53 protein-coding genes and 1 riboswitch (2 of these 54 running past the window's edge) are annotated in these 55,897 nt (G+C 67.2%); of the genes, 25 read left to right on the forward strand and 28 right to left on the reverse strand.

Annotated features, from left to right (window positions below; translation table 11 throughout):
- The 4 genes from AC5RWT_RS07430 to AC5RWT_RS07445 all read left to right on the forward strand — a co-directional run.
- Positions 1-673, forward strand: the 3' portion of a protein-coding gene (locus AC5RWT_RS07430; protein WP_494079738.1) for a class I SAM-dependent methyltransferase. It extends 53 nt beyond the left edge of the window; the window shows 673 of its 726 coding nt (coding positions 54-726); its start codon lies off the left edge, out of view; it ends in the stop codon at positions 671-673.
- Positions 666-1,952, forward strand: coding sequence for an FAD-dependent oxidoreductase (locus AC5RWT_RS07435; protein WP_494079739.1), 1,287 nt, complete (start codon positions 666-668; stop codon positions 1,950-1,952). Before AC5RWT_RS07430 ends, AC5RWT_RS07435 begins: the two co-directional genes overlap by 8 nt.
- 122 nt (positions 1,953-2,074) lie before the next feature.
- Complete coding sequence (gene mshA, locus AC5RWT_RS07440) at positions 2,075-3,307, forward strand: D-inositol-3-phosphate glycosyltransferase (RefSeq protein ID WP_494043807.1); 1,233 nt, start codon at positions 2,075-2,077, stop codon at positions 3,305-3,307.
- 29 nt (positions 3,308-3,336) lie between these two features.
- Complete coding sequence (locus tag AC5RWT_RS07445; RefSeq protein WP_494079740.1) at positions 3,337-3,888, forward strand: GNAT family N-acetyltransferase; 552 nt, start codon at positions 3,337-3,339, stop codon at positions 3,886-3,888.
- On the opposite strand, the gene kynU is transcribed toward AC5RWT_RS07445, so the two are convergent.
- A complete protein-coding gene (gene kynU / locus AC5RWT_RS07450) occupies positions 3,860-5,089 on the reverse strand; it encodes a kynureninase (protein ID WP_494079741.1) in 1,230 nt (409 codons plus the stop codon). The two genes, AC5RWT_RS07445 and kynU, sit on opposite strands and share 29 nt — an antisense overlap.
- A 150-nt stretch (positions 5,090-5,239) precedes the next feature.
- Here kynU and AC5RWT_RS07455 point away from each other — a divergent pair, with 150 nt between their 5' ends.
- Together AC5RWT_RS07455 and AC5RWT_RS07460 are read left to right on the forward strand one after the other, a co-directional pair.
- Positions 5,240-5,683 (forward strand): YciI family protein, encoded by a 444-nt coding sequence (locus AC5RWT_RS07455; protein ID WP_494043810.1) that lies wholly within the window; start codon positions 5,240-5,242, stop codon positions 5,681-5,683.
- Between the two features lie 101 nt (positions 5,684-5,784).
- On the forward strand, positions 5,785-6,990 hold the full coding sequence (locus AC5RWT_RS07460) for an RNA polymerase sigma factor (RefSeq protein ID WP_494079778.1): 1,206 nt from the start codon (positions 5,785-5,787) through the stop codon (positions 6,988-6,990).
- 23 nt (positions 6,991-7,013) lie between these two features.
- On the opposite strand, the gene AC5RWT_RS07465 is transcribed toward AC5RWT_RS07460, so the two are convergent.
- Genes AC5RWT_RS07465 through AC5RWT_RS07475 form a run of 3 tightly spaced genes read right to left on the reverse strand, consistent with a single transcriptional unit; the run spans position 7,014 to position 10,584 of the window.
- Entirely contained in the window at positions 7,014-7,910 is an 897-nt protein-coding gene (locus tag AC5RWT_RS07465; RefSeq protein ID WP_494043811.1) for a MaoC family dehydratase, read from the reverse strand.
- The gene (locus AC5RWT_RS07470; RefSeq protein WP_494079742.1) at positions 7,907-9,247 is read right to left on the reverse strand and encodes a 3-oxoacyl-ACP reductase; all 1,341 of its coding nucleotides are present in this window, start codon (positions 9,245-9,247) and stop codon (positions 7,907-7,909) included. The genes AC5RWT_RS07465 and AC5RWT_RS07470 overlap by 4 nt, the downstream gene beginning before the upstream one ends.
- The gene (locus tag AC5RWT_RS07475) at positions 9,247-10,584 is read right to left on the reverse strand and encodes an acetyl-CoA C-acetyltransferase (RefSeq protein WP_494079743.1); all 1,338 of its coding nucleotides are present in this window, start codon (positions 10,582-10,584) and stop codon (positions 9,247-9,249) included. The genes AC5RWT_RS07470 and AC5RWT_RS07475 overlap by 1 nt, the downstream gene beginning before the upstream one ends.
- Before the next feature lie 79 nt (positions 10,585-10,663).
- Here AC5RWT_RS07475 and AC5RWT_RS07480 point away from each other — a divergent pair, with 79 nt between their 5' ends.
- The 6 genes from AC5RWT_RS07480 to AC5RWT_RS07505 all read left to right on the forward strand — a co-directional run bounded on the left by AC5RWT_RS07480 (position 10,664) and on the right by AC5RWT_RS07505 (position 19,967).
- Entirely contained in the window at positions 10,664-11,431 is a 768-nt protein-coding gene (locus AC5RWT_RS07480; protein ID WP_494079744.1) for a TetR/AcrR family transcriptional regulator, read from the forward strand.
- Between the two features lie 81 nt (positions 11,432-11,512).
- A complete protein-coding gene (locus tag AC5RWT_RS07485; protein ID WP_494079745.1) occupies positions 11,513-13,621 on the forward strand; it encodes an acyl-CoA dehydrogenase family protein in 2,109 nt (702 codons plus the stop codon).
- A 128-nt stretch (positions 13,622-13,749) separates the two neighbouring features.
- Positions 13,750-15,213, forward strand: coding sequence for a DUF3375 domain-containing protein (locus tag AC5RWT_RS07490; protein WP_494079746.1), 1,464 nt, complete (start codon positions 13,750-13,752; stop codon positions 15,211-15,213).
- A complete protein-coding gene (locus AC5RWT_RS07495; protein WP_494043817.1) occupies positions 15,210-16,055 on the forward strand; it encodes a DUF4194 domain-containing protein in 846 nt (281 codons plus the stop codon). The genes AC5RWT_RS07490 and AC5RWT_RS07495 overlap by 4 nt, the downstream gene beginning before the upstream one ends.
- A 2-nt stretch (positions 16,056-16,057) precedes the next feature.
- A complete protein-coding gene (locus AC5RWT_RS07500) occupies positions 16,058-19,384 on the forward strand; it encodes an ATP-binding protein (protein ID WP_494079747.1) in 3,327 nt (1,108 codons plus the stop codon).
- Positions 19,385-19,520: 136 nt separating this feature from the next.
- Positions 19,521-19,967 (forward strand): protein-tyrosine phosphatase family protein, encoded by a 447-nt coding sequence (locus AC5RWT_RS07505; RefSeq protein WP_494043819.1) that lies wholly within the window; start codon positions 19,521-19,523, stop codon positions 19,965-19,967.
- Here AC5RWT_RS07505 and glgA read toward each other — a convergent pair.
- Positions 19,946-21,142 (reverse strand): glycogen synthase, encoded by a 1,197-nt coding sequence (gene glgA, locus AC5RWT_RS07510; RefSeq protein ID WP_494079748.1) that lies wholly within the window; start codon positions 21,140-21,142, stop codon positions 19,946-19,948. The two genes, AC5RWT_RS07505 and glgA, sit on opposite strands and share 22 nt — an antisense overlap.
- 105 nt (positions 21,143-21,247) lie before the next feature.
- Between glgA and glgC the strand changes: the two genes are divergently transcribed.
- The 4 genes from glgC (at position 21,248) to AC5RWT_RS07530 (ending at position 27,095) form a co-directional block, all read left to right on the forward strand.
- The gene (gene glgC, locus AC5RWT_RS07515; protein ID WP_494043821.1) at positions 21,248-22,534 is read left to right on the forward strand and encodes a glucose-1-phosphate adenylyltransferase; all 1,287 of its coding nucleotides are present in this window, start codon (positions 21,248-21,250) and stop codon (positions 22,532-22,534) included.
- 114 nt (positions 22,535-22,648) lie between these two features.
- A complete protein-coding gene (locus AC5RWT_RS07520) occupies positions 22,649-23,662 on the forward strand; it encodes a YeiH family protein (protein WP_494079779.1) in 1,014 nt (337 codons plus the stop codon).
- A 43-nt stretch (positions 23,663-23,705) separates the two neighbouring features.
- Positions 23,706-26,333: an aminopeptidase N gene (gene pepN, locus AC5RWT_RS07525; RefSeq protein WP_494079749.1), complete on the forward strand. Its 2,628-nt coding sequence runs from the start codon at positions 23,706-23,708 to the stop codon at positions 26,331-26,333.
- A gap of 111 nt (positions 26,334-26,444) precedes the next feature.
- Complete coding sequence (locus AC5RWT_RS07530; RefSeq protein WP_494079750.1) at positions 26,445-27,095, forward strand: dihydrofolate reductase family protein; 651 nt, start codon at positions 26,445-26,447, stop codon at positions 27,093-27,095.
- A gap of 37 nt (positions 27,096-27,132) precedes the next feature.
- Here the strand turns inward: AC5RWT_RS07530 and lplAB are convergent, their stop codons facing one another.
- The 8 genes from lplAB to AC5RWT_RS07570 all read right to left on the reverse strand — a co-directional run bounded on the left by lplAB (position 27,133) and on the right by AC5RWT_RS07570 (position 34,220).
- Positions 27,133-28,194, reverse strand: a complete 1,062-nt coding sequence (gene lplAB / locus AC5RWT_RS07535; protein WP_494079751.1) for a lipoate-protein ligase LplAB — start codon at positions 28,192-28,194, stop codon at positions 27,133-27,135.
- 343 nt (positions 28,195-28,537) lie between these two features.
- The gene (locus tag AC5RWT_RS07540) at positions 28,538-28,873 is read right to left on the reverse strand and encodes a DMT family transporter (protein ID WP_494079752.1); all 336 of its coding nucleotides are present in this window, start codon (positions 28,871-28,873) and stop codon (positions 28,538-28,540) included.
- A gap of 12 nt (positions 28,874-28,885) precedes the next feature.
- Positions 28,886-29,200, reverse strand: a complete 315-nt coding sequence (locus AC5RWT_RS07545; RefSeq protein ID WP_494079753.1) for a DMT family transporter — start codon at positions 29,198-29,200, stop codon at positions 28,886-28,888.
- A gap of 10 nt (positions 29,201-29,210) precedes the next feature.
- Positions 29,211-29,276, reverse strand: a riboswitch (guanidine-III (ykkC-III) riboswitch).
- A gap of 87 nt (positions 29,277-29,363) precedes the next feature.
- The gene (gene arr / locus AC5RWT_RS07550) at positions 29,364-29,792 is read right to left on the reverse strand and encodes an NAD(+)--rifampin ADP-ribosyltransferase (RefSeq protein WP_494079754.1); all 429 of its coding nucleotides are present in this window, start codon (positions 29,790-29,792) and stop codon (positions 29,364-29,366) included.
- A gap of 32 nt (positions 29,793-29,824) precedes the next feature.
- On the reverse strand, positions 29,825-30,406 hold the full coding sequence (locus tag AC5RWT_RS07555) for a TetR/AcrR family transcriptional regulator (protein WP_494079755.1): 582 nt from the start codon (positions 30,404-30,406) through the stop codon (positions 29,825-29,827).
- Positions 30,393-31,574: an ABC transporter ATP-binding protein gene (locus AC5RWT_RS07560; protein WP_494079756.1), complete on the reverse strand. Its 1,182-nt coding sequence runs from the start codon at positions 31,572-31,574 to the stop codon at positions 30,393-30,395. Before AC5RWT_RS07560 ends, AC5RWT_RS07555 begins: the two co-directional genes overlap by 14 nt.
- Positions 31,571-33,166 carry an ABC transporter permease gene (locus AC5RWT_RS07565; protein ID WP_494079757.1) on the reverse strand — a complete coding sequence of 532 codons (1,596 nt, stop codon included), beginning with the start codon at positions 33,164-33,166 and terminating at the stop codon, positions 31,571-31,573. Before AC5RWT_RS07565 ends, AC5RWT_RS07560 begins: the two co-directional genes overlap by 4 nt.
- 4 nt (positions 33,167-33,170) lie before the next feature.
- Complete coding sequence (locus AC5RWT_RS07570; protein WP_494079758.1) at positions 33,171-34,220, reverse strand: iron ABC transporter substrate-binding protein; 1,050 nt, start codon at positions 34,218-34,220, stop codon at positions 33,171-33,173.
- Between the two features lie 374 nt (positions 34,221-34,594).
- On the opposite strand from AC5RWT_RS07570, the gene AC5RWT_RS07575 reads away from it, so the two are divergent.
- The 3 genes from AC5RWT_RS07575 (at position 34,595) to AC5RWT_RS07585 (ending at position 37,721) form a co-directional block, all read left to right on the forward strand.
- Entirely contained in the window at positions 34,595-35,026 is a 432-nt protein-coding gene (locus AC5RWT_RS07575) for a universal stress protein (protein ID WP_494043833.1), read from the forward strand.
- A 627-nt stretch (positions 35,027-35,653) separates the two neighbouring features.
- Positions 35,654-36,997, forward strand: coding sequence for a GntP family permease (locus AC5RWT_RS07580; protein ID WP_494043834.1), 1,344 nt, complete (start codon positions 35,654-35,656; stop codon positions 36,995-36,997).
- 397 nt (positions 36,998-37,394) lie between these two features.
- Positions 37,395-37,721 (forward strand): hypothetical protein, encoded by a 327-nt coding sequence (locus AC5RWT_RS07585; RefSeq protein WP_494043835.1) that lies wholly within the window; start codon positions 37,395-37,397, stop codon positions 37,719-37,721.
- 3 nt (positions 37,722-37,724) lie between these two features.
- Here AC5RWT_RS07585 and AC5RWT_RS07590 read toward each other — a convergent pair whose 3' ends face one another.
- The 5 genes from AC5RWT_RS07590 to AC5RWT_RS07610 all read right to left on the reverse strand — a co-directional run bounded on the left by AC5RWT_RS07590 (position 37,725) and on the right by AC5RWT_RS07610 (position 41,154).
- Positions 37,725-38,228, reverse strand: coding sequence for a hypothetical protein (locus AC5RWT_RS07590; RefSeq protein WP_494079759.1), 504 nt, complete (start codon positions 38,226-38,228; stop codon positions 37,725-37,727).
- A gap of 135 nt (positions 38,229-38,363) precedes the next feature.
- Positions 38,364-38,621, reverse strand: coding sequence for a type B 50S ribosomal protein L31 (locus AC5RWT_RS07595; protein WP_127512525.1), 258 nt, complete (start codon positions 38,619-38,621; stop codon positions 38,364-38,366).
- A gap of 149 nt (positions 38,622-38,770) precedes the next feature.
- Entirely contained in the window at positions 38,771-39,577 is an 807-nt protein-coding gene (locus AC5RWT_RS07600; RefSeq protein WP_494079760.1) for a TrmH family RNA methyltransferase, read from the reverse strand.
- Positions 39,574-40,350, reverse strand: coding sequence for a sulfite exporter TauE/SafE family protein (locus tag AC5RWT_RS07605; protein ID WP_494043838.1), 777 nt, complete (start codon positions 40,348-40,350; stop codon positions 39,574-39,576). Before AC5RWT_RS07605 ends, AC5RWT_RS07600 begins: the two co-directional genes overlap by 4 nt.
- Positions 40,351-40,365: 15 nt before the next feature.
- Complete coding sequence (locus AC5RWT_RS07610) at positions 40,366-41,154, reverse strand: ABC transporter ATP-binding protein (RefSeq protein ID WP_494043839.1); 789 nt, start codon at positions 41,152-41,154, stop codon at positions 40,366-40,368.
- A 107-nt stretch (positions 41,155-41,261) separates the two neighbouring features.
- Between AC5RWT_RS07610 and serB the strand changes: the two genes are divergently transcribed.
- Together serB and AC5RWT_RS07620 are read left to right on the forward strand one after the other, a co-directional pair.
- On the forward strand, positions 41,262-42,155 hold the full coding sequence (serB, locus tag AC5RWT_RS07615; protein WP_494079780.1) for a phosphoserine phosphatase SerB: 894 nt from the start codon (positions 41,262-41,264) through the stop codon (positions 42,153-42,155).
- Between the two features lie 168 nt (positions 42,156-42,323).
- A complete protein-coding gene (locus tag AC5RWT_RS07620) occupies positions 42,324-44,213 on the forward strand; it encodes a transketolase (RefSeq protein ID WP_494079761.1) in 1,890 nt (629 codons plus the stop codon).
- Positions 44,214-44,297: 84 nt separating this feature from the next.
- On the opposite strand, the gene AC5RWT_RS07625 is transcribed toward AC5RWT_RS07620, so the two are convergent.
- The 3 genes from AC5RWT_RS07625 to AC5RWT_RS07635 form a co-directional block, all read right to left on the reverse strand.
- Positions 44,298-44,486 carry a hypothetical protein gene (locus AC5RWT_RS07625; RefSeq protein ID WP_494079762.1) on the reverse strand — a complete coding sequence of 63 codons (189 nt, stop codon included), beginning with the start codon at positions 44,484-44,486 and terminating at the stop codon, positions 44,298-44,300.
- Between the two features lie 181 nt (positions 44,487-44,667).
- Entirely contained in the window at positions 44,668-45,420 is a 753-nt protein-coding gene (locus AC5RWT_RS07630) for an SDR family oxidoreductase (RefSeq protein ID WP_494079763.1), read from the reverse strand.
- A 162-nt stretch (positions 45,421-45,582) separates the two neighbouring features.
- Entirely contained in the window at positions 45,583-46,317 is a 735-nt protein-coding gene (locus AC5RWT_RS07635; protein WP_494043842.1) for a beta-ketoacyl-ACP reductase, read from the reverse strand.
- A 118-nt stretch (positions 46,318-46,435) separates the two neighbouring features.
- Between AC5RWT_RS07635 and AC5RWT_RS07640 the strand changes: the two genes are divergently transcribed.
- Genes AC5RWT_RS07640 through AC5RWT_RS07650 form a run of 3 tightly spaced genes read left to right on the forward strand, consistent with a single transcriptional unit; the run spans position 46,436 to position 48,180 of the window.
- Positions 46,436-47,029, forward strand: coding sequence for a DUF3099 domain-containing protein (locus AC5RWT_RS07640; protein WP_494079764.1), 594 nt, complete (start codon positions 46,436-46,438; stop codon positions 47,027-47,029).
- A complete protein-coding gene (locus AC5RWT_RS07645) occupies positions 47,026-47,277 on the forward strand; it encodes an acetone carboxylase (RefSeq protein ID WP_494043844.1) in 252 nt (83 codons plus the stop codon). Before AC5RWT_RS07640 ends, AC5RWT_RS07645 begins: the two co-directional genes overlap by 4 nt.
- A complete protein-coding gene (locus AC5RWT_RS07650) occupies positions 47,278-48,180 on the forward strand; it encodes an SURF1 family cytochrome oxidase biogenesis protein (RefSeq protein WP_494043845.1) in 903 nt (300 codons plus the stop codon).
- 161 nt (positions 48,181-48,341) lie between these two features.
- Here the strand turns inward: AC5RWT_RS07650 and abc-f are convergent, their stop codons facing one another.
- Positions 48,342-49,940 carry a ribosomal protection-like ABC-F family protein gene (gene abc-f, locus AC5RWT_RS07655; protein ID WP_494079765.1) on the reverse strand — a complete coding sequence of 533 codons (1,599 nt, stop codon included), beginning with the start codon at positions 49,938-49,940 and terminating at the stop codon, positions 48,342-48,344.
- A 153-nt stretch (positions 49,941-50,093) separates the two neighbouring features.
- Here abc-f and ypfJ point away from each other — a divergent pair, with 153 nt between their 5' ends.
- Positions 50,094-50,996, forward strand: a complete 903-nt coding sequence (gene ypfJ / locus AC5RWT_RS07660; RefSeq protein ID WP_494079766.1) for a KPN_02809 family neutral zinc metallopeptidase — start codon at positions 50,094-50,096, stop codon at positions 50,994-50,996.
- A gap of 32 nt (positions 50,997-51,028) precedes the next feature.
- On the opposite strand, the gene AC5RWT_RS07665 is transcribed toward ypfJ, so the two are convergent.
- The 6 genes from AC5RWT_RS07665 to sufB all read right to left on the reverse strand — a co-directional run.
- On the reverse strand, positions 51,029-51,820 hold the full coding sequence (locus tag AC5RWT_RS07665; protein WP_494079767.1) for a Pr6Pr family membrane protein: 792 nt from the start codon (positions 51,818-51,820) through the stop codon (positions 51,029-51,031).
- 121 nt (positions 51,821-51,941) lie between these two features.
- On the reverse strand, positions 51,942-52,271 hold the full coding sequence (locus tag AC5RWT_RS07670; protein ID WP_127512512.1) for a metal-sulfur cluster assembly factor: 330 nt from the start codon (positions 52,269-52,271) through the stop codon (positions 51,942-51,944).
- A 2-nt stretch (positions 52,272-52,273) separates the two neighbouring features.
- Complete coding sequence (gene sufC, locus AC5RWT_RS07675; RefSeq protein ID WP_494079768.1) at positions 52,274-53,035, reverse strand: Fe-S cluster assembly ATPase SufC; 762 nt, start codon at positions 53,033-53,035, stop codon at positions 52,274-52,276.
- A gap of 59 nt (positions 53,036-53,094) precedes the next feature.
- A complete protein-coding gene (locus AC5RWT_RS07680) occupies positions 53,095-53,454 on the reverse strand; it encodes a non-heme iron oxygenase ferredoxin subunit (RefSeq protein WP_494079769.1) in 360 nt (119 codons plus the stop codon).
- Positions 53,454-54,737, reverse strand: coding sequence for a Fe-S cluster assembly protein SufD (gene sufD / locus AC5RWT_RS07685; protein WP_494079770.1), 1,284 nt, complete (start codon positions 54,735-54,737; stop codon positions 53,454-53,456). Before sufD ends, AC5RWT_RS07680 begins: the two co-directional genes overlap by 1 nt.
- On the reverse strand, positions 54,737-55,897 hold the 3' portion of the coding sequence (gene sufB / locus AC5RWT_RS07690) for a Fe-S cluster assembly protein SufB (RefSeq protein WP_494043852.1). The gene runs 300 nt beyond the window's last position; only the last 1,161 of its 1,461 coding nucleotides appear in the window; the start codon falls outside the window, past its right edge; its stop codon occupies positions 54,737-54,739. Before sufB ends, sufD begins: the two co-directional genes overlap by 1 nt.

A 55,897-nucleotide genomic window follows, 5' to 3' on the forward strand; every position in this document is an offset into this window, starting at 1 on the left:
CACCGACGCGGTGGAGGAAATGGACAAACCTGACTGTGATCCCGCCATGCTCCGGCGTACCTATGCCCAGTTTCCGCTGATCAACCGGGCGGTTTCGGGTTGGCACGGCATCTACAGGCGGCTGCTCCGGCCGCGCCTGGCCGCCATCGAGCATCCCACCTTGCTGGATATTGGCTCCGGCGGCGGCGACGTGCCGCGGATGCTCGCGCGTTGGGCGGCCCGCGACGGCCTGGGGTTGCGGATCACTGCCATCGATCCCGACCCCCGCGCGCACGAGTTCGCCATCTCGCGGCCGCTGCTGCCGGGACTGGAGTTCCGGCAGGCCTTCAGCGCGGAGCTGGTCGCCGAAGGGCGTCGTTTCGACGCGGTGGTGTCCAACCACCTGCTGCACCACCTGACCGCCGCGGAGCTGACGGGCCTGTTGGAGGACTCGCGGCAGTTGACGCGTTCGCTCGCGGTGCACAGCGACATCATCCGCAGCCGCCCGGCGTATGTACTGTTCGCCGCCGGGACGCTGCCGTTCTTCCACCGTTCTTTGATCCGCCGCGACGGCCTGACCTCCATCCGCCGCAGCTACACGCCGGCGGAGCTTCGCGCCGCGGTGCCGGCGGATTGGCAGGTGGTACGGGACTCCCGATTCCGCCAGCTGCTGGTCCGTGGGACCGATGGCTGAGCTGCTCTCCCCGAGGCGCCGGACCAGCACCCCTCGGGCCTCGGAGAAGCTGCACGATGTCGCCGTCGTGGGCGGCGGCCCGGTGGGGCTGTTCATGGCCCTCCTCCTGGCCCGGCGCGGACTGGACGTGGCGGTGCTGGAGCGGCGGACGGCGCGCAGCACACATTCCCGCGCGATCGGGATCCATCCGCCGGCCTTGGCCGTGCTCGACGACGCGGGCGTGGGCCCCGCGCTGCTGGCGGCAGGAGTCCGCATCCGTCGGGGCACGGCCCGCAGCCGCGGCCGCGAGGTCGCATCGCTGTCCTTCGACGCGGTCCCGGGCCGGCATCCCTACGTGCTGGCCGTGCCGCAGGTAGTCACCGAACAACTGCTGGAGGAACAGCTGGAAGCGCTGCGTCCGGGTGCCCTGCAGCGCGGCGTGCAGGTGCACCGCGCGGACGACGACGGGGCGACCGTCACGCTGTCCTGCCGCGTGGGCGCGGGGCCGGGATCCGGAACGTACGCGGGCGCAGGGCCGCGCCGGGCGGAGGATCCTGATCCTGCAGCGGACCTGGACAGGGAACCTTCAGCGGGCCCTGATATGTCCACGGTCCGCGCCCGGCTGGTCGTCGCTGCCGACGGCGCGTATTCGGCCCTGCGCCGGCAATGCGGCGTCGCGGTGCGTACGCGGACCTATCCGGATGCCTACCTGATGGGGGATTTCGCCGACACCACCTCGGACGGCAGCACCGCCGTGCTCTATTTGGAGGCCGGCGGAATCGTCGAATCCTTTCCGCTGCCCGGCGGCACCCGTCGCTGGGTGGCCCGGATGCCGGGCGTGGTCAGCCATCCCACGGCCGCCGGCCTGGCTTCCCTGATCGCCCGGCGCACCGGCGTCCGGCCGGAACCGGACAGTTGCTCCATGCTCAGCGCCTTCTCGGTCAGTTCCAGGATGCCGCGCCGCTTGGTCGCGGGCCGTCTTGCGCTGATCGGTGATGCGGCACACCAAATCAGCCCGATCGGCGGGCAGGGCATGAACCTGGGCTGGCTGGACGCGGCCGCCTTGGCCCCGATCGTGGCCGCGGCGCTGCGGGGCGAGCCGACGGCGGCGGCGCTGCGGCAGTACGAGGCGGACCGGCTGCGGGCTGCAGCCACCGCCACCTGGCAAGCGCATCTGAACATGGCGTTGGGACGGCCGCTGCCAGCGGCAGTGCTCGCCGCCCGCAATCATGTGTTCCGCGCGCTGACCCACATACCCGGGGCCCACGACGCGGTCGCCAACCGCTTCACCATGCACTGACTTGTCATCGAGCGGCTGCCCCGTGTCGGGACGGCTAAAGTTGCTGCTAGACAAAATCGGCAGCAGGTCGGTTATCCACGGCTGGAGACGTACCGGCCGGGCACACGGCACGGAGGTGGAGCATGGTCGGCGCGGACCGCATCGCCGTGCTGTCGTTGCACACCTCGCCGCTGGCCCGGCCCGGCGGAGGCGATGCCGGCGGCATGAACGTTTACGTCCGGGCGCTGGCGAGGGAACAAGCGGCGCTGGGCACCGCCGTCGACGTTTTCACCCGCTCCCAACATGACGGGCAGGAACCGGTGGAGCATCCGCGGGCGGGCGTGCGCGTGATCCATCTGGACGGGGCGCCGGCCGACACCGTGGCGAAGGAAGCGGTGCCGCAGCGGCTGGCCGCGCTGGAGGCCTCGCTGCGCCAGTTCGCCCAGCGCGACGGCGCCAGGTATGACGTGCTGCACTCGCACTATTGGCTCTCGGGTGCGGTGGGACTGCGCCTGCAGCAGGACTGGCAGATTCCGCTGGTGCATTCGATGCACACGATGGGGCTGGTCAAGAATCTGCACCTGCAGCCCGGCGAGGCACCGGAGCCGGAAACCCGGGTCCGCGGCGAACAAGCCATTGCCTCCGGGGCGGGCCGGCTGATCGCCAACACGCTGACGGAGGCGTGCGAGTTGGCCGACCTCTACGGCGCCGACTTGGGGACGGTGGACGTGATCCCGCCCGGCGTGGACCTGCGGACTTTTCGGCCGGAGGGCCGGCAGCAGGACCGGGCGGCAGCCGGACTAGGGCCGGAGACCTTCCACTTGGTCTTCGCCGGCCGGATCCAGGCGCTCAAGGGGCCGCAAGTGCTGCTGGCCGCGGCGGCGGAACTTCGCCGGCAACGGCCGGACATCCGGCTGCAGATATCCATCACCGGCGAGGCCAGCGGGGCCGCCGAGCTGGACCTGCCTGCGCTGGCCACCCAGCTGGGGCTGGACGACATCGTGGCGCTCTCGCCGCCCGTGGAGCCAGCCGAACTGGCGGCCACCTTCCGCAGCGCCGACGTGGTGGCGGTTCCGTCCTTCAGCGAATCGTTCGGGCTTGTGGCGCTGGAGGCGCAGGCATGCGGGACCCCTGTGGTTGCCACCAACGTGGGCGGTCTGCCGGTGGCGGTCAGCCACGGTCTCACCGGCTTGCTGGTGGACGGACACGATCCGGCTCGGTGGGCCGGTGCGCTGCGCGAACTGCACGACTATCCGGAGTTCCGCCGACGGCTGGGCGTCAACGCGGCCGTGCACGCCTCCTCCTTCGGCTGGGAGCAGACCGCTGCGCTGACGGCACACAGCTACCAGCTGGCGGTGGACCACTTCCGCCGGTGACGGCCTGCTGGCACCGCTAAGATTCATGGGTGCCAACTCCCGATTACCGCGTCCGCCGCGCCACCGGCGATGATGTTCCCGCAACCCTGGACATGAAGCTGGCTGCGTGGCGGGAAACCTACGCCGCGCTGCGTCCCGCATCCTTCTTTGCCGCCGAGGCCGCGCGTCGGAAGCAGCAGATCGACTGGTGGGCACGCGGCTTGGCGGCAGGAGCGGAACTGTGGATTGCAGAGGACACTTCCGGCCGGATAGTGGGCTGTGCCGGCGCCGGCCCCGCCCAGGACGACGACGGCGACGTCGGCCTGCCGTACGAACTGCAGATGCTCTACGTGTTGGCGCAGGCCTACGGTACCGGGTTAGGACTGCGGCTGCTGGAGGCTGCCATCGGCAGCGAGCCGGCGCTGCTGTGGGTTCTCGAGGACAATCCCCGCGCCCAAGCGTTCTACCGCAAGCATGGGTTCGCTCCGGACGGCCGCCGTGAACCATTGACCGACCTCTGGGCCGGCCTGCACGAGATCCGTATGGTCCGTAGGGCGAGCCAGCCCGCTCCAGTTAGGCGCGTTCCAGCTCGGCGCGGATAGCCGCGATGCCGCGCCGGACTTCCTCGAAGCTGGTGGACAGCGGCGAGAGTCCCAGCCGGATGCCGTCCGGTTCGCGGAAGTCCGGGATCACGCCCTGTTCCCAGAGCCGGGCCGTCACGTGTTTGAAGGCCGGATGGTCTATGGTGACGTGTCCACCGCGTTCTGCCGGATCCAGCGGCGAAGCGATTGCGACGCCGAAGTTGGCCAACGTCGCCTGCACGGCTTCGATGGCGAATTCGGTCAGGGCGACGGACTTGTCCCGGACGGCGGCCAGGCCGGCCTCGTCGATCAGCGCGATCATGTCCTGAATCGCGGTCATCCCGAGGATCGGTGGGGTCCCGGAGGCGAACCGGCGGATGCCGCCGGCAGGTTGGTAGCCCTGGCCCATCTCGAAGGGTTCCGAACTGCCCAGCCAGCCCTGGATCGGCTGTTGGAAGTGCTGGTGCTCTGTCCTCACGTAGGCCCAGGCGGGCGCGCCCGGGCCGCCGTTCAGGTACTTGTAGCTGCAGCCTGCGGCCAGGTCCACGCCCCACGCATCCAGTTCCACGGGCAGCACCCCGGCGGAATGGCACAGATCCCACAAAACCAGGGCACCGGCGTCGTGCGCCGCGGTGGTGATGGCAGGAATGTCCGCAATGTAGCCGGAGCGGTACGCCACATGGCTGAGCAAGACCAGCGCCGTGTCCGGCCCGACGGCGGCGCGCACGGCTGCCGCCGTGACTCCCCCGCCGTGGGGCGGTTCGAGCCAGTCCAGCTCCAGGCCGCATTCGGCGGCAATGCCCTCCACGATGAAGCGGTCGGACGGAAAATTGTCCCGGTCCACCAGGATGCGCCGCCGGCCGGGGCGTGCCGCGATCGCGGCACGGGCCAACTTGTAGAGCAGCACGGTGGTGGAATCGGCCACCACGCACTGGCCCGGAGCGGCGCCCAGCACCACCCGGCCCAATTCGTCGCCGATCCGCTCGGGCAGCGCCAGCCAGCCCTCGTCCCAGGCCCGGATCAGCCGTCCGCCCCACTGCTGCAGCATCACGTCACGGACCCGGTCCACGCTGGCGGCCAGCGGCCGACCCAGCGAATTGCCGTCCAGGTAGGCGGTGATGGACTCATCGTCGTGGCCCACAAAACGTTTACGGTATTCGGCCAGCGGATCGGCGGCATCGAGCGTCCGGGCGCGGTCGGCAAACTGAGCATCGGTGGTCATAGGGCCAGCATAAGGGCGGCGGTGGCGGCCGGAACGAAAGCCGACACGGTGCCCCGAAAAAGTTTTCCGCCTGTGTCGATATCCATGTTCGCCGTTCGACGGCATAGTGGAAGGCGCACACCGCGCCCTCGGACACAGAAGGAGACAACCGTGAAGTACATGTTCATCATGCGGTCCACCGACGAAGCCCTCGAGGCATCCAAGGCCATGCCGTTTGAAGAAATGATCAACAAGATGGGCGCCTACAACGAGTCCATGATCAACGCCGGCATCATGCTCGGCGGTGATGGCCTGGCCGACCTGTCCGACGGGACGTCCTTCGTCGTCGACTTCTCGGAAGATCCGCCGATTGTCACCGACGGCCCTTACGGCGAAACCCATGAGCTGTTCAACGGCTTTTGGATCGTCCAGGTGGCTTCCAAGGAAGAAGCTGCGGAGTGGGCCAGCCGCTGTCCGCTGGGCCCCGGCTCCAAGCTGGAGGTGCGCCGCGTGACCGAGGCGGCAGATTTCGCCGAGTTCTCCGACAACGAGTACATCAAGAAGGAAGAAGGCTGGCGCGAACAAGAGGCGAAGCTGCGCGCGGAGAACGCGTAGCCCCCGCGCAGCGGGAGGGGTCAGCCGTGGCGGGGACAGATGCGGAGCGGGCAGCGGCGCCGGGGACGGACGCGGAGCGGGCAGCGGCAGTCAGGCGCCGGCTGGATGCCGTGTGGCGCATCGAAGGTGCCCGGATCGTCGCCGCGCTGGCCCGGGCCACGGGTGACGTCGGCTTTGCCGAGGACATGGCGCAGGAAGCCGTCGCCGATGCCCTGCTCCAATGGCCGGACACCGGCCTGCCGCGCAATCCTGCCGCCTGGCTGACCACTGTGTCCAAGCGCAAGGCGATCGACGCCTGGCGCCGGGCCGAACGCCTCGACGACCGCTACCAGCTGCTGGCCCGCGGGCTGCAGGACGAGGCCGCCACTTCCTGGGACCCGGTGCCGGACGACGTGCTCCGGCTGGTCTTCACCGCCTGCCATCCGGTGCTCTCCCGGGAGGCCCAAGTGTCCTTGACCCTGCGGATCGTGGGCGGTCTGTCCAGCGAGGAAATCGCCAGACTGTTCGTGCTCCCCGTGGCAACGGTCCAGCAGCGCATTGTGCGCGCCAAGAAGACGCTGGCCGCGGCGAAAGTCCCCTTCGACGTCCCGGAACCGAACGAATGGGGGCCGCGGTTGGGCGGTGTCCTCCGGGTCATCTACCTGATGTTCACCGAAGGCTATGCGGCTACCTCCGGGGAACGCTGGATCCGGCCGGATCTGGCCGGCGAAGCCCTGCGGATCGGCCGGGTGCTGGTTTCGCTGGTGCCGCGGGAACCCGAGGCGCACGCGCTGGTCGCCCTGATGGAACTCCAGGCCGCGCGGTTCGGCGCCCGCACCCGGCCCGACGGCACCCCCGTGCTGCTGGCCGACCAAGACCGCACCCGCTGGGACCGCGCGCAGATAGGACGCGGTCGCGCGGCCCTGGCCCGGGCCGACGGGCTGGGCCGCGGCCGCGGGAATTACGCGCTGCAGGCCGCCATTGCCGAGTGCCATGCGGTGGCGCCCAGCGTCGACCGGACCGACTGGGCACAGGTCGTGCTGCTCTATGAGGCGCTCGGCCGGATTGCGCCCAGCCCGGTGGTCGAGCTCAATCGGGCGGCGGCCGTGTCCATGGCAACCGGGCCCGCGACAGCGCTGGCCATCGTGGACGATTTGGTCGCGGCGGGGGCGCTGCGCGGATCGCATCTGCTGCCCAGCGTCCGGGCCGAGCTCTTGGCCAGGCTCGGCAGGCCGGACGAGGCACGGGCCGAGTTCGCCGCCGCAGCCGCCTTGGCCAAGAACGACCGGGAACGCGACGTGTTGGAACGCAAGGCGGCTGCCACCTGAACCGGGGCTGCCGGGGTCCTGTGCTACCCCGCGAGGGTGTTGACGCTGCCCGTGAAGTGGAGCCGGTGGCTGCGCTCACCCCAGCCGGTGAACTCGGACGCTTCCCACGATCCGTCCCGTTCCGTGTCATGGATTCGGACGGCCACCGTGGCGGGCAGGAAGACCGGAGCAGCGAAGTCAATGCGCCACCTGAACGGTTCGCTGGCCGTGGCTTCCACACTGGTCAGGACCCGGGAGGCCAGGTACATGCCGTGGGCGATGGACCGCTTGAGTCCCAGCATCTTGGCCGACACCGCGCTCAAGTGGATGGGGTTGAAGTCACCGGATACACCGGCGTACTCGCGGCCGGCTTCGGGACCGAGGCGCCATCGCGCAGTCGGCTGCGGCGGGGTGAAATCGGTGCGCTCCGGCTTCAATGCCTTGTCCAGGCCAGGCAGGTAGACCGCCTTGGCCAGATAGTCCGATACGCCTTCCCACACGGTTTCGCCCCCGGCCTCGATCCGGGTATGCAGTTCCACCTGGGTGCCGGCATGGTGGCCGCGCAGGCCTTCGGCCCAGGCCGTCACGGTCAACGGCTCGGCGAAGTGGACCGGCCGCAGGTGGTTCACCCGGTTGGCCAGATGCACCATGCCGAGCAGCGGAAGCGGGAAGTCCGGCCGCGTCATCACGCTCATCGCCACGGGAAAGGCAACCGAGTGCAGGAACACCGAGGGCAAGGTGTCCCGCACAGTGCCGTGCATCAGTTGCTGGAAGCTGCTGACCCGCTCCGGGGCGATGTGCACGCCGTCGACGGTATGCCGCGCCGCCGGGAGTTGCTCGGTCTGCTGGCCGACGCCCAGCTTGTGCCGCGCCGCTGTAGAAGCAGCTGTGAGATAGAGCCGCGAGAGCGTGGGCATCTCCCCCAGGATGACCTCGCTCATGCGCCGACCATGCTCTGGCCGCAGACGCGCAGCGTCTGACCATTGATCCCGCCCGCGGCATCGCTGGCCAGGAAGGAGACCGCTTCGGCGACGTCCAGCGGCCTGCCGCCCTGCTGCAGCGAGGACAGCCTGCGTGCCACTTCGCGGGTCAGGAACGGCATCCGGGCGGTCATGTCCGTCTCGATAAAGCCAGGAGCGACGGCATTGATGCTGCCGCCGGCGTCCGCAAAGGCGGCCGCCGACGCGCGGACCATGCCGATGATGCCGGCCTTGGAGGCGGCGTAGTTGGTCTGCCCGCGGTTGCCCGCAATCCCGCTGGTGGAGGCCAGCGACACCACCCGTGGTGCTTCGCGCAGGGCGCCCGACGCCAGCAGCTGCTCGTTCATCCTCAGTTGCGAGGAGAGATTGACCGCGATCACCGCGTCCCATTTCGCCTGGTCCATGTTGGCAAGCAGCTTGTCCCTGGTGATGCCGGCATTGTGCACCACGATGTCCAGCCCGTGGTTCCGCTCCGCGGCATGGGCGGCGATCTTCGCGCCCGCGTCCGGCGCGGTGATGTCCAATTGCAGGGCGGTGGCGCCGACCCGATTGGCGACCGCGGCCAGCTGCTCGCCGGCCGCGGGGACGTCGACGGCAATGATCCGGGCACCGTCGCGGTGCAGGGTCTCGGCGATCGCTGCGCCGATGCCGCGGGCGGCACCGGTAACGACGGCGACCTTGCCCGCCAGCGGACGGTCCGGGTCCGCCGGCGTCGAGGCCGCGCCGGAGCCCACCAGCAGGAACTGCCCGTTGACGTAGGCGCTCCGACCGGAGAGCAGGAAGCGCAGGGCCCCGAGGACGGCCGGCGCACCGGCATCCACGCCCTCGGCCAGCACAATCCCGTTGCCGGTGGCACCGCCGCGCAGCTCATGGGCCAGCGACCGCAAGGCCCCGTCCACCGCCTGCCGGGCCGCGGCCTGGGCGGGCTGTCCGGTGCCGGTCGCGGGGCGGGAGATCGTGACGATCCGGCCGCCGGGAGCCAGGTCCCTGAGGCTGGCCCCGGCGGCCAGCATCGGATCCGCCAGTTCTTCCGGCGAGGCCAGTTCGTCGAGCACCAGCACCATGCCGCCCAGCCGTTCCCTCGGCGCCACATGCCGTCGGACATCCAGATCCCAGCCGAGCAGTTCCTTGGCCAGGACGTCGGCGCCGGACCCGGAGCCGAGCACCAAGACGGGACCGGGCAGCAGCGGAGCGCCCGGCCGGTAGCGCCGCAGCACGGCAGGCTGGGGCAGTCCCAGCTTTTTGGCGAGACTCTTCACGGGCCCGGCGTTAACCAAGTCCAGGTAGCGGTCGGCCATTAGTTTGCCTCCAGAATAGCCACCACGCCCATGCCGCCGGCGGCGCATACGGAGATCAGACCGCGGGTGGGGCCAGACTCGGCGTCGGCCTTTTCGCGCAGCATCTTAGCGAGGGTGGCGACCAGCCGGCCACCGGTCGCGGCGAAGGGATGTCCGGTCGCCAGCGACGAACCGTTGACGTTCAGGCGGGTCCGGTCGATGGCGCCCAACGGCTTCTGCAGGCCCAGCTTGTTGCGGCAGAACTCCTCGCTTTCCCAGGCCGCCAAATGGCACAGCACCGTGCCGGCAAAGGCTTCGTGGATCTCAAAGAAATCGAAATCCGCAAAGGTCAAACCCTGCCGAGCCAACAGCCGCGGAACGGCGTAGGCGGGGGCCATCAACAAGCCTTCCTTGCCGTGCACAAAATCCACTGCTGCCGCCTCGGCGTCGACCACTTCGGCCAACACCGGCAGGTCATTGCTCCGGGCATACTCCTCCGAACCGATCAGCACCGCGGAGGCACCGTCGGTCAGCGGTGTGGAGTTTCCGGCAGTCATGGTCGCTTCAGCGCCCAAATTCTTGCCGAAGACCGGCTGCAGCTTGGCCAGCTTCTCCAGCGTGGTGTCGGCCCGCAGGTTGGAGTCCTTGGCGAGGCCGCGGTAAGGCGTCATCAGGTCGTCGAAGAACCCGCGCTCATAGGCGGCCGCCAGGTTGCGGTGGCTGGCAAGGGCCAGCTCGTCCTGCGCCTCGCGGGTGACGTTCCACGCCGCGGTGGTCAGCGCTTGGTGCTCGCCCATGGACAGCCCGGTCCGCGGCTCGGCGGTATCCGGCGCGTTGGGTGCCAGGTCCTTGGGCCGCAGCTTGGCCAGGGTGGTCAGCTTTTGCTGCACGGACTTGGCGCGGTGCAGTTCCAGCAGCACCGCCCGGAGCCCCTCGCTCACGGCAATCGGCGCATCGGAGGCAGAATCGACGCCGCCGGCGATGGCGGAATCGATCTGCCCCAGCTTGATCTTGTTGGCCAGGCCCATCACTGTTTCCAGCCCGGTGGCGCACGCCTGCTGCAGATCATAGGCGGGCGTTTCCGGCGACAGCGCGGATCCAATGACCGCTTCACGGGTGAGGTTGAAATCGCGCGAGTGCTTCAGCACGGCGCCGGCGGCCACCTCGCCGATCCGTTCATCCTGCAGCCCGAAGCGGGCCACCAGCCCGTCCAAGGCGGCGGTCAGCATGTCTTGGTTGCTGGCCTGGGTGTAGGCCCCGTTGGCGCGGGCAAACGGGATGCGGTTGCCGCCGATAATGACTGCCTTGCGCAGAACATTGGCGGGGCGTGTGCCGGTGGCGTCAGGTGAAGCGGCCATGAAGGCTCTCCTCGTGAATCGGGTGCAGGGCGAACGAAGTCTGTTACCGTAACCAAGCGTACCTGATACGCTGGGTAACGTGAATAGCGCCACAGTCCGCCCTGCGGTTCCACTGCCTGGGCCCGACGGCCGCTCCGCCCGCTGGGACCGCCACCGGACCGAACGCCGCCGGGAACTGATCCGCGCCGCCCGCCACGCCGTGCACCGGCTGGGCCCCGACGCTTCGATGGAGGACATCGCGGCGGCCGCCGGAACCTCCAAGCCCGTTTTTTACCGGTACTTTGGTGACAAAGCCGGGCTGCAGCAGGCCATGGGCGAAGTGGTCATCGGCCGCATGCAGGCCCGGCTGCAGGAGGCCGCCGCCAGCGCGACCACGCCGCAGGAAGGCCTCCACGCCATGGTCTCGGTCTACCTGCAGATGGCGGAATCCTCGCCGCACGTCTATGCGTTCGTCACCCGGGACGGCCCCTTTGATCCATCGGTTCCGCAGCAACTGCACGGCGAGCCGGCGCCGGCCGACGCTGCCCCGGAGAACGGCAGTTCGGCGGTGCTTCATGATTTCTTCGCCAACGTGACGGCGATGATCGAGGCCCCGCTGCGCGGCCACCTGAGCGCCTCCGCGGACAGCGCCATGGAACTGGCCGCGGCTTCCTACTGGCCGCGGGCCGCCATCGGCATGGTGCGTGCTGCCGGCGAACGCTGGCTGGCCGCACCCGATGACGGCAGCAAACCAAGCCCGGAGCTGATGACCAGCCTGCTCACCCAATGGCTCCTCTACGGAGTCGCACCCAGCCGTGCGGACCCGGGAGCAGGTTTCGGGCCGCCCGCCCAGGCCGGCAGCGCCTGAGTTCGCCACGCTGCCGCCGACGCTTTCGCAGCAGCCGCTTCTGACCATCCGACCTACTCGTGACGACTGAAGGAACAACCGATGACGTATCCCCCCACTGCCGAAACCCCGGAACCGGTCGAAGACAGCGGCGCTACCGTTAACGTGGCCGGGCTCGGCGAGGTCCTGCTGGGTCGCTGGGCCGAGATCCGCAAGGCCGCGCGCGACCTCGCCGGCCGGCCGGAAATCCACCGGATCGACGGCCTGCCGATGGAGGAGCACCGCGAACGGGTGGTGGGTCAGTTGAAGTACCTGGTGGATGCCGGGACGGTCCACCGTGCGTTCCCCCGGCGGCTGGGCGGCGAGGACAATCATGGCGGCAACATCGCCGGCTTCGAGGAACTGGTCACCGCCGACCCCTCGCTGCAGATCAAGGCCGGCGTCCAGTGGGGCCTGTTCGGGGCAGCCGTGCTGCACCTGGGCACCACCGAACACCACGACCGGTGGCTGCCGGACATCATGAGCCTGAAGACTCCCGGCGCCTTCGCCATGACCGAGACCGGCCACGGCTCGGACGTTGCCAGCATCGCCACCACCGCCACGTACGAACCGGAGACGCAGGAATTCATCATTCACACCCCGTTCCGCGCCGCGTGGAAGGACTACCTGGGCAACGCCGCCAATGACGGTTTGGCCGCCGTGGTGTTCGCCCACCTGATCACCCATGGCGTGGACCATGGAGTGCACGCGTTCTACGTCCCCCTTCGCGACGAGCAGCGCAATTTCCTACCCGGCATCGGCGGCGAGGACGACGGCTACAAGGGCGGCCTGAACGGCATCGACAACGGCCGGCTGCACTTCGACCAGGTCCGCGTTCCGCGCACCAACTTGCTGAACCGGTACGGCGATGTGGCGGAGGACGGCACCTACTCCTCCCCCATCGCCAGCCCCGGCCGCCGCTTCTTCACCATGCTGGGAACCCTGGTGCAGGGCCGGGTCTCGCTGGACGGCGCCGCGGTGGCCGCCAGCAAGGTGGCGCTGGCCATCGCCGTCCGTTACGCCACCGAACGGCGGCAGTTCAACGCTTCCTCGGACACGGCAGAAGAGGTGCTGCTGGACTACCAGCGCCACCAGCGCCGGCTGCTGCCCCGGCTGGCCACCACCTACGCCGCGTCATTCGCGCACGAACAGCTGCTGCAGAAGTTCGATGACGTCTTCTCCGGCGCCCATGACACCGACGAGGACCGGCAGGATTTGGAAACCCTGGCGGCGGCGCTCAAGTCGCTCAGCACCTGGCACGCCCTGGACACGCTGCAGGAGTGCCGCGAGGCGACCGGCGGCGCCGGCTTCCTGGCCGAGAACCGGTTCGCCGCCCTGCGCGCCGATCTGGACATCTACGCCACCTTCGAAGGTGACAACACGGTGCTGCTGCAACTGGTGGCCAAGCGCCTGCTGGCGGACTACGCCAATGAATTCCGCCATGCCGACTTCGGCGTGATGGCCCGCTGGGTGGCCCACCAGGCGGCCGACGTCACCCTGCACCGCACCGGGCTGCGCCAGGTGGCCCAGACCTTCGCGGACAGCGGATCGGAGCGCAAGAGCGCCAATTACCTCAAGGATCCGGAAACCCAGCGCCAGCTGCTCACCGACCGGGTCTCCACCATGGTGGCGGGCATCGGCGGCGCGTTGCGCAACGCCACCAGGCTTCCGCAAAAGGAGGCCGCGGCGCTGTTCAACGAACACCAGCACGAGCTGATCGAGGCGGCCCGCGCGCACGCCGAACTGCTGCAGTGGGAAGCCTTCACCGCCGCACTCAACCAGATCGACGACCACGGCACCCGGCAGGTGCTGACCTGGCTGCGCGACCTGTTCGGGCTGTCACTGGTGGAGAAGAACCTGGGCTGGTACCTGATGTACGGCCGGCTGTCGGCGCAACGCGGCCGTATCCTCGGTACCTACATCAACCGCCTGCTGTCCCGGCTGCGCCCGCACGCCCGCGACCTGGTGGATGCCTTCGGCTACGGCCCGGAGCACCTGCGCGCGAAGATCGCCAGCGGCGCGGAGCAGGAACGCCAGGACGAAGCCATGGCCTATGCCCGCTCCCGGCGCGCCAGCGGCCAGGCCCCAATGGACGAAAAGGTACTTATCGCGCGCAAGAAGGCCGCGGACAAGCTCAGCCAGAAGCGGCAGAAACTGGAAGCCAAGGGCTAGGACAACGACGGCGGGGCTCCCCCAGGCGACACGGCTCGCCTTGGCGGGGCCCCGCCGTCGTGAGCGGAGCCGGACCAGCTAAGATTTTCTGGGCCCGATACTCCCTTCCGCGGGCGGAAAGCACTTCCATGTCCTTCACCCAGAATGCCCTTGCCCGCTGGCAGGAGCTGCAGGCGCTGGCCGCCACGCCCGGCCTCAAGCTCGCCTCCGCCAGCCCGTGGGTGCCGGCGCTGTTCAGGACCGCTTTCACCCGTTCCCGGCCGCAGTTGCCGCTAGAGGAGTTTCACCGCAGCACCGACTCGTTCCTGGCTGAGCTGCGCCGGGCCGGGGTGGAACTGCGCGCGGACTGGTCAGCCCGCCAGTACGCCGATGACTGGGTGGCCCGCCGCTACCTGTCCCGGCTGCGCGAGGACGGCCGGTTCGTCTACGAACCCACCGAGACCACCGTGCGGTTTTTGGAGTACCTGGACGGCTTGACCGGGACTTCCTCGTCGCTGAACAGCTCCCGCCTGGCCACACTGCTCACCCGCGTTGAAGCGCTGGCGCATGAGACCGATCCCGATCCCGAGGCCCGGATCGCCGTGCTGCAGGCCGAGATCGACCAGCGGCAGGAAAAGATCCGCGCGCTGGAAGCCGGCGAAGCACCGGCGTCGTTGCCCGACGCCACGGCGGTGGAGGCCGCCCGCGATGTTTTGGCGCTGGCTGCCGGCCTGCCGGCCGATTTCAAGCGGATGCGCGACGGCCTCGAGCTGATGCTGCACACGCTGCGCGCGGAGATCGTGGAGTCGAACGCCACCAAGGGCATCACCATGGGCGAGGTCCTCGAGGCCGACAAGCGGCTGCGCGGCACCAGCGAAGGCCGGACGTACGAGAGCTTCACGGCCTTTTTGAACGACGAGGAGCAGCAGCAGCGCTTCCGACAGGCCATCGCCGAGGTGCTCGAGCGGGACTTCGCCGACGCGCTGGATGCCGAGGACCGGCGGGCACTGCAGCGGCTCATGCCCCAGCTGCGGGCGCAATCGGCGGAGATCCACCGTATCTACGGGCGGCTCTCGGAGAGCATGCACACCTTTGTGCAGTCGGACGACGTCCGCGAATCGATCCAGCTGCGGCAGGCCATCCGTGCCGCCGAGGCAGCCATCCTTAAGTCCCGGCGCAGCTTGCCGGGCCGCCGTGCCGTGATCCCCGCGCCCGAGCTCTTCGGCTCCGGCTTCGAATCGGTGAGCATGGTCCGGCTCTATGACCCGCAGGACCATCAGCCCCCGGCCAAGCTGCCGGCACCGCCGGCGTTCACCGAAGCGGACATTCACCGTGCGGTCCGCACGCCGCAGGCGGACGCAGCGGTCCTCTCCCACACCGTGCGCACCGCCGTCGAGGCCCGCGGGACGGCTCCTCTGTCCGCGGTCTACGCCCAGTTGGAACCGGAGCACCGACACCTGAACAGCCTGCGTTGGCTGCTGCAGCGTGCCTTGAATTCCGGTGGCACCTTGGACCCGCAGGCGACCGACACAGTGACCCTGATCCAGATCGACGGCAGCGAACGCACCGCGGTGCTGCCCGCCGTTACCTTCACGAAAGCTGCAGAATCATGAACGAGATGACCGAGGTCCGCGTTGAACCCGGCGGAAGTTTGGACGACGGCGTCCCGGTGGACGAAGCGACGGAGCTTCGAGAACCGGGGGCGGAGCGTCAGGAACCAGGGCTGGACGACGGGACCGGGCCTGAAGAACCGGACGAGCTTGAAGACCCGGCCGAGCAGGAAGCGCCTGCCCGGGACGAGGTCCGCGACGGGCCCGAATTGTTCGACGGCGATACGGGCACCCTGCCGTTGAAGCTGCGCCAAGCCCTGATCAGGCTGCTGCGCGGCCCTTATCTGGACGCCGGCTCCTCGGACCGGGTCTACGACACCGTGGTGGAAAACCGGCGGATCCTCGCTTCCCGGCTCAGCGAGCTGTTCCTGCAACTGGTCATCGACGACGACCGAAAGGTCGCCATGCTGCGCCCGGTCCCGATGGCCGAGCCACACACCACTGCCCTGCAACGCCAGCGGGACATGACCAGGGAAGAGACGCTGCTGCTGCTGCGCATGCGCCTGGTGCAGGATCGGCACGCCGGCACCGGAACCGAGCCGCTGATCAGCCGCGCCGACGTCATCGAAGTACTGCAGGACTACGTGGATCCGGAACAGCGCGATGCCAAGCACGTGGAGGATCTGGCCGACGCCTCCATCCGCAAGCTGGCCAACGAGCGCCGCCTGCTGCAGGCAACCGAGCTTCCGGATGTGTGGGTCATTTCGCCGGCTCTGCCACTGGCCCTGCCTTTCGAGAACATCGGCGACATCCCGGCGGTGATCGGCTCGCTGGCCGGCGACAACCTACCAGCGGACGGTGCACCGGAGACGGATCAGTTGGCTTTCGACGGCGGAGAGGCCTGAGCATGAGCATTGAGACAATCCTGCCGATGGACGGGCTGCTCAACCCGGGCCAGCACCGACTGACGTCCGTGCAGTTGGTCAACTGGGGCACCTTCGACGGCGCCCACACCATCCGGGTGGACCGCGCGGGCACGCTGTTGACGGGCGGCTCCGGCGTCGGCAAATCCACCATCTTCGACGGCATGCTGCAGGTACTGGACGCCCGGCCCAAGATGAACGAGGCCGCGCAGACCAACTCCGGCCAAGCATCCGAGGAACGGCGCACCGCGTTCAGCTACATGCGCGGGCGGCTGGGTGCCACGCCGGCCGACGGCGATGATTCCCAGACCGCCACGTTCTACCAGCGTCCGGGCGCCATCTGGTCGTCGGTCTGCCTGACCTTCGACAATGCCCTGGGCCAGACCACCAGCCTCGCCGTGATGCTGGACCTCCCGATGAACGGCACAGAACACAACGTGGGCCGTTTCTACGTCCTGCACAACAAGCCGCTGGACATCCCCCGGCTGGAGTCCGGCATGGCGGGCCGCTTCAGCAAGACCTCGCTGGAGTCGCTGCTGCCCGGCAGCCAGGTCTTCGATTCGCACAAGGCCTTCGCGGAACGGTTCCGGCAGGCACTGGGCATCGACCAGGAGAAAGCGTTCGGACTGCTGCGCACGCTGCAGACCGGCAAGGGGCTGGGCGGCACCGTCAACGATTTCTTCCGCAACCACGTGCTGGACACTCCGCGGACGCTGGCCGCCGCCGAAGAGGCCGTGCAGGACTTCAGCCACCTGCGCAGCATCCGGCGGCAGCTGGAACGCGTCCGGCAGCAGCGGGATCTGCTGGCTCCCGTGCCCCGGCTGCACCAGCAACTGCGCCAGACGCAGTCGCAGCTGGATCGCAACATCGTCTTGGCCGACGTCGCGCTGCCGCTCTACCGGCGCCGGCTGGCCCTCGAGTGCCAGGACCGGCAGATCGACCTGCTGGAGGCGGAGGCGGCCACCGCGGCACAGGAGTTGGCGGCGACTGAAGCTGCACGCGCCGCACTCAAGCAGCAGGCGGCACAGCTGACCGCACGGTACGGCAGCGAGGGCGGCGCCGCCGTCGCCACTTTGGAGCGGGAGCTGGCTGCAGCCCAGTCCGAGCTGCGGGCCCGCCAGTCGGTCGAATATTCTTTCCGGGCCGAAGCGGAGACCGCGGGCCTCGACGCCGATTTCAGCCCGGGCGGAATGGCGGCAGCGCGCAGCCGTGCCGCGGTGCTGGTCAAGGAACTGCTCACCGAGGCCGAATCCGTCCGCGAACGCAGCAACGACGCGCAAGGCGAGGCCTGGAGCCTTAAGGGACAGATCAAGGCGCTGGAGCAGGAAATCGAGTCCTTCCGCCGCCGCAGCAGCAACATCCGCCCGGAGAGCCTGGAACGCCGACGGCAGATCTGCGCCGCGACCGGCATCCCGGAAGAAGAACTGCCCTTTGCCGGCGAGCTGATCGATCTTGACCCCGGCGAAGCCCGCTGGCGGCCGGCAGCCGAACGTGCGCTGCGCTCCCTGGCTTCGGCGCTGCTGGTGCCGGGCGAGCGGATGAATGCCGTCACGCGGTATTTGAACGAGCACAATATCCGCGGCTTCCTGCGGATTATCGATGTCAGTGCTCCACTGGAGGGCAAGTCCGAGGCCGACACGGACGATCTGGTCACTAAGCTGGTCACCAAGGACACCGCGATGGGCCAGTGGGTCCGGCGCAAGATCACGGCGCATTACGACTATGTCTGTGTGGTGGAGCCGGAGCAGTTGGCCGGGGTCCCCCGCGGCGTGACCTTGGGCGGCGCGGTCAAGCGCAGCAGCAGCACCACCGAGAAGGACGACCGGCACACCGGGGCCTCGGACCACTTGCTGGGCTTCGACAACCAGGACAAGATCGCCGCACTCGCCACCCGGCTGCTGGAACTTCGGGACACCTACGGCACGGCCGATTCCGAGTCTGCCGAACGTGCCCGGGAACAGCAGGACCTCGGCCGGCGGCTGGCCGCGGCCAAGGCAATTGCTGCCGACACCCGAAGCTGGGAGGAAATCTCCACTGATGCACACGCCGCAGCAGTGGCTGCGGCGGTAGAACGGCTGGAGCAGGCCCGGGACGCCAACACGGACCTGGAGCAGCTGCGGTTTGAACTGGAGACGGCCGAGCTGGACCTCACGGCGGCGACCGAGAAGATCGGGGTTCTCAAGGGCGAAGCCGCCCGACTGGCCGCCGGGCTGGCTGCCGCGCGGCACCGCCGCGACGGTCTGGCTGGGGAGGGCGAATCGGCCGGGCAGCTGACCGAGGAACTGGCGTCCGAACTTGACGCATTGTTCGCCCCGCATGGCGACGTAACCGATCTGGAGTTGCTCAGCGAGGTCAGCACCAGGGTGGAACGCGAACTGCTGACGTCCCGCGGCACGCTGGAGCGGGCCAAACTGGAGGCTGGCAACCAGCTGGTGAAGATCTTCGAGGCCTACAACCGGCAGTGGGGGTCGGACTACGGGACCTCGTTGGACGCAGCCGCCGACTATGAGTCCCGCTACCACGACATTGTGGGTGAGGGCCTGCCGCAGCGGGAGGCAGAGTTCCGCGAGTACTTCAACAACCGCACCTACGAACGCTTCAGCGACCTGCTCCAGCTGTTGGACGAAGAACGCCGCAGCATTGCGTCGCGGCTACAGCCGCTGAATCAGATCCTGCGGCGGGTCAACTACCACGCGGACAGCCACCTGCAGATCGAGATTGCCAACGCCGTCCCGGACGCTTCGCACAAGTTCCGGACCGACCTGAAGAACGCGCTCCCGGTGATGGGCCGGCGGCAGACCGGCGATGACATGGACGCCCGCTACCTCGCCCTGGACCGCATCGTGGAGCGGCTCGCTTCGGAGGACGACCGCCGCTGGCGTGCCGAGGTTTTGGACGTGCGGTCGCACGTGGACATCACCTGCACCAACCGGCTGGCGGACGGCCGCGCCTACACCAATCTGCAGGCCAGCCTGATGTCCGGTGGCGAGGGCCAGCGCTTCACCGCCTTCATCATGGCCTCGGCGCTGGCCTACCAGCTCGGCATCGCCGGTCAGGGCTTCAGCACCTTCGGCACGGTCATGATGGACGAGGCGTTCGTGAAGTCGTCGCTGGCCTTCGCCGAGGCCAGCATCAATGCGCTCCACGAGTTCGGTTTCCAGCTGCTCTTGGCGGCTCCGGAGGACAAGGTGGACCTGGCACGCTTCCTCGGCTCCGTCACGGAAGTCCTGCGCGACGAGTCCGCCAACCGCTCCGGCATCCTGGAACGCGGCCGTTCGCTCGCCCGTCCGGTGGACATCGTCCTGCGCTGAACCTTGCCGGCCGGCATCGCCGGAACGACGACGGCGGCGCCGCCAGCCTTAACGCCTTCTTGATACCCGGGAGGAGACGCCAATCTCGCCTGTGGCCCGGCTCCCGGATGTGTCGCTGGAGGACTAAAGTTCTGCCATGGGAACGCCGTGGGATCCCGCACTTCCAGGCGTGCTGCGGCTGCCGTCGGGGCGGCTGGTACGCGGACGGGCCTTGCTCAAGCCGATGCCCGCGGGCCCGCTGCCGGAGTTCGCCCTCTACCTGAAGCACGGGCCACCGCCGCCCACCGACTGGGAACAGCGTTGGGTGCGCTGGCGCGATCTTGGGCTGCCGGATGATTTCCACGACGCCGCTGCCGCCTTCCGCGAGGCGTGGCTCCGGGCGGCGGATGAGCGGGTGGAGGTGGCCTGTTTCGGCGGACGCGGGCGGACCGGCACGACTTTGGCCTGCATGGCCATCCTGGACGGCGTCCCGCGGAGCGAAGCCGTCGAATACGTCAGGGCGCGCTACCGGCCGGGCGCCGTCGAGACTCCGTGGCAGCGGCGGTACGTGCGCCGCTTCCCTCAGCCCAGCACGCTGCGGTAGACCTCCAGGGTTTTGCCGGCGATAGAGTCCCAGGAGAAGTGCTCCTTGGCGCGCCGGCGGCCGGCCTCGCCCTGTCGGCGCGCCGCGGCCGGATCGGCGAGAGTCCGGTTCAAGGCCGCGGCGAAATCGCGCACGAACTGTTCCTCATCCAGCGGGGTTCCCGTCCCGTCGGCAGCCTGTTCCAACGGAACCAGGGCACCGGTGACGCCGTCGTCGACCACCTCCGGGATGCCGCCGGTGGCGCTGGCCACTACCGGCGCTCCGCAGGCCATCGCCTCCAGGTTCACGATGCCCAGCGGCTCGTAGATGGACGGGCAGGCGAAGACGGTCGCGTGGCTAAGCACCTGGATCAGTTCGGCGCGCGGGAGCATCCGCTCGATCACCACGACGCCGTCCCGGGTTTCGCGCAGGCCGGTGATCAGGGCATTGACCTGGGCCGCCAGTTCCGGGGTGTCGGCGGCGCCGGCGCAGAGCACCAACTGTACCTCCGGCGGCAGCAGTGCAGCAGCGCGCAGCAGGTACGGCACGCCCTTCTGCCGGGTGATCCGCCCCACGAAGACCACGCTGGGCCGGTCCGGGTCGATGCCCAGGGCGCGCACGCCGTCGTCGTTAAGATCCGGTTTCCACTGCTGCACATCCACGCCGTTGTGGACCACCTGCACCCGCGCGGGATCCACGTTCGGGTAGCAGCGCAGGATGTCCTTGCGCATCCCGGCCGACACCGCGATGACGGCGGCCGCCGCTTCGTAGGCGGTGCGCTCCGCCCAGGAGGAGAGGCGGTAGCCGCCGCCCAACTGCTCGGCCTTCCAGGGACGCAATGGCTCCAGCGAGTGTGCGCTCAACACGTGCGGCACATTGTGCAGCAGCGAGCCCAGATGCCCTGCCATGTTGGCGTACCACGTGTGTGAATGGATCAGCTCCGCACCGGCGAAGCCATCCAGCATCTGCAGGTCGACGCCGAGGGTCTGCACGGCCGGGTTGGCCTCCGCCAGTCCGGCCGGAACCGCATAACTGCTGACCGTCGCGCCGTGGAAGTCGGACGGCCGTTCAGCCCCGAAGGCATGCACGTGCAGATCCAGCCGTCCGGCCAGCACACGGCTGAGTTCGGCAACATGCACACCGGCCCCGCCGTAGATCTCCGGTGGGAATTCTTTTGTCACAATATCTACGCGCACGAAACCTAACGTAGTGCACGCCGGGGGCTTCCTCTAGTGTGAGGATGGAGGGGGATGTCACGTTTCGGTCCGAAACGGCCGTGGCGACTGTGAAGGGGGAAAAACATGGCACAGAAGAAGGTGCTGGCCGTTGTACTCGCCGGCGGCGAGGGAAAGCGGCTGATGCCGCTCACCGCGGACCGGGCCAAACCGGCGGTGCCGTTCGCCGGCAGCTACCGGCTGATCGACTTTGCACTGTCCAACCTGGTGAATTCCGGCTACCGGCAGATCGTGGTGCTGACCCAGTACAAGTCGCACAGCCTCGACCGGCACATTTCGGAAACTTGGCGGATGGCCTCGCAGCTGGGCAACTACGTGGCCTCGGTTCCGGCGCAGCAACGGCGCGGCAAGAGCTGGTTCCTGGGCAGCGCCAATGCGATCTATCAGTCGCTGAACCTGATCCACGATGCCAGGCCGGACATCGTCGTAGTGGTCGGCGCGGACCACGTCTACCGGATGGACTTCTCCCAGATGGTAGAGGAGCACATCGCTTCCGGCGCGCCCGCCAGCGTGGCCGCAGTACGCCAGCCGCTCGCGCTGGCCAATCAGTTCGGTGTCATCGAATCGGAACCGGATGCACCGACCAAGATCCGTGCGTTCGTCGAGAAGCCGGCGACCACCGCCGGGCTGGCCGACGATCCGCACAGTTTCCTGGCTTCCATGGGCAACTACGTCTTCAACACCGATGCCCTGCTGAAGGCGTTGGAAGCCGACGCCGAGCGGCTGGACACCGACCACGACATGGGCGGCGACATCATCCCCTATTTCGTGGAACGCGGCGAGGCGGCGGTCTACGATTTCACCGCCAACGCTATTCCCGGCTCCACCGGGGCCGACCAGCAGTATTGGCGCGACGTCGGCACACTGGATTCGTACTACGAGGCGCACATGGACCTGATCAGTCCGCTGCCGGCCTTCAACCTGTACAACCTGCAGTGGCCGATCTACACGAGGCAGTCCGTCTCGCCCCCGGCCAAGCTGGTCCGCGGGATGAGCGGCACTGCGGGAACGGCCCACGACTCCCTGCTCTCCCAGGGCGTGGTTGTTTCGGGGGCAGAGGTCACCGAATCCGTGCTCGCGACCGACGTCTTCGTTGCCGAAGGCGCCCAGGTCCATGGCAGTGTCCTGATGGACAACGTGACGGTGGGCGAAGGCGCCGTGGTCCGGAGAGCCATCCTGGACAAGAACGTCCACGTCCCGGCCGGAGCCACGATCGGGGTGGACCCGGAACTGGACCGCGCGCGCGGCTTCACGGTCACCGATTCCGGTTTGACGGTGCTGAGCAAAGACGAACGCGTACTGCTCACGGCCAGGACCGACGCCGAATCGGCTCACAAGTCTGCAGGATTGTAAGTCGCACCACAACGCCGGAGCTTTGTGACCGCAAACCAGCCGCCCGAGACCGGGAGAGTCCGGAACCCACCCGAGGCGCAGCCGGCCGGCTCGCGGTCCCGCCTCGAACGCCGGATGCGTCGTGCCGGACCGGGAATTGTGCTGGCGGCAACGGCCGTCGTCGTTTCCTTTGCCCTGCACTGGCTGGTGCCCGCGATCCCGGTGATGACCTTCGCCGTCGTCCTGGGGATCGTGGCCGCCAACGTGCCGCCGACGGCCGCGTGGACCGGCGGCGCGGGCCAACCAGGCCTGGCCTTCTGCGCCCGGACGCTGATGCGCGCCGGGATCGTGCTGCTCGGTGCCCGGCTGGCACTGTCGGACCTGGCAGAGCTGGGCTGGTTCGCGCTGGTGCTGGTGGTGCTGGTGCTGCTGCTCGCGTTTGCCGGAACCTACCTGCTGGCGCGTTGGCACCGCCTGCCCGGAGACCAGCCGGTGCTGTTGGCCGCCGGCTTCGCCATTTGCGGGGCTTCGGCCATTGGCGCCATCGCCGCCGCCCGCGGCAGCCGCCCGCAGGACAGCCTGATGCCCGTCGCCCTGGTCACGCTGTGCGGCACCCTGGCCATCGGGGTGCTGCCGGCTGTCATGGCCCTCACCGGCATGCCGGCGGAGGTCTTCGGCTTCTGGGCCGGCGCGTCGGTGCACGATGTTGGACAGGTGGTGGCCACGGCGCAAAGCGCGGGCACAGCGGCGCTGACCATCGCCGTCGTCGTGAAGCTGGCGCGTGTGGTGATGCTCGCGCCGCTGGCGGCCGCCGTCGCGGTACACCGGCGCCGCACGGCCACAACGCCCCGTGCCATGGGGGCCGGCTCGACGGGTAAACAACCGCCGGTGGTGCCGCTGTTCATCCTCGGGTTCCTGGCGTTGGTGCTGCTGCGCAGTACGGGATGGCTGCCGCAGCCTGTGCTGGACGGCACCGCCCTCGTGCAGGAGATCATGCTGGCCGCTGCCCTGTTCGGTCTGGGGTCTGCGGTCCGTCTGCGCGAACTGCTCCGTTCCTCGCTGCCGGCCATCTCCACCGCGCTGCTGTCCTGGCTGCTGATCGCCGGGCTGGGGCTCGGCGCGGCCTGGCTGGCCATGGCCGGAGGCTGACGCGCAGCACCCCTCCCGGCCGCCGCATGGTTAAATGGGCCGGATGACGAACCAGAACCTCAGCCGCGACGAAGCGGCGGCCCGGTCAGCCATCCTGCGGGTGGAAAGCTATGAGGTCTCGCTGGACCTGCGCGGCGCCGAGGACCAGAACGAGCCGGGCTTCATCTCCAAAACCGTCATCACCTTCGGCTGCAGCGAGCCGGGCTCCACCGTGTTCGCGGATTTCATCCACGGCGGCGTCCACTCCGTGCTGCTCAATGGGCGTCCGCTGGATCCGGCCGAGGTGGTGGACGGATCGCGCATCCTGCTGCCCGGGCTGGAAGCGCAGAACCAGGCCATCATTACCGGCACCGCGCTGTACAGCAGCAGTGGCGAAGGCCTGCACCGCTTTCTTGATCCCGCCGACGGGAAAACCTACCTCTACACCCAGTACGAACCGGCCGATGCCCGGCGGGTGTTTGCCAATTTCGAACAGCCCGATCTGAAGGCCTCCTTCACCTTCCACATTGCCGCGCCGGACGCTTGGACGGTCGCCTCAAACGCCGCCGTGGCCTCCACGGAGCCGATGGCCTCCACGCCCGGCCACTCGGTCCGCCGCTTCCAGCCGACCCAGCGCATCTCCACCTACATCACCACCGTCTTGGCCGGGCCGTACCACGCCGCTAGCGACAGCTGGCGCCGTCCGCTGCCCGACGGGGGCGGACTGCAGGTGCCGCTCGGGGCCTACTGTCGCGCCTCGCTGGCCGACTCCTTCGACCCGGACCAGATCTTCGCCGTCACCAAGGCCGGCCTCGATTTCTTCCACGACCTCTTCGACTACCCGTACCCGTTCGGCAAGTACGAGCAGGCGTTCGTCCCCGAGTACAACCTCGGCGCCATGGAGAATCCCGGACTGGTCACCTTCACCGAGGCCTACGTCTTCTCTTCCCGCGCCACCGATGCGCAATACCAGGCCCGGGCCAACACCATCCTGCACGAGATGGCGCACATGTGGTTCGGTGACCTGGTCACCATGAAGTGGTGGGACGACCTCTGGTTGAAAGAGTCGTTCGCCGACTACATGGGCGCCCTAGCCTCGGCCGAGGCCACGCAGTGGAGCAACGCGTGGATCACCTTCGCCAACCGGCGCAAGGGCTGGGCCTACGTGCAGGACCAGCTGCCCACCACCCACCCCATCGTCGCCGACATCCGCGACCTGGAGGCGGCCAAGCAGAACTTCGACGGCATCACCTATGCGAAGGGCGCCTCGGTGCTCAAGCAGTTGGTGGCCTACGTCGGCTTCGACTCGTTCATCGGCGCCTCGCGCCGCTACTTCCGCGAACATGCCTACGGCAACACGTCGCTGGCCGACTTCCTCAGCGCCCTGAGCGCGGCCTCCGGCCGGGACATGGAGCAGTGGGCGCGCCAGTGGCTGCAGACCGCCGGCATCTCCACCATGGCCTTGGACCTGAGGCACGACGGCGGGGCGATCGCCTCTGCCACCATCGTCCAGGATGCGGTGGATCCGGTGACGGACGAACCGGCGCACCGCCCGCACCGCGTGCGGCTGGGGTTCTACAACCCAAATTCCTCCGGCCGGTTGCTCCGAACGGACCAGCTGGAGCTGGACGTGGCCGGTCCCCGCACGGACCTGCCCCAACTGGCCGGCAGGGACCAGCCGGCGCTGCTGCTGCTCAACGACGATGATCTGACCTACGCCAAGGTGGTCTTCGACCAGCGCTCACTGCGGACGGTGCTGTCTTCGCTGGACCGGCTCAGCGATCCGCTGGCCAGGGCCCTGTGCTGGTCCAGCCTCTGGAACATGACACGCGACGGGCTGCTCCCGGCCGCGGAGTATGTGGAGGCCGTGCAGCGCTTTGCCCCCGCCGAGTCCGAGAACAGTGTGCTGCAGGTGGTTTTGGACTGCGCCAAGACGGCCATGGACCGGTACGCACCGGCAGCCGGCCGACCGGCACTCCAGGAAGCTTTCGTCGCCGCGGCGCGGCGGCAGATGGAGGCCGCGGAGCCGGGCAGCGACCAGCAACTGACCTGGGCGAGGTCGCTGGCGGCTGTCTCCCGTGCCGTGGACAGCCAGGCCCCGTTCCTGCGCGACGTGGTGCTGGGCAAGGTGGTGCTGGACGGGTTGGCCGTGGACACGGATCTGCGGTGGCGGTTCTGGCAGGCGCTGGCCGCCACCGGACACGCTTCGGTGGCCGAGCTCGATGCGGCGCTGGAGGGAGACCGGACAGTCGCTGCGCGGGCCGGCCACCTCGCCGCCTTGACTGCCCGGCCGGTCCCGGAGGTCAAGGCCGAAGCGTGGCGCACGGCGGTGCACACTGATGCGCTCTCGAACCAGCTCCTGGACGCCACGATCGACGGTTTCGGTCAGGGGCCGCGGGAGCTGCTCAGCGGCTATGTGGAACCCTACTTCGCGGAACTCGTCCGGATCTGGTCGACCAAGAGCATCGAGATCGCGGCCCGGCTGGTCCGCGGACTCTACCCGGGCGGCCAGGACCTCGCCGCCGGTCAGGCACCCACCGAGCACCCCGTCGTCGTCCGCACCGATGCCTGGCTGGACGGCAACAGCGATGCACCCGCCGCGCTGCGCCGCATCGTCATCGAGCAGCGCGACCACTTGGTCCGGGCGCTTCGCGCCCAGCAGGTGGTCACCCCGGCGGAGAGCCGCGGCTGAACCGGTAGCTCCGTTCGGGCAGTTCCGCACACTCCCGCGTTGCACTACACTGTCAATTTCCCGGGGCCCCGGTCGCGCTTGGCATTCCGGGCTTCAGTGGCAGGAGGATCAATGCCCAAGCTGCGCGTGCACAATTTCGCCGTCTCCCTGGACGGCTATGCCGCCGGCCCCCACCAGTCCTTGGAAAACCCGCTGGGAGTGGGCGGCGAACAGCTGCACGAGTGGATCTTCCAGACCGAGGCCGGCAAACGGATGCTCGGCGAAACCGGCGGCGTAACGGGGCCCGACAACGACTTTGTCCTCGCCGGCGAGGGCGGCATCGGCGCCACCATCATGGGCCGGAACATGTTCGGACCGGCCCGGCGGGACCAGGAGCCCCCGGAGTGGAAGGGCTGGTGGGGCGATGATCCGCCCTTCCACCACCCGGTCTTCGTGCTGACCCATCACGCGCAACCGCCCATCGGCATGGCTGGCGGGACTGTCTTCCACTTCGTCGACGACGGGATCGAGTCGGCGCTGCGTCAAGCCACCGCCGCCGCGCAAGGGCAGGACATCCGGCTCGGCGGCGGAGCCTCCACGGTCAACCAGTACCTGCGCGCCGGTCTGGTGGACGAGTTGCATCTGGCCATCGTCCCGGTCCTGCTGGGCAGCGGTGAGCGGCTTTTCGAGGGTCTTGATGCCGCCGCCCTGGGCTATGAGTGCGTCCAATCCGTGGCTTCCGCCGCAGTGTCGCACGCGGTGGTGGCCAAGAAGGCACGCTGAGCGCCCAGCTGTGGCGGTCGAAGCTACCGGCGGCCCGCTACGGCACCCGGTGCAGCCACTCGTCCGTGGCGAACTTGGTGTCCACGAGTTCGCGGGCCATGGCCAGTTCTTCGTCCGAGAATCCGCTGTCCACGGCGGCGTAGCGGTCCTTAAAGGTCTGGATCATCACGGCGATGATCTCTTCCCGGCTCAGGCCGGTCTGCCGGCGCAGCGGGTCAACGCGCTTCTTGGCGCTGGTGATGCCCTTATCGGAGATTTTCTCCTTGCCGATCCGCAGCACGTCAGTCATCTTGTCCGCGTCGATGTCGTAGGACATGGTCACGTGGTGGAGCATCCCGCCATTGGCCAACCGCTTCTGTGCAGCGCCGCCAATCTTGCCCTCCGGCGTCGCGATGTCGTTGAGCGGCTGGTAGAACGCCTTGATGCCGACCTTCTCCAGTGAGGCCATCACCCATGCGTCGAGGTACGCATAGGAGGCCTCAAAGCTCTGCCCGTCCACCAAGGTCTGCGGCAGGTACAGCGAGTAGGTGATGGCGTTGCCCCGTTCCATGAACATCGCACCGCCGCCGCTGATCCGGCGCACCACGGTGATGCCGTGGCGTTCCGCCCCATCCGGGTCCACCTCATTGCGCACGGATTGGAAGCTGCCGATCACCACCGAGGGAGCCTCCCACTCCCAGAACCGGAGCGTCGGCGGCCGCTTTCCGGCGCCTACTTGGCGGGTCAGCACCTCGTCCATCGCCACATGCATGTGCGTGGGCAGCGGAGTGGGCTCAATCACCTGCCACTGGTGGTCCAGCCATCCGGTGGCCTTGTTCAGGGCCCGGCGCACGGCGACGGCAACGGCGTCGGCGGAGAAGCCGAACAGCTGGGCGTCGGGCCGCAGCGCTGCGGTAATGGCCGCGGCGTAGCTGGTGTGGCTGCTTTCGGTGCTCATGCCGTCCAGCGCCGCGTTGATGTCCGCCAGCGCTTCATCCGGTTCCAGGAAGAAGTCCCCGCTGACCGACGGCCGGAGGATCTTTTGGTCCGCCACGTCGAAATCAACAACTACAAGCTTGCCGCCCTGGACCTTGTACTCTCCGTGGCGATGGTCGGACATACACGCTCTCCTTGGTCAGGCGGGATGGGCCGGGTTGCCGCCGCCGGGTCGGCAGGCGGTGGTTGGGGGCCACCACAGTCTTATCACGACCCCGCGGCCTCCTGCCGCCGCCTCCCGCCGTCGTGCCTCCCGCCTCCCGCCTCCCGCCTCCTGCAGCCCTCGGCGCTTCCCCAAGAGGTTCAGCTTTCTCCCAGCCGCTGCCGGGGCTGTGCCCAGAAGCCTGCCGTAGTGTCATAGACACCTCATCACGGTGCGAGTGAAAGAGGGACCGGACGTGCCCGGTCCAAGCGCCGGCGGGTATGGAGTATTTCCCCCGACTTCTCCATTACCTGCCGGCGCTTTTTCACGCCTTCTCGCCGCCCCCGCCGTCAACGAGCTTGAGGCCGATGACGCAGCCGATGATGCCCGCGACGAACAGCAGCTTCAGCAGGTTCGCCGGCTCTCCCCCGGAAAGCATGGAGTACGCCACGGTGAGCGCCGCCCCCGTTCCGGTCCAGACCGCGTAGGCGGTGCCCAGCGGGATGCCGCGCATGGCGTAGCTTAACCCCAACATGCTCAGGGTCAGTGCCACGAAGAACACGACCGTGGGCACCGGCTGGCTGAAACCGTCCGACATGCTTAACGCGGTGGCCCACACGGCTTCCAGGACTGCGCTGACCAGCAAAACGATCCAATGCATGCGAACCCCCCGTTAACCGATCGCCTTGAGGCCGACGACGCAGCCGATGATGCCCACCAGCAGGGCAACCCGGATCAGCGAGACCTTCTCGGCCCCGGTGACCATGGCGACCGCAGCCGTCAGCACCGCGCCGATGCCAACCCAGACCGCGTAGGCGGTCCCCACCGGTATGGCGGTCATGGCGTAGGCCAGGCCGGCCATGCTCAACGCCATGGCCACAACGAAAATGATGGACGGCCACAGCCGGCGGAAGTTTTTGGATGCGCCCAGCGCCGTGGCCCACACAGCTTCCAGGACGCCGGACAGGATGAGAATGACCCATTCCACGATTGATTCCTCTGGCCAGTCTTGTCGCGCACCGGGTACTGAACCGTCGTCCGGAGACCTAGGAAAGAGGTCTTGAGCTTCAAACTAGCAAAGCTCGACGCCGAGGCGCAGCTTTGGTGGCCGACCTCACCAGCGCGCCGGCCGGGTGCGGTCGGCCGGCGGATCACTCGTTGATTGCTTCGACACCTTGCCGCTTGAGTTCTTCCAAGTGATTGCGCATATTCTGCAGCAGCTCGGGAGGATGGGGTTCCCAGTCCAGGACCTCTTCGATGATGCGCAGCGGTTCCTTGGTGCGGTAGGACCTGGTGGGGTTGCCCTGGAACCGCTGGTCCGTCAGGTTGGGATCGTCTTCAATCGGGCCGGTGGGCTCTACGCGGTAGATTCTTCCCGGTCCCTCCCCCACTCCAAGTTCGGCTCCCCAGGTTGCGGCGTCCAGGGTTGCGGTGAGGTAGACGAAGTTCGCCTTCGTCCGCGCCCCGTAGTTCGAGCTGTAGCCCGGTTCCAACAAGTCGCCCGGCGCCAAGTCAGCTTTCGTACCGTGATAGAACGGGCCGGGGTCGCAGGTCCCGGCCGGTGTCGGTTCGTTGTGCATTCATCATCTCCTCGCCGTGCTGTGGTCCGGAATCAATCATCGCCGCCCACTAGCCCGACGACGAGCGCTTCGATGACGTCGTCGCTGGACGTCTCTGGATCCAGCGGGGTGGTGAGCCGGTCGAACAGCAGTCCGTCCACCGCATAGTGGAAGAGTGCGACTTCCCGACGACCGCCGGGAAGTCCCGCCGCGGTGTTGAACGCGACGTCGCCCTCAAAAGACTCCCGTTGCCATTCCGCCAAGACGGCTGCCACCGCTGGGCGGCGGGTGCCCTCAAGCCGGAGTTCGAACAGCGCAAGCGTGACCTCCCGTTCCGCGGTGGTCAGCCGACGCACGATTTCGCGTAGATAGTCGGCCAAAAGCTTGCGGCTTGGCGGCCCGGCCGCGAGGAGGCGCTCAATATCCTTCGGATCCGGAGCGAGCCGTTCGCCAATCCGGTGGACGAGGCCGGAGATCAACGCCTCGCGGCTGCGGAAGTAATTCGACGCGGTCCCGACGGGGACTCCTGCTGCTTCGTCGATCGCGCGGTGGGTGAGTCCGCGCGAGCCTTCGGCAGCGAGAACGGCCAAGCCTGCATCGGCGAGCAGTCGTCTCCGCTGCTCATTCTTTGCCATGCTCCCTTTCCTGCGGGAAGGCCACGCCTTCGCCGACCACGCGCAGGCAGAGCTCGGTCCCGGGCTTCGTAATGGAAGCATTCCAGTGCCGGATGGTGATCACCTCGCCGCCGCCAGGGTACCGGTGGCCGTTGCCGGAAGCGGCGCGCTGGGACGCATTGTTCTCGGCCAGTTTGATGCGGACAGTGGTTTCCGGACCGAAGTAGTCGGTGTCTACGACGACACCGCGGATGGGACCGTCCGGCGCAATGCGGATCTGCTCGGGGCGGAGCATGAGCTGGACCTTGCCCTGCGCCGGCGGCCGGCGAACCGGGACTCCGCCCAACGAGCAGGTCGCCAGGGAACCCTCCATCCAGGCATCCAGGATCACCGCGTCGCCCAGGAACTCGGCCGTGGCGCGGTCGGCCGGCCGCGTGTAGACCACGAAGGGGTTGCCGATCTGGGCCAACTTTCCGCCGCGCATGATCGCTACTTGATCTGCAAAGGAGAGGGCTTCGGCTTGGTCATGGGTCACCAGAATGGTGGTCACGCCGGCTTCGTTGAGCACCTTGGCCACGGCGCGGCGGGTGGCGACCCGGAGTCCGGCGTCGAGTGCCGAGAACGGCTCATCCAGGAGCATGAGTTCGGGTTCGCGGGCCAGCGCACGAGCCAACGCAACGCGCTGCTGCTGGCCGCCGGACAGCTGGTGCGGGCGTCGCTTTGCCATCGCGGCGTCCAGGGAGACCATTTCGAGCAGGTCCTGGACGCGCGCGTTCACGGCCCGGCGACCGCCGTCGAGCTTTCCGGCGTTCAGACCGAAAGCGATGTTCTGCCCCACCGTCAGATGCGGGAAGAGCGCTCCGTCCTGGGCGACGTATCCGACATGCCGCTTGTGGGCAGGTATCCAGACGCCGTTTCCGGCAACGGGTTGGCCGCTGAGGCTGATGGAGCCGGTGTCCGGATGTTCGAAGCCGGCGATCAGCCGCAGCAACGTGGTCTTGCCCGAACCCGACGGGCCCACGATCGCCGTGGTTCCGCCCTTGGCTACGGACAGATCGACGCCCTTGAGCACGGACTGGGAGCCGAAGTTCTTGGTGACCTCGGCGATCTCCAAATGCGTGTTGGTGGTTGGTGCGACGGAGGGCGCAACGCGAAACGCCGGGAGGCTGGAAGGGGATTGTTCGGTCACTGTCCGGCCACTTTCTTGGACTGTTGGAAGAGCAGGTAGGTCATGGGCGCTGAGAGCAGGATCATCAATAAGGCATAGGGGGCCGCGCCGGTGTAGTCGATCTCGCTGCTCTTGCTCCAGAACTCGGTGGCCAGGGTCCGGGTCCCGTTCGGAGAGAGGAGCAGCGTGGCCGTCAACTCGTTGACGATGGCGAGGAAAACCAGTGCGGCGCCGCCCGCGGCCGCCGGCGCGGTGAGGCGCAGCGTCACCCGAACAAAGGAAGTCAGCGGGGCTTTGCCGAGAGACTGGGCGGCTTCGTCGAGTTCCTTGGGCGCCTGCGCCAGCCCCGAGCGGAGGTTGACCAGCGCCCGCGGGAGAAACAGCAGCACATAGGCGGCGATCAGCACCGCCGCCGTTTGATAGATCCCCGGGACCGCCCGGATGCTGACGGTGACGAACGCCAGGCCCACGACGATGCCCGGCATCGAGCTGGTCACGTAGTTGGAGAGTTCCAGCAGCTTGCTGAACCCACTGGGGCGCCGCACGGCCAGGTAGGCCATCGGGAAGGCCACGACAGTGGTGACGGCCGCACCAACGGCCCCGTACAACAGCGTCTGCAGCAGAGCGGGCAGGAACTCGTCGGCCGCCCAGACCTCCGCCCCGCCGGCGATGAGCCATTTCAACACGAACCAGACCGGCACCCCGAAGGCCAGCACCGTGACGGCGGCCAGCGAGAGCTGCGCGGGCAGCTGGTAGTGGCGAAGCGGTAACCGGGTCGCCTTGGCCGGAGCGCCCGAGCCGATGCGGGCATAGCGTGCCGTGCCGCGGCTCTTCACCTCGGCCAGCAGCAGGATGAGGCACAGGAACACCAGCACGCTGGCCAGCATGTTGCCGGCGGTGCCGTTAAACGTCGACTGAAACTGGACCATGATCGCCGTCGTGAAGGTATCGAAGCGGATCATGGCGAAGGCGCCGTACTCCGCCAAGAGGTGCAGGGATACCAACAGTGCGCCGCCGGTGAGGGCGATCCGGAGCTGCGGGAGCACCACCCTGAAGAAGACGGCCCACGGGCCCAGGCCGAGCGATGCGGCGGATTGCTCGATCGCTGGGTCCAGGCGGCCCAGCGCCGCGGCCGCCGGTATATAGACCAACGGGAAGTAGGACAAGGTGGCGATGAGCACGCCGGACCAGATTCCCTCCAAGGACGGAACGGCAGAGACCCACGAATAGCTGTTCACAAAGGCCGGAATGGCCAGTGGTGCGGCCAGGGCCACGGCCCACCAGCGGTTTCCGCGCAGCGTGGTGCGCTCCACCAGCCACGCGCCGCCCGCGCCCAAAACCAGGCACAGCGGGACGGTGATGACGGTGAGCATGACGGTGTTCAGCAGGAGTTCACCGACGCGCGGACGGAAGATCAGCTCGACGGCGGTCTCCCAGCCCGTTGCGACCGTCATGTAGGCGACGTACCCCAGGGGGATGAGCGAAAACAGCGCGATCAAGACCGCCAGCAGGGACACCGTAGACAGGCCGAAAGGCGGGCGAAGGCGCTTGCCCCCGCCCGCCGTCGTGCTCCCCGTAGTCGGCGTACGGGGAGCCGATAGATCAGTTGTCACAGAACTACAGTAATCCTGCCTTGGTCATCAGATCGCTGACCTGGGTGGAGTTCAGCTTGGCCGGGTCCACCGTGGGAGCCTCGAGGTCCTTGATCGGCACCAGGGCCTCATTGGCGTCCACCTGCGAGCCGACGGGGTACTCGAACGAGGTGCCGTCTTTCAGGATTTCCTGGCCCTGCTTGCCGGTGATGAACTTCAGGAAGGCCTGCGCGTCGGCCGCGTTCTTGGAGGACTTCAGCACGCCACCGCCGGAAACCGAGATGAAGGCTCCCGGGTCCTGGTTCTTGAAGTAGTACGGCGTGACGTTGTTGGAGTTCTCGCCGGTCTCGGCCTGATCGCCGTAGTAGTAGTAGTGGTAGATGAGCGCGGCGTCGACTTCACCGGCGTTGACCGCCTTCATGGCGGTGCTGTTGCCCTTGTAGGCCTTAAAGTTTTCCTTCATGCCCGCCAACCATGCGTCGGTGGCGGCTTCGCCCTTGAGCTCAAGCAGCGCGGAGACGATGGCCTGGAAGTCGGCGCCGGTCGGCGAAGCGGCCCACTTGCCCTTCCACTCAGGGTTGGCCAGGTCCAGCATCGACTTGGGCAACTTGTCTTCGCTGATCTTGTTCTTGTCGTACACCAGGACCGTGGAACGGGCAGCGATGCCGGTCCACTTGCCGGTGGAAGGGCGGAATTCCGCCGGAACCTGGTCGATCGTGGCCTGGTCCACGTCGGCGAAGAGCCCGGCGTTCTCAACCTGCGTCATGGCCGGCGAATTCTCCGTGAGGAACACGTCGGCCGGCGAGGCCTCGCCTTCCTGGATGATTTGGTTGGACATCTCGGTGTCCGAGCCCTGGCGGACGGTGACCTTGATGCCGGTTTCCGCGGTAAAGGCGTCGACCCATTCCTTGGTCAGGCTCTCGTGCTGTGCGTTGTAGACCGTGATGCCATCGCCTGCGGCGGCGGATCCGGATGCGGCGGAGCCGGTGTCGGAGTTCGAACCACAGGCTGCGAGGCCGAAGACTGCGGTGGCAGCTACTGCGATGCCGACCAGAGAGTTCTTGCGGAGCTTCATAGGGGAGCTTCTTTCTGCAAACAGGGAGAGGAAGTTGGGACCCTCAACGAGCTTAGGTTAGCCAAGCCTAAGCAGCCAAACCGGGGCCAAACTTTTTTCGGGGGTTGACTTTTATGACGCAGCGCGGGAGCAGGGATTCAAACGGAGCTGCCAGGCGCAGCGGCTGGTGGCACCGGGCATCTGCCGCACAACATCCCTTCACTGTGGGCTGGAGGTCCCGGGAGCGGTGGATGGCGCCATCTGCTATGTGTGGGAACCTCTTCCACATCTACTGTTGTAGACAGGGACAAGAAGGTACCCGCCGTCGTCGAAACATTCATCTTTGGACAGGGCCAGACCGTGGCCGAGAGCAGAGCGATGAGGAGGACACAACAATGTCAGAAATCGTCATGGTGGGAGTCGACGGCAGCAACACTGCGTTCAAAGCGGCTTCGCGGGCGGCAGACATCGCTGAGGGCCTCAACGCCGAACTCGCCGTGCTCAGCGCCCATGTCAAGGAAAATACCGAGGTCATCAAGATCGGGAACGACACCTGGATACTTGACGACGCCAAGCAAGCGCAAAAAATGGCTGAACGGGTCGCGACCAAACTGCGCGAGGAACATCCCGACCTGAGCATCCGCCCCGTCGCCGTTCGCGGGAAGCCGCAGGAGGCATTGGTCGAGGAAGCGGCGCGTGTGGGGGCCGGGCTGCTGGTTGTGGGCAACGTCGGATTGAAGGGCCTCGGCCGTGTGTTGGGCAGCGTCGCGAACAGCGTGGCCCGCAATTCACCCTGCGACGTGTTGATTGTAAAGACGGACCGATGATATCCGCCGGCACTACAGGCAGTATGCACAGCAGCAGCAGATAGGTTCCGTCTCCTTGACTCTCTTGGGGATGTTCCACTCCCTCGATCTGCATCCACTGTGGCGCGCAGAACCGGCCATCGCCCGTGGGGTAATGGAGATTATCAAGCGCGACCGTGAAGCCCTGCAATACCCGGGCATACGGGCGCCGGGCAGAAGCAATATGGGATCCGACGCAAACCCACGATGCATGCCAGAACTCTTCTCAGACCTTACCGCTAGAACCCGCCCAATAACCTCGTTGTTCAGCTCCCGCAGGCAGATCTTCTTCCCGGCTTCGCACTCCCGTAGATCATGCTCGCCGTATCACCATCAATTGGATTAGCAGGCCCAGGCCCTCTCCGAGCCTTGACACTGCAGGCCTGCCCGTATGAACTTGGTCCCCAGTATGAACTTGGTCCCGGGGATAAGGTGCATCAATGAGTTCCGGTACAGAACCGGTGTGCATCTTTGCGGGAACCTGCGGTGTCCGTACTCAAACCGGCGCCATGCTCGTCTTCGACGGCTGCGGCGCCGTACCAGAGCGGGGGTCGATGTGGCTACGGTACCGAATGACGTCGCCATTCTCCATAAAGGCAGGAGCAGGCCATGATCGTCATCCATACCGTCATAGCCATCGTCGTCATCATCGTGCTCATCATCAAGGCCAAGGTCGACCCGGTGATCTCGCTGATCATCGGCGCGCTCTACCTCGGCCTCGCAACCGGTGTCGGTTTCACGGCGACGATCGTGGCGATCGCCACCGGCTTCGGCGACATCATGGGCGAGGTCGGCCTGCTTATCGGCTTCGGGGTGCTCATTGGAGCGATGCTCCATGCGATCGGAGCCTTCGGGAAGATGGTGACGATGCTCGTCAACGGTGTCGGCGCACGCCGGCTCCCGTACGCATTGACCGCTGCGATGTCGACGATCTTCCCCTCGATCTACGTGGACGTACAGGTCGTGCTGGCCTCTCCGGTTGCCCGCTCAAGCGGACCACTTATTGGCCGGACCGGTTTGCCCCACATGGCCGGTGCACTGGGGACCGGGATCTTCGCCGGCTACGTCTTCGTGATCCCGGGTCTGGCCGCCGTCTCCATCGCGGGCCTGCTGGACATCCCACTGGGCCTTTGGCTGATCTACGGCCTCGTGCTCGGGCCGCTGACCGCGATCGTAACAACGCTGATCTTCCGCTGGCTCCTGCGCGGCCGCTACTGGAAATCGGACAGGGACGAAGAGGTCGATGAGGCGATGGTCGAACTGGAGACCACCGAACTGGTAGAAGAGGACACCAAAACTCCCCCGCTGTTCGTCTGCCTGCTGCCCATTCTTGTGCCGCTGGTGATGATCGCCTTCGGTGCATTCGCGGAGCTGTTCGGGTTCTCCAACGACTTCATCACCTTCCTCGGCGACGCCAACTTAGCGCTCTTCGTCGGCCTCCTCGGTGCCTACGCGCTGTGCCGGCGCACTCTAGGCTCGAAGGGCACAGACACGGCAATGAGCGAGGGCTTCCACACCACCGGCGAGATCCTGCTCATCACCGGCATCGGCGGATCCCTGGGCGCTGTCATCGGAGAGACCGGTCTCGACACGATCCTGGCCGACCTCTTCACGGCCGACGCAGCGGCGCCTGTCATTCTGAGCATCCTGCTCGCCTGGGTCATCGCCGCTGTGCTGCACCTGGCGATCGGATCGGTATCGGTAGCGGCCATCGCGGCCGCCGGGATCATCGGTCCGGTACTCGGGTCAATCAACGTCTCCCCGCTCGTCATCGGCCTCGCCATCGCCTCGGGTGCGATGTTCGCGCTTCAGGTCAACAGCAATTTTTTCTGGATGTTCAAGTCGCTGCTCGGACTGTCGACTCAGGGGACCTTCAAGACATTGACGATGGTTACATCCATCGGGTCGGTGGTCTCGCTACCGATGGTCTTGGCGGTAGCCCTCATCGCATAGGGCAGGGTCGCAGGTAATTCCCGCTGCGCCTGTCCCGTAACTCAATCCTTAGTTGAGATCTCAAATGGGTGTTTGCAGATCAGTAAGCTCCACAAAGAAGATGATGGCGGACGCGGCCCATCTGCAAGCCTGCGTCGCATCGCCCGACTGAACCTGGTGACGGCGGTGCGACCCGCCCCAGGGCCGGAAGGCTGCCCCGTCTATGTGGTCGACGATTGGCAGCGGCTATTGATCGGTCGGTGATTTTTGACGGCGGCAATCTATGAGTGCAGCTGTAACCAACTTGGCATCCATGAGGCCACGATACAAGCACCGGGGACTCATTGGTCGTGGACAAAGACCCGGACATCCGTTCCACGCGTCGCTTATTTCGAACACACGTTCTACCATTTAACAGATGGACCGGGACGCATTGGCGAAGATCGCTGCCCGTTATGCCAGACGGGCGGAGCCGGTGTCACTGACGCCGGAGGAGCTGGATCTTGAGCATTGCCAGGTGACCCGCGTGGTACCAGGGGTGCCGGTATGGGCGTGGATCCGCTTTCCGGGGGCGGCCGAACTGGTCCAGGGTGAGGCATTCGGCTGGACGTCGCGGGCGGTTGAGGTCGCGTGGACGGATGCCGGGCACCGGCGGGTTACCTGGGTCTGGGCATCTGCCGTGCGACGGCGGGACGATCCGGTTCGGAAAACGGCCCTGGGAGACAGGACCAGCCAGCGGACCTGAGGCCTACTCCCCCGCCGTGCAGTACAGCTGCAGTTCGGCGTCGCCATCCCGGATGTAGTGCAGCCCGGTGAACCCATGACCCCCGCTGAAGCGGGATGCCAAGGACGAGCCGTCCTCCAACTGGTACAGCAGGCTGGCAATCATTGTCCCCTCGGCGTTACTGATGGACAGCGAGACTGCCTTCCCGTCCGGGGCCTCCCCGAGGTAGCTTCCGGACAGCCGAAAGGTACCCGTCGACAATTCCTGCCTGGTGGTTGCCGGCCCGTCCACCCGCGGCAGGATGAGTTGCGCGGCCTCCTCTCCGGCGCTGCTGCCGACGTTCGGACGGTACTGCGTGGTGCAGCTAATCCCAGTCGGCAGCTGCTGCGGGCCTGCGGCGCAGCCGGCAGCCGGGAGCGTGGAGACGGCCAGCATGGTCAGCGCGACGAAAGCCCGCCCTCCGGAGCCGCTCCCCCGGTGCCGGCTCAAGGGGACCGGGACCGTGCCGCCGCTACCGGGTGCTGTCATGGCAGCAGCGTAGCGTCAGAGCCGGCTTCAACCGGCATTCACACCGCTAACGTCCCTCCCTGTCCGCCGCCGCGTTAAACAAGCAGAGCCCGCACCAAACGGTGCGGGCTCTGCTGAAAGGCGCGGGGCGAAGAGTTACTTCTTGCCGCCGAAGCCCTTGAAGCGTGCGTTGAAGCGCTCCACGCGGCCGGCGCTGTCCATGATGCGCTGCTTGCCGGTGTAGAACGGGTGGGACTCCGAGGAGATTTCAACCTCGATCAGCGGGTAGCTGTTGCCGTCTTCCCACTCCACCGTCTTGCTGGACGTAGCGGTGGACTTGGTCAGGAAGGAAACGCCGGAGGCCAGGTCGCGGAAAACAACCGGGGCGTATGCCGGATGGATATCAGACTTCATAGTTGAACCTTTTCTACACGCCCCTGGATTTTGCCAGCGGCTAGAAGGATGGAAAGATGGCAGCCCCAATAGGGCCAGCACACAACTCTACCGCATCAGCCCGGCCGCGTCGAAGCGACACGGACCTTCAGCACCGCAGGACCTGGAGCCTAGTCCGGCCGGCAGGCCCAAAATGCGACGGCACTGGCCGCGGCAACATTGAGCGAATCGACGCCGGCCCGCATCGGGATCATCACGGTCAGGTCCACTTGTGCCAGCGTCTGCGGCCGGACGCCGGCGCCCTCGGTGCCCAGCACCAGGGCCAACTTGTCGAAGGTGCGCCGTTCCAGCTCGTCCAAGGTGATGGCGTCGTCGGCAAGCTCCAGCGCCGCCGTCGTGAATCCCTCGCTGCTCAACACGGCCAGTCCAGCCGGCCATTCCTGGAGCCTGGCCCAGGGGATCTGGAACACGGTGCCCATGGAGACTCGGATGCTGCGCCGGTACAACGGATCGGCGCACTGCGGGCTCAGCAGCACGGCGTCCATGCCCATGGCGGCGGCGGACCGGAAGATCGCGCCCACATTGGTGTGGTCCACGATGTCTTCCAATACCGCCACCCGGCGGGCGCCGGCCAGCACCTCCCGCGCGGACCGCGGCTCAGGCCGGTGCATGGCGGCCATGGCGCCGCGGTGCAGGTGGAAACCGGTAATCGCTTCCAGGACCTCCGGCGTCCCGATGAATACCGGCACCTCCGGGAACCACTCGATCACGTCGCGCAGGTCGTCCAGCCACTTGTCGGTCAGGAAGAAGGACCGCGGGATGTGGCCGGCCGCAACGGCCCTGCGCAGCACCTTGGAGCTTTCGGCAATGTACATCCCCTCCGCGGGTTCGCGGCGGCGGCGCAGGGCGGTGTCGGTCAACTGGGTGTAGTCGGCCACCCGCGGGTCGTCGGCGGTATCCAGCCTGACCAGGTTCATGCGAAGAGGTTCCTGACCAACACAACCAGCGCCACCAGCCCCAGCGTCACAATCACGCCCCGCAGCACCACGGGCTTCAGCCGGCGTCCCACGGCGGATCCGATCAGCGCGCCGATCAGCGAACTGATCGCGATCACCAGCACCACCGGCCATTCGATCCGGTCGAAGGCGAACAGCATGTAGGAGATCGCCGCAATGATGTTCACGCCGAGGACCAGCACGTTCTTCATGGCGTTGGCCTGCTGCAGTGTGCCGTGCAGGAAGACGCCGAGGATGCCGACCAGCAGCACGCCCTGCGCGGCCACGAAGTAGCCACCATAGACGCCGGCGAAAAACACCAGTCCCAGCAACAGCCAAGGCCGCGGGCGGGTGCGGGCCTGTGCCGCCTGGCGCTCCCGCACCCAAGCCTGCAGCTTCGGTTGGAACACCACGAAGAACAGCGCCACCACAATCAGGAACGGCGCGGCGATGCCGAACACTTCCTCCGGCAGGTGCAGCAGCAGCCACGCGCCGGTGATGCCGCCCAGCAGCGACGCCGGAAGCAGGATGGCGACCGTGCGGCGCAGCCCGGCGAGTTCACGGCGGTAGCCGTAGACCCCGCCCACGTTGCCCGCGATCAGGCCGATCGCGTTGGAGATGGTCGCCGTCACGGGCGCATAACCCAGCGCCACCAGGACGGGGAAGGTGACCAGCGTGCCGGATCCGACGATGCTGTTGATGGTGCCGGCCCACAGCCCGGCCAGCCCAATCAGGGCAGCGTTGAGTACATCCACGGGGGCAGGGACCGCCTAGGCGCGCTTGGCTACGGCAGTGTAGCGGCCGTCGTCGTGCTTCAGGCTGAGCGGCATGTCAAACGCGGTGCTCAGGTTGTCTTCGGTCAGCACCTCGGCGATGGGGCCTTGGGCCACCACGCCGCCCTCGCGCAGCAGCATGGCGTGGGTAAAGCCCGGCGGCACTTCCTCCAGGTGGTGGGTGACCAGCACCAGGGCCGGCGCGTCCTCATCCTTGGCCAGTTCGCTCAGCCGCTTCACGAGGTCCTCGCGGCCGGCCAGGTCAAGGCCGGCGCCCGGCTCGTCCAGCAGCAGCAGCTCCGGATCGGACATCAGCGCGCGGGCGATCTGCACGCGCTTGCGTTCGCCTTCGCTGAGCGTGGCGAAGGTGCGGTTCATGAAGGTGGACATCCCCCACGCGTCCAGCAGGCGGAACGCCCGGCGCTCGTCCACCTTGTCGTACTGTTCGCGCCAGCGGCCGGTCACACCGTAGGAGGCGGTGACCACCACGTTGAGCACCCGCTCGTGCTCCGGGATCTGGTTGGCCAGCGCGGCGGAGGCCAGGCCGATCCGGGGCCGGAGCTCGAACACGTCCACCTTGCCCATGGTCTCGTCCAGGATGCCGGCAATCCCGCGCGTGGGGTGCAGGCGAGCGCCGGCGATCTGCAGCAGCGTGGTCTTGCCCGCCCCGTTGGGGCCCAGCACTACCCAGCGCTCCCCCTCCTTGACCTGCCAGTCAACGCCGTCCAGCAGGGTTTTCCGCCCGCGGACAACAGTAACCCCGGCAAACTCAAGTACATCGCTCATATCAGTAGACAGTAGGCTAAAACGTGTAGTAATCGCCAAACGCGACGCCGGACCCTGCCCTGATGGATCCGGCCATCCCCTCCAGCTTTGCGCAGAACGGAATCACCATGTCCTCGCTCCTCCGCGTTGTCTCCTACGGTCGGGACCTGCCCGATGCCTACCTTGCCGCCGTGCAGGCCGCGGTTACCGGGGCCGGCGGAAACATCGTTGAACTGGAGAATGCGGCCAACGGCCGCTTCCAGGTCACCGTATTGATTGTGGAGTACGACGGCGGTGCCTCCGACGGCGTCACGGCTCTGCGGGCGGCGGTGGCCCCCGTGCTCACCGGCGAGCTGGGCACGGCGGTGATGGACGCGTCGCTGGCCGGGCCGGACCGGAAGCTGCTGCTGATGGATGTGGACTCCACGCTTATCCAGCAGGAAGTGATCGAGCTGCTGGCGGAGCACGCCGGTAAACGGGACGAGGTTGCCGCCGTGACCGAAGCGGCGATGCGCGGCGAACTGGACTTCGCCGAGAGCCTGCACGCCCGCGTGGCCACGCTGAAGGACCTTCCGCTCGGCGTGATCGAGCGGGTGCGCGCTTCACTGCTCTTGACGCACGGCGCCAAGGAACTGGTGGAGGCCTTCCTAGCCGCCGGCCATGCGGTGGCGGTGGTCTCCGGCGGCTTCAGCCAGATCCTGGACCCGCTGGCCGAAGAACTTAACCTGACGTACTACCGGGCCAACCTGCTGGGCACCGACGCCGACATGCTGACCGGCACGGTGGACGGCGATGTGGTGGACCGGGCGGCGAAGGAGGCCTCGCTGCGCGAATGGGCCGCGGCGGAAAACATTCACCTGGCCCAGACCATTGCCATCGGCGACGGCGCCAACGACCTGGACATGCTGGCCGCCGCGGGGCTGGGGGTTGCCTTCAACGCCAAGCCCGCCGTCCGCGACGCCGCGGATGCCGCCATTAACATCCCTTACCTGGATGTGGCGCGCTACTTCGCCGGAGTCTGACGCCGAACCTGCCGGCGTCCACTGGCTGGCTGCTCGTGGATGCAATCGTGGCCCTGTCGCCGGACCACGGACGGGAGTAGGGTCAGGTTGAACATCCCCCGGGCAGCGCTGCCGATGCGTGCAACGGGGCCCGGGATTCCCTGAACCTTCAGTGAAGGAGAGTCAGTGATGACCACCGACTCCACATCAACCACTACCTGGGATCCAAGCCTGGCGGAGAGTTGTCGCGCGCTGGCCGCGCAGCTGCGGGTCGACTCAATCCGCGTCACCAGCAGGGCCGGCTCGGGCCACGCCACCTCCTCCCTGTCGGCCGCCGACCTGATGGCGGTGCTGTTGTTGAACCATCTCCGCTATGACTGGCAGCGCCCCGAGCTGGCCGCGAACGACCACCTGGTCTTCTCCAAGGGACACGCCTCTCCGCTGCTCTACGCCATCTTCCGGGCTGCCGGAGCGATCGACGAAGCGGAGCTGCTGGATACCTACCGGCAGTTCGGCGGCAGGCTGCAGGGACATCCGACTCCTGTCCTGCCGTGGGTGGACGTGGCCACCGGTTCCCTGGGCCAAGGACTGCCCGACGCCGTCGGCATCGCCCTGGCCGGGAAGTTCCTGGACCGGCTGCCCTACCAGGCGTGGGTGCTGTGCGGCGACAGCGAGCTCGCCGAAGGGTCCATGTGGGAGGCCCTGGACAAGGCCGCCTACTACCGGTTGGGAAACCTGACCGCCATCGTGGACGTGAACCGGCTGGGCCAGAATGGGCCCACCGAGCTCGGGTGGAACCTGGACCGGTACGCCGAACGGGTCCAGGCCTTCGGGGCCCAGCCGCTGCCGATTGACGGCCATGACCTGGAAGCGATCAATGACGCCCTCGCCACGGCCCGCGCCACCAAAGACCAGCCCAGCGTCATCCTGGCTCGGACAATCAAGGGCAAGGGCGTCCCCGAGGTGGAGGACAAGAACGGCTGGCACGGAAAGGCACTGCCGGACGACATCGCCGAACCCGCCATCAAGGCGCTGGGCGGACCCACCCAGATCCGGGTCAGCACGCATGGCCCGGAAGCAGGCGAACCGGCCATCAAGGCCAACCCGTCGGCCGCCGTCAAGCTTCCCACCTACACCGTGGGCGACGCCGTCGCCACCAGGACCGCGTTCGGCGAAGCGGTCTCTGCCCTCGCGGCGCGGCCCGAGGTGGTGATGTTGGACGGCGAAGTGGGGAATTCCACCAAGGCCGGTGAATTCAGCAAGGCCGCCCCGGACCGTTTCTTCGAGATGTTCATTTCCGAGCAGCAAATGGTGGCCGCGGCGGCAGGGCTCTCGGTGCGTGGATATGTGCCGTTCGCCGCGAGCTTCGCGGCTTTTCTGGTGGCCCGCGGCTACGACTTCATCCGGATGGCCGGCGTTTCCGAGGTGGACATCCGCCTGGTCGGCACTCATGCCGGCGTCGAGATCGGCCAAGACGGGCCGTCCCAGATGGCGCTCGAGGACCTCGCCGCGATGCGCGCGATCCACACCTCGACCGTCCTCTACCCGGCAGATGCGCCCTCCACCGCACGGCTGATCCAGACCATGGCGGACACGCCTGGCATCTGCTACCTGCGTGCCACCCGCGGCGATTACCCCGTGCTCTACGAGGCGGGCGAGGAATTCCCCCTGGGCGGCTCCAAAGTGCATGGAGCCACCGGCGACGACGCTGTCACCCTTGTCGGCGCGGGGGTCACCGTGCACGAATGCCTCGCCGCCGCTGCCCAACTCGCCGGTGAAGGCATTGCCGCCCGCGTGATCGACCTGTACTCGATCAAGCCGATCGACCAGGAAACCTTGCTGGCCGCGTGCCACGCCACCGGCGGGCGGATCATCACGGTCGAGGACCACTATCCCGAGGGCGGCCTCGGCTCAGCGGTCGCCGATGCGTTGACGCAGGCCCAGGTCCCGGAACTCAAACTGGTCCGTCTGGCCGTGCAAGGACTGCCCACCTCCGGCGCACCGGAGGAACTGTTGAACGCGGCAGGCATCTCGGCGAAGCACATCACGGAGGCGGCGCGCAGCCTGGTCCGCGGCTAGCCCGCCCTGGTCCGCGGCTAGCCCGCCCTGGTCCGCGGGTTGCCCGCCCGCCCCAGAAGCCCGGGGCTAAGGGCCCGGGGCCCCTCAGGCCGCGAGGGATTCGGCCGCGGACGGGCAGGGCCATTCCACGAGCCGAATGAAGTTGCCGTTCTCGTCGTAGGAGCAGTCCTCACAGATAGCCGGCGCGGGCAAATCGTCGCAGGCATCACAACGTCCGCAGGAATTCGGTTCCATAAAGTCGATCCCGACGCCGCGGGAATGTGTCTTTGCCATCTTCGCTACCTCCTGAGTGTTCAAGGATGCGGCCAACGTAGCATCCGCTTCGGACAGCATCGGGGATGCAGCCCGGCATGCCCGGAACTGATGCGTCATGCCGTTGAGGAGCACCGCGTCCGGGGCACAGCGCGGGAGGGCACCGCTCCATCAACCGTTGTCAGGAGATGCCCGCGAGCTCCTAGCCCTGCGACTGCTGGAAGGACTCGGCCCCGCCCACGTATTCGGTGTGACCGGAGGGAACATCGGCGGTGACCATCTTCGCCACTTCTGCGCCGAACTCTTCCACGGAGTAGAGCTTCCCGGCCTCGGCGCGGCGGGCTTCGAGGGCGCCCGGGCGCGCGCGGTCCAGCAAGGTCGCGGTCACGGTGCCTTCGATCATGTCGCCGGAGACCACGACCAGCGAGATGCCCTTGGCTTCCAGCTCCGGCAGCAGGTCGCGCAGCGCGTCCTCGCCGGCGCGCTTGCTCAACGCCACCGGTTCGTATTCCGGCATGGTCGGCACGGTACGGATGAAGTGCGCCTGATGGCTGGTCACGAAGACCACCCGGGAGCCCGCCGGCATCACCTCGGCCGCCGCCTTGAGCATGTTCACCTGCGCATCACGGTTCAGGCGCAGAGCGTAATCTTCGCCCATGCTCGTCTCCATGCCGCCGGAGGCGTTAAGCACCAGCACGTCCAGGCCGCCGAAGTTCTGCCGGGCCGCGTCCACGAGTGCCTGCGAGCCCTCCTCCGCGGTGAGGTCTGCAGCGACGGCGACGGCGCGGCCGCCCGCTTCCTCGATCTGCGCCACAACCTTGTTGGCCCGCGGTGCCTTCTGGCGGTAATTGACCACTACCGCTGCACCCTCGGCGGCGAGCAGCTTGGCCACCTCGGCGCCGATTCCGCGGGACGACCCCGTGACGATTGCTGCTTTGCCATCCAGTGCACCCATGGCTGCTCCTAAGGTTCTCGTTAAGGTTCTGTGGTGTTCCGGTCGCGCGGTTGTAGGAAACGCTTAACCGGATAAGGCTTCGGGTTCCATCTTGCCAGCCCCCGAAGCCTTATCCGTTGTAGAAAGCCCACAAAAGGCGGGCCGCCCGACTGCTGGGCTTCTTTAGTGACCCATACCCAGTCCGCCGTCCACCGGAATCACGGCGCCGGAGATGTAGGCAGCTTCGTCGCTGGCAACCCACCGGACCACCTTCGCCACCTCCTCGGGTTCGGCGAAGCGACCCGCCGGGATGGAGGACAGGTAGCTCTTCTGCGTGTCTTCCGGCAGCACGGCGGTCATTTCCGTGTTGACGAATCCCGGAGCAACCACGTTCGCGGTGATGTTGCGGGATCCAAGCTCGCGGGTCAGCGAACGGGCGATGCCCACCAGGCCGGCCTTGGAGGCGGCGTAGTTGATCTGGCCGGGCGACCCATAGAGGCCCACCACCGAGGAGATCAGCACTACGCGGCCCTTGCGCAGCCGGATCATCCCCTTGGAGGCACGTTTGATCACCCGGAACGCGCCGGACAGGTTGGTGTCCACCACGCTCGTGAAGTCTTCTTCACTCATCCGCAGCAGCAACATGTCGCGCGTGACGCCGGCATTGGCCACCAGCACCTCCACCGGGCCGTGAGCGGCCTCGACCTCGGTGAACGCAGCATCCACGGACCCGGCGTCCGTGACATCGGCCTTCACACCCAGGAGTCCTTCGGGCACGTCGCCGCTGCGGTAGGTGATCGCTACCTTGTCGCCGTTCGCCTCGAAGGCCCGGGCGATGGCCAAGCCAATGCCCCGGTTACCGCCGGTGACCAGCACGCTGCGGCCGGTCTGCTGTTCGTTGCTCACACTTACCTCCATGAAGCTGCTGTTTCCATAGGAATCCTAGCCCGGGAGATCCTGCGGCCGGGGACTCGTTGCGTCGGCTTTAGACATTCCGGCCGTCGTGGGAGAATTGATACAGCCCTGATGGAGTGTGATGAGCAAGCAACCTGACGAGAAACCGGAAGTCCTGAGCATTACGGACGTCCCCGAAAGCCACACCGATGAGATGCACCGGCGCATGGTCAAGTACTCGCTCGCCATGGGCATCCGGCTGGCCTGTTTGCTGCTCTTCTTCTTCATCGATAGCTGGTTCCGCTGGTTCTTTGTGGCTGGCGCCGTCTTCCTGCCGTGGATAGCCGTGATTATTGCCAATGGCGGCAGCGATAAGTCGCACCTGACGCACAGCGCCGCTCTGCTGGACCAGGCCCCGATGCCGGAGCTGGAGGCCCCCGCCGCCAGCGCCAAGGGCGGAGAAACCGAGGACGGCGACTTCCTGACCGGGGAGATCATCGACGACGCCTCGCAGCCCCCGGCCACTGGCCAGGGCCCCACAACCACCGCGCAAGAACGGCCCAGCCCTGCAGATGCGGACCCGGACGCCGGCCAAACGAAGGCATCGGCGGGCGAAGGCTTGTCAGCCAGCCAGCCGCCGCCCAGTCCCGCAGAGCAAGACGACTATGACCAGCCGGCTTTCATGGGAAGCCTCAGCCCGGTGGTCAAGCGGCGCCGACGGAAGACTGCCGCATGAACCTCTTGGGCCAGCTTGGCGGTGCAGCGGCCGCCGAGACACCGATCTGCTCACGGAAGGGTTGCCGCGGGGACGCCCAATGGCAGCTGCTCTGGAACAACCCGAAGATTCATGCGCCCGAGCGCCGCAAGATCTGGCTCGCCTGCGACGGGCATCGCGAGTGGCTGCAGGACTATTTGGTCCAGCGAAGCCTTTGGAAGGAAACGCTTCCCTTGGAAGAGTCCGCTACATCGGAAAGCAGTGCCTGAATGTCCTACCGATTCCTGCTCAGCGGCAAGTGGCTGGGCTGGCTGCTGATTGTTGCCCTGCTCGCCGCGGTCTGCGTGATGCTGGGTAACTGGCAGATGGACCGCCGGGACCAAGCGCGCGCCACCATCGCTGCCGTGGAAACCCATTACGACGCCGATCCGGTGCCGTTCACCAAGGTTCCGAAGATTTTCGCCACTGCCGATGATTCGGTGGAATGGACCCCCGTGGTCCTTAACGGCACGTACGACGACGCCGGCCAGCGGATTGTGCGGAACCGGCCCCTGAACGGCCGGCCGGGTTACGAGGTTCTCATCCCGCTCCGCCTCGAGGACGGGCAGGCCGTCATCATCAACCGCGGTTGGTTGCCGATCGGCAACAACCAGGCCGGCCATCCGGACACCATCCCCGCCGCTCCCAAGGGCGAGGTCACCGTCGTCGCACGTGTTAAGCCGGGCGAAGGGGCGGTCAGCCGTGGTGCCCCCGAAGGCCAGCTCGCGTCTATCCAGCTGGACGCCTATGCGAAGGAACTGGGCTACCCCGTCTACACCGGTAGCTATGGCCTGATGGCGGCGGAGTCTCCCGCTGCCGCCGAGCAACCGGTGCAGATCCCCAAGCCCGCCATTGATGAAGGCCCACACCTGTCGTACTCCATGCAGTGGTATGCCTTCGGCGTGCTGCTGTTCGTCGGCTACGGCTACGCCGCGCGGCAGCACGCGCACCATGGCCGGTTGACCGAGGAAGAAGAGGCGCTCAGCGGCTACCACCAGGCCAATCCGGCCCCGCGTGCCGCCGCAGCCCCGAAGCGCCACCGCAAGCGGCCCACAGCCGAAGAAGAGGAAGACGCGCTGCTGGACGCGCAAGGCTTCCGCACCGACGGGTCCCTGCTCAGCCAGGACGACTAGACTGCAGCGTCACCTTCAACCGAAATTGCACGGCGCTTAGCGGTCGCTGCTTCCCAGCCTTCGCAAGCTCAGGCCGGGTCCCTCGCAGCTTCCTTGCCCTCGTTCCTCGGTCGGCGATACGCGCCTTAGCAATTCCGCTTCAGACGGAATGTGCCCAGAAATCAGGCCAGGGTGACCAGGTCCAGGTAGTCCTCGTTCCAGAGGTCTTCGACGCCGTCCGGCAGCAGCACAACGCGTTCCGGGTTGAGTGCCGCGACCGCGCCCTCGTCGTGGCTGACCATGACGACGGCGCCGCTGTAGTTGCGCAGGGCACCGAGAATTTCCGCGCGGCTGGCCGGGTCCAGGTTGTTGGTGGGCTCGTCCAGCAGCAGCACGTTCGCCGATGACGCCACGATCGTGGCGAGGGCCAGCCGGGTCTTTTCGCCGCCGGACAGCACCCCTGCCGGCTTGTTGACGTCGTCGCCGGAGAACAGGAAGGAACCCAGGATGTTCCGCACTTCGGCATCCTGCAGGTCCGGGGCCGCCGTGCGCATGTTTTCCAGGACGGTCCGCTCCACATCCAAGGTGTCGTGTTCCTGGGCGTAGTAGCCGATCTTCAGTCCGTGGCCGGGCAGCACATCGCCGGTGTCAGGGGTGTCCACGCCGGCCAGCATGCGCAGCAAGGTGGTTTTGCCCGCGCCGTTCAGGCCCAGGATCACCACGCGGGAGCCCCGGTCGATGGCCAGATCGACGTCGGTAAAGATCTCCAGCGAGCCGTAGGACTTGCTCAGGCCTTCGGCAGTGAGCGGAGTCTTGCCGCACGGCGCGGGGTCGGGGAAGCGCAGCGCCGCCACCTTGTCCTGTGCCCGAACCTCGTCCAGGCCGCTGAGCAGCCGTTCGGCGCGTTTGGCCATGTTCTGCGCCGCCACAGCCTTGGTGGCCTTGGCCCGCATCTTGTTCGCCTGGTCCATCAGGACCTGGGCCTTCTTTTCCGCGTTGGCCCGCTCGCGCTTGCGTGCGCGTTCGTCGGTCTCGCGCTGCATCAGGTAGCGCTTCCAGTTCATGTTGTAGATGTCGATGGTGGTGCGGTTGGCGTCCAGGTGGAAAACCTTGTTGACGGTCGCTTCCAGCAGGCCGGTGTCGTGGCTGATCACGATCAGTCCGCCCTGATGGTTCTTGAGGAACTCGCGCAGCCAGGTGATCGAGTCGGCGTCGAGGTGGTTGGTCGGCTCGTCGAGGAGCATGGTTTCCGCGCCGGAGTAAAGGATCCGTGCCAGCTCCACGCGGCGGCGCTGGCCACCGGAGAGCGTTCTGAGCGGCTGGTTCAAGATCCGCTCCGGCAGGGCCAGGTTGGAGGAAATGGCAGCTGCTTCGGCCTCGGCCGCATAGCCACCGCCGGAGATGAACTCGGCCTCCAGCCGGTCGTAGCGGCGCATCGCCTTGGCCTGCACCTCGGCGTCGCTGCTGGCCATGTCCGTCTGCGCCTCACGCAGTTTGCGGGTCACCACGTCCAGTCCGCGGACCGAGAGGATCCGGTCGCGGGCCAACTGTTCCATGTCAGGGGTCCGTGGATCCTGCGGCAAATAGCCGATCTCCCCGTTGCGCACCACGGTCCCGGCGGCAGGCAGGCCCTCGCCGGCCAACACCCGGGTCAGCGTGGTCTTGCCGGCGCCGTTACGGCCCACCAGCCCCACTTTGTCGCCCTTGTCCACTCGGAAGGACACCGCCTCCATGAGCAGACGGGCTCCTGCACGCAGCTCAAGATCGTTGACTGTAATCACAGTGGAGGCCTTTCAAAAGGGTGGCGGGACGAGATGCCCAGGCGCCGTCCACCAAAGGACGGGGCGGAAATCAACCTTTCCAGTCTACCGGCATCGACGACCCGCACCCACCAGCCCGCCAGCCGCCGCTGCCGGGACCGTTATTGTTGGCTCATGAGTTTCTCCCGCGGTTCCCGGCTGGATACGTCCCAGGTACAGGACCGCCGAGGGGGCTTAGGCGGCAAAATCGCCATCGGCGGCGGAGGGCTGCTGGTGCTCATTGCGAGCCTGCTGGGCGTGCCGGCGGACGTGCTGGAGGGATTCGGGCTGGGCGGAAGCGGCCAGGAACAGCAGCAGATTGGCGGCCCCGGCCTGCAGCAGGAATGCCTCACCGGCGCCGACGCCAACGAACGCACCGATTGCCGCATCGTGGGAACCGTCAACAGCCTCAACGACTTCTGGGCCGGCTACCTGCCCCGCTACAACATGCAGTACCCCGTCCCTCAAACGGTCCTTTTCGACGGCGGTGTCAGCACCGGCTGCGGGAGTGCGAGCAGCGCCGTGGGCCCGTTCTACTGCCCGAGAGACCAGACCGCCTATTTCGACACCTCATTCTTCGCCGAGCTGACCAGCCGGTTTGGCGCCAGCGGCGGACCGTTGGCCGAGGAGTATGTGGTGGCGCACGAATTCGGACACCACATCCAGAATCTGACCGGGGCCATCGACTACTCCCAGCAAGATCCGCAGGGACCGGAATCCGGTGCCGTCCGGGTGGAACTCCAGGCCGATTGCTATGCCGGTGTCTGGGCAGCGAACGCGACCGAGCAAATCGACGAGCGGACCGGCGAGCCCTTCATGCAGCCGCTGACGGAGCGGGACCTGAGGGACGCTCTTTCCGCCGCCGCCGCGGTGGGCGACGACCGCATCCAGCAGTCCGCCACCGGGCAGGTCAACCCGCACACCTGGACGCACGGTTCCAGCGAGCAACGCCAGCGCTGGTTCCTGCAGGGCTACCAGACCGGGGATGCCGGCCGCTGCGACACCTTCTCCGCGCCCGACCTCGATAGGCCGGCCTGACGCGGTCACGCCCCGGACCCCGTTCGAACGGACTAGAGGTCTCGCGGATCCACCGGATCGGTCTCGCGGGCGCCTTCGCTGAACGGCACGCCGTCCGCGCCCTTGCCTGCGGCAGGGTCGGGCGGTCCAAAGCCCGGAAGATAACCGTCGGGCTCCCGTCCCATCGTGGAGTCCAGCAACAGGAAAACCATGGTGGCTCCCAGCCACAGCAGGACCAGTCCGATGCCCATCATCAGCAACTGCCCCGCTGGCGGCACCGTGCCGGCGGTGTAGGGCAGCCAGCCCGTGACGGCTCCCCTCAGGCCCGTCCAGAGCAGCCAGAAGCCCGGGAAGACCAGACCGAGGGTGGCTGCACCGGTGCTGATACGGGGACGGGGACCAAAGATCAGCCAGCCGGTCACCACCACCACCGGCAGCGCGTACAGCAGGAGCCGGTCCGCCATCACCCCGGCCACGGTCATTTCGGCGGTGTCGGGCAGTCCGCGGAACGGGGTGAACTGGGCCAGGAAAACCAGCAGCATGGCCGCCAGCGTGGCCGTCCGGGCCGCTCGCCAGAGCCGTCCCCCGGCCATGGCCGAATCCATCAGCAGTGTGAGGCTCACCACGAAGACCAGCAATGCCGACTGGACACCGGGCGCGCTGGCATAGTTCCACCACGAATGTGCGGCGGCGGCGGCATAGCCGGGCGCTGCCGGCACGGCGGTGATTCCGAGGGCGATGCCGACCACGGCCAGCAGGGCCGTCAGCCCATGGAAGGCCGCGGCAACATGGACCTCGTCATAGCGCCCGCGCTCCCGCGCCTTCCGCACGGTGGTAACTCCCATACGCCGATCCTAACGCTGCCGCCCGGGGACCAGACAGAGGATCAGACAGAGGCGGACCGGCCACCCGAAGGTGACCGGTCCGCCGTCGTCAATTCACACCGTCGTTAATGCAGGCAGTGGATCAGATGTTGAAGCCGAGCGCGCGCATCTGGTCACGGCCGTCGTCGGTGATCCGTTCCGGACCCCACGGCGGCATCCAGACCCAGTTGAGGCGCCACTCGTCGACAACGCCGTCCAGCGCCTTGCCGGTCTGCTCCTCGAGGACGTCGGTGAGCGGGCAGGCGGCGGTGGTCAGCGTCATGTCGATCAGCAGGGCACCGTCGTCGGCGTACTTCAGCCCGTACAGCAGGCCGAGGTCCACGATGTTGACGCCCAGCTCAGGGTCGATGACGTCCTTGAGCGCTTCTTCGACGTCCTCCAGGGACGTCTGCGGGGCATTGACTTCAGTCATCATTAGGCCTTTGCTGCGGTCAGGTAGCGGTCGTAGCCCTCTTCTTCGAGCCGGTCGGCCAGTTCGGGGCCGCCCTCTTCGGCGATGTGGCCGTCGACGAAGACGTGCACGAAGTTGGGCTTGATGTAGCGCAGGATCCGCGTGTAGTGGGTGATGAGCAGGGTGCCCATGGCGCCTTCGGCGTGCACCCGGTTGTGGCCTTCGGAGACCACCTTCAGTGCATCAACGTCCAGACCGGAGTCGGTCTCGTCCATGATGGCGAACTTCGGCTTGAACAGTTCAAGCTGCAGGATCTCCACGCGCTTCTTCTCGCCGCCGGAGAAGCCTTCGTTGACGTTGCGCTGGGCGAAGTCGGCGTCGATGCGCAACTGGCTCATCGCTGCCTTGACGTCCTTGGTCCAGTGACGCAGGCTCGGGGCCTCGCCGTCGAGCGCGGTCTTGGCGGTGCGCAGGAAGTTGGTCATGGTCACGCCGGGCACCTCGACCGGGTACTGCATGGCCAGGAACAGGCCGGCGCGGGCACGCTCGTCCACCTTCATGGCCAGCACGTCTTCGCCGTCCAGCGTGATGGAACCGGAGTCCACGTTGTAGCGCGGGTGCCCGGCGATGGTGGAAGCCAAGGTGGACTTGCCGGAACCGTTCGGGCCCATGATGGCGTGGATTTCGCCGGTGTTGATCGTCAGGGAGACGCCCTTGAGGATCTCCTTGCTGCCCTGCTCGGTGTTAATGCTGACGTGCAGGTCCTTGATTTCAAGAGTAGACATCTGTCTGCTTTCTCCTTTGCGCCCGGTGAGGGCGGGCGTAAGTTCGCGTGTTGAAGTTTTTAGTTAAGGTCCGGAGCAGGCGCCCCGTTGAGGACGTTCGTGACGTCCACGTAGACGCTGTCGCCGTCGAGCGTCAGCGCGAACACCGGGACGGGTTCGAACGCCGGCAGGCTCAGCGGCTCGCCGGTGCGCAGATCAAACTGGGAACCGTGGCCCCAGCATTCGATCGTGCTGCCTTCGACGTCGCCTTCGGAGAGTGAGACGTCCGCGTGCGAACAGGTGTCCCCGATGGCATGCAGCTCGCCTTCGGAGTCCCTGACGATGGCTACCGGATAGTCATCGATCAGGATGCGCACTGCCTGATTGACCTGTACGTCCGAGGCATTGCACACCAGTTCGCCGCGCGGAGCCTCGCTCATCAGAGGTTGCCTGCCTCGAGTTCGCGTTCCAGCGATGCGTTGAGGCGCTCTTCCAGGGCGGGAACCCGGATCTGCTGGATGATCTCGTGGAGGAAGCCGCGCACCACCAGGCGGCGGGCGACGTCCTCGGGGATGCCGCGTGCCATCAGGTAGAACAGGTGCTCGTCGTCGAAGCGGCCGGTGGTGCTGGCGTGGCCTGCACCTTCGATCAGCCCGGTTTCGATCTCGAGGTTCGGCACCGAATCGGCGCGCGCGCCGTCGGTCAGCACCAGGTTACGGTTGGCCTCGTAGCTGTCGGTGCCTTCGGCTTCCTTGCGGATCAGCACGTCGCCCACCCAGACGGTGTGCGCGTTCTTACCCTGCAGGGCTCCCTTGTACAGCACGCGGGACTTGCAGTTGGCGACTGCGTGATCCACGAACAGCCGGTGCTCAAGGTGCTGTCCGGCGTCGGCGAAGTAGAGGCCGAACATCTCCACGTCGCCGCCGGTGCCGGTGAAGCGGGTGGACGGCGTCACGCGGACCAGGTCGCCGCCGAGGCTGACGGTCACGTGCTTGAACTTCGCGTCGCGGCCCACGCGGGTCTGCTGCGAGGAGGCATGTACGGCGTCATCGGCCCATTCCTGCACCGAGACAACGGTGAGGTCCGCGCCGTCCTGCACGTCGATCTCCACGTTCTGGGAAACGGTAGCGCTGCCCTTGTGGTCCAGCACGACGACGGCCTTGGAGAACTTTTCGGCCACGATGACCAGGTGCTGGGCGGACAGTTCGGTGCTGGTGCCCTCAATCACGACGGCGACGCCGGTCTCCAGCTGGGCCTCGGCCGGAATGGTCACCACAGTGGCCTCCTTGAAGGCCTCCCATGCGGCGGCGGAAACGCGGTCCTCGGGAATGCCGGCAACGCCGATGCGCGCATCGTCCCGGCCGACGGTTTCAACGACGACGCCGGCCGGAAGGTCGGTGCCTTCGGGACCGGTGACGGTGACCGCCGGAGCGGTGCCGACCAGGGCGTCGCTCTGCAGGCCGCGCAGCCGCTTGAGCGGGGTGAACCGCCAGTCTTCCTCGCGGCCGGTCAGCGGACCGAAGTCGTCCGCTTTGTACGAGGTCAGTCGGCCGGCTCGGGAGCTATCCGGAATGCCGACACCGCCGCCGTGGCTGTGGCTCTTGGCGCTGGCGCCGGCCAGCGGACCTGCCGCAGCGTTGACCGGGGAGAGGTTTTCGCCCTCTTCGGTAAATCCGTCGATGGCCGGAGCACCGATACGTGCCTTCTCAGTGATCTCAGTCATTAACCTACGGACCCTTCCATCTGCAGTTCGATCAAGCGGTTCAGCTCAAGTGCGTATTCCATCGGCAGTTCCCGCGCGATCGGCTCGATGAAGCCACGCACGATCACGGCCATGGCCTCGTCCTCGGGCAGGCCGCGGGACATCAGGTAGAACAGCTGCTCTTCGCTGACGCGGGACACGGTTGCCTCGTGGCCCATGGTGACATCGTCTTCACGAACGTCGATGTAGGGGTAGGTGTCCGAGCGCGAGATCGTGTCCACCAGCAGTGCGTCGCACACCACGGAGTTCTTGGTGTTCTTCGCGCCCTCGCGGACCTGGACCAGTCCACGGTAGGCCGAGCGGCCGCCGCCGCGGGCCACCGACTTGGCCACGATGGCACTGGAGGTGTTCGGGGCAATGTGGACCATCTTGGAGCCGGTGTCCTGATGCTGGCCCTCGCCGGCGAAGGCGATGGACAGGGTCTCACCCTTGGCATGCTCGCCGACCAAGTAGACGGCCGGGTACTTCATGGTCACCTTGGAACCAATGTTGCCGTCGATCCACTCCATGGTGGCGCCTTCGTGCGCAATGGCGCGCTTGGTCACCAGGTTGTACACGTTGTTGGACCAGTTCTGGATGGTCGTGTAGCGGACGCGGGCGCCCTTCTTCACAATGATTTCGACGACGGCGGAGTGCAGCGAGTCCGAGGTGTAGATCGGCGCCGTGCAGCCTTCGATGTAGTGCACGTAGGAGTCTTCGTCCGCGATGATCAGGGTCCGCTCGAACTGGCCCATGTTCTCCGTGTTAATCCGGAAGTAGGCCTGCAGCGGAATCTCCACGTGGACGCCCTTGGGCACGTAGACGAACGAGCCGCCGGACCAGACGGCGGTGTTCAGCGAAGCGAACTTGTTGTCGCCCACGGGGATCACCGATCCGAAGTACTCCTGGAAGATCTCCGGGTGTTCCTTCAAGCCGGTGTCGGTGTCCAGGAAGATCACGCCCTGGGCCTCGAGGTCTTCGCGGATCTGGTGGTAGACAACCTCGGACTCGTACTGGGCGGCGACGCCAGCCACCAGCCGGTTGCGCTCTGCCTCCGGGATGCCGAGCCGCTCATAGGTGTTGCGGATGTCTTCGGGCAGCTCTTCCCAGCTGCCGGCCTGCTTCTCCGTCGAACGGACAAA

The organism is Arthrobacter sp. Dra40 (assembly GCF_059091905.1).

Excerpts from the sequence above, each read along its gene's own strand:
- AC5RWT_RS07540 (WP_494079752.1), bottom strand. The coding sequence starts at position 28,873 with ATGCATTGGATCGTTTTGCTGGTCAGCGCAGTCCTGGAAGCCGTGTGG.
- pepN (WP_494079749.1), top strand. The coding sequence starts at position 23,706 with ATGACGAACCAGAACCTCAGCCGCGACGAAGCGGCGGCCCGGTCAGCC.
- AC5RWT_RS07595 (WP_127512525.1), bottom strand. The coding sequence starts at position 38,621 with ATGAAGTCTGATATCCATCCGGCATACGCCCCGGTTGTTTTCCGCGAC.
- AC5RWT_RS07520 (WP_494079779.1), top strand. The coding sequence starts at position 22,649 with ATGCGTCGTGCCGGACCGGGAATTGTGCTGGCGGCAACGGCCGTCGTC.
- AC5RWT_RS07490 (WP_494079746.1), top strand. The coding sequence starts at position 13,750 with ATGTCCTTCACCCAGAATGCCCTTGCCCGCTGGCAGGAGCTGCAGGCG.
- AC5RWT_RS07600 (WP_494079760.1), bottom strand. The coding sequence starts at position 39,577 with ATGAACCTGGTCAGGCTGGATACCGCCGACGACCCGCGGGTGGCCGAC.
- arr (WP_494079754.1), bottom strand. The coding sequence starts at position 29,792 with ATGCACAACGAACCGACACCGGCCGGGACCTGCGACCCCGGCCCGTTC.
- AC5RWT_RS07640 (WP_494079764.1), top strand. The coding sequence starts at position 46,436 with ATGAGCAAGCAACCTGACGAGAAACCGGAAGTCCTGAGCATTACGGAC.
- glgC (WP_494043821.1), top strand. The coding sequence starts at position 21,248 with ATGGCACAGAAGAAGGTGCTGGCCGTTGTACTCGCCGGCGGCGAGGGA.
- mshA (WP_494043807.1), top strand. The coding sequence starts at position 2,075 with ATGGTCGGCGCGGACCGCATCGCCGTGCTGTCGTTGCACACCTCGCCG.
- AC5RWT_RS07435 (WP_494079739.1), top strand. The coding sequence starts at position 666 with ATGGCTGAGCTGCTCTCCCCGAGGCGCCGGACCAGCACCCCTCGGGCC.
- AC5RWT_RS07485 (WP_494079745.1), top strand. The coding sequence starts at position 11,513 with ATGACGTATCCCCCCACTGCCGAAACCCCGGAACCGGTCGAAGACAGC.
- AC5RWT_RS07645 (WP_494043844.1), top strand. The coding sequence starts at position 47,026 with ATGAACCTCTTGGGCCAGCTTGGCGGTGCAGCGGCCGCCGAGACACCG.
- AC5RWT_RS07620 (WP_494079761.1), top strand. The coding sequence starts at position 42,324 with ATGACCACCGACTCCACATCAACCACTACCTGGGATCCAAGCCTGGCG.
- AC5RWT_RS07635 (WP_494043842.1), bottom strand. The coding sequence starts at position 46,317 with ATGGAGGTAAGTGTGAGCAACGAACAGCAGACCGGCCGCAGCGTGCTG.
- AC5RWT_RS07670 (WP_127512512.1), bottom strand. The coding sequence starts at position 52,271 with ATGACTGAAGTCAATGCCCCGCAGACGTCCCTGGAGGACGTCGAAGAA.
- AC5RWT_RS07680 (WP_494079769.1), bottom strand. The coding sequence starts at position 53,454 with ATGAGCGAGGCTCCGCGCGGCGAACTGGTGTGCAATGCCTCGGACGTA.
- AC5RWT_RS07625 (WP_494079762.1), bottom strand. The coding sequence starts at position 44,486 with ATGGCAAAGACACATTCCCGCGGCGTCGGGATCGACTTTATGGAACCG.
- lplAB (WP_494079751.1), bottom strand. The coding sequence starts at position 28,194 with ATGTCCGACCATCGCCACGGAGAGTACAAGGTCCAGGGCGGCAAGCTT.
- AC5RWT_RS07610 (WP_494043839.1), bottom strand. The coding sequence starts at position 41,154 with ATGAGCGATGTACTTGAGTTTGCCGGGGTTACTGTTGTCCGCGGGCGG.
- AC5RWT_RS07500 (WP_494079747.1), top strand. The coding sequence starts at position 16,058 with ATGAGCATTGAGACAATCCTGCCGATGGACGGGCTGCTCAACCCGGGC.
- AC5RWT_RS07470 (WP_494079742.1), bottom strand. The coding sequence starts at position 9,247 with ATGGCCGACCGCTACCTGGACTTGGTTAACGCCGGGCCCGTGAAGAGT.
- AC5RWT_RS07590 (WP_494079759.1), bottom strand. The coding sequence starts at position 38,228 with ATGACAGCACCCGGTAGCGGCGGCACGGTCCCGGTCCCCTTGAGCCGG.
- serB (WP_494079780.1), top strand. The coding sequence starts at position 41,262 with ATGTCCTCGCTCCTCCGCGTTGTCTCCTACGGTCGGGACCTGCCCGAT.
- AC5RWT_RS07570 (WP_494079758.1), bottom strand. The coding sequence starts at position 34,220 with ATGAAGCTCCGCAAGAACTCTCTGGTCGGCATCGCAGTAGCTGCCACC.
- sufC (WP_494079768.1), bottom strand. The coding sequence starts at position 53,035 with ATGTCTACTCTTGAAATCAAGGACCTGCACGTCAGCATTAACACCGAG.
- AC5RWT_RS07530 (WP_494079750.1), top strand. The coding sequence starts at position 26,445 with ATGCCCAAGCTGCGCGTGCACAATTTCGCCGTCTCCCTGGACGGCTAT.
- AC5RWT_RS07505 (WP_494043819.1), top strand. The coding sequence starts at position 19,521 with ATGGGAACGCCGTGGGATCCCGCACTTCCAGGCGTGCTGCGGCTGCCG.
- kynU (WP_494079741.1), bottom strand. The coding sequence starts at position 5,089 with ATGACCACCGATGCTCAGTTTGCCGACCGCGCCCGGACGCTCGATGCC.
- AC5RWT_RS07585 (WP_494043835.1), top strand. The coding sequence starts at position 37,395 with ATGGACCGGGACGCATTGGCGAAGATCGCTGCCCGTTATGCCAGACGG.
- AC5RWT_RS07475 (WP_494079743.1), bottom strand. The coding sequence starts at position 10,584 with ATGGCCGCTTCACCTGACGCCACCGGCACACGCCCCGCCAATGTTCTG.
- sufD (WP_494079770.1), bottom strand. The coding sequence starts at position 54,737 with ATGACTGAGATCACTGAGAAGGCACGTATCGGTGCTCCGGCCATCGAC.
- AC5RWT_RS07575 (WP_494043833.1), top strand. The coding sequence starts at position 34,595 with ATGTCAGAAATCGTCATGGTGGGAGTCGACGGCAGCAACACTGCGTTC.
- AC5RWT_RS07630 (WP_494079763.1), bottom strand. The coding sequence starts at position 45,420 with ATGGGTGCACTGGATGGCAAAGCAGCAATCGTCACGGGGTCGTCCCGC.
- AC5RWT_RS07665 (WP_494079767.1), bottom strand. The coding sequence starts at position 51,820 with ATGGGAGTTACCACCGTGCGGAAGGCGCGGGAGCGCGGGCGCTATGAC.
- AC5RWT_RS07465 (WP_494043811.1), bottom strand. The coding sequence starts at position 7,910 with ATGAGCGAGGTCATCCTGGGGGAGATGCCCACGCTCTCGCGGCTCTAT.
- AC5RWT_RS07580 (WP_494043834.1), top strand. The coding sequence starts at position 35,654 with ATGATCGTCATCCATACCGTCATAGCCATCGTCGTCATCATCGTGCTC.
- AC5RWT_RS07650 (WP_494043845.1), top strand. The coding sequence starts at position 47,278 with ATGTCCTACCGATTCCTGCTCAGCGGCAAGTGGCTGGGCTGGCTGCTG.
- AC5RWT_RS07495 (WP_494043817.1), top strand. The coding sequence starts at position 15,210 with ATGAACGAGATGACCGAGGTCCGCGTTGAACCCGGCGGAAGTTTGGAC.
- AC5RWT_RS07555 (WP_494079755.1), bottom strand. The coding sequence starts at position 30,406 with ATGGCAAAGAATGAGCAGCGGAGACGACTGCTCGCCGATGCAGGCTTG.
- ypfJ (WP_494079766.1), top strand. The coding sequence starts at position 50,094 with ATGAGTTTCTCCCGCGGTTCCCGGCTGGATACGTCCCAGGTACAGGAC.